We start from the raw sequence: 55,936 nt of genomic DNA, 5'->3' as shown, positions 1-55,936 counted from the left end.
GGTCTGACCGTGCATCGCGGCCTGGGCCAGACTGGCGTCGTTGCCAGCATCCACGGCAAGGGCCGCAGCAAGGACAACCCCGGCCGCAGCATCGGCATCCGCGCCGACATGGACGCGCTGCCCGTCACGGAAATCAACACCTTCGAACACATCAGCCAGAACAAGGGCCGCATGCATGCCTGCGGCCACGACGGTCACACCACCATGCTGCTGGGTGCCGCCACCACGCTGGCGCAGCAGCCCGACTTTGACGGCACGGTGCACCTGATCTTCCAGCCCGGCGAAGAGGGCGGCGCCGGCGCCAAGGCCATGATGGATGACGGCCTGTTCGAGCAATTCCCCTGCGAGGCCGTGTTTGCGCTGCACAACTGGCCCTCCCTGCCTGCCGGCCAGATGGCGGTGCGAGTGGGCCCCATCATGGCCTCCACCCTGCGCTTCCAGATCAAGGTGCACGGCAAGGGTGGCCACGCAGCCATGCCCCACACCACGCTGGACCCGATTCCCGTGGCCTGCGCCATCGTCAGCCAGCTGCAGACCCTGGTCTCACGCAGCACCGACCCCCTGGATTCGGCCGTGCTGACCGTGGGCAAGATCACCAGCGGCACCGTGGAAAACATCATTCCCGATGACGCCATCATCGCCGGGACCGTGCGGACCCTGAAGAAGGAAACCCGCGAGATGTTCATCGAAGGCATCAGGCGCATCAGCGAGCATGTGGCTGCGGCACATCTGTGCACCGCCGAGTTCACGCTGCGCCCCGGCTCCTATCCCAACACCACCAACCATGCCCGCGAAGCCAGGTTCATGGCCGCAGTGATGCGCGAAGCGGTGGGCGAGGACAATGCCTTTGACGACGTGCTGCCCGCCATGACTTCCGAGGATTTCGGCTTCATGCTCGAGGCCGTGCCAGGTGCCTATGGCTGGATCGGCAACGGCCCTGCCAACGGCCAGCCCGGCGTGAGCCTGCACAATCCGGCCTACGACTTCAACGATGACAACATCGGCCGCGGCTCCCGGTTCTGGGACCTGCTGGCGCGCCGTTACTTCGAGCAGCCGGCCGCCTGATCATCTCCGGCCACCGCGCCATTCATCGCCGAAAGCCCTCACCCGCCAGGGGATGAGGGCTTTTTCACATCCCGGCATCCTCGCCGGGTTCACCCAGTACCTCGGCCTGCCACTGCTGCTGCGGCATGGGCATGCCGAGCAGCATGCCCTGCAGCAAGATGTCCGGGTTCCATCGCGTCAGCTGCAGCACCTGCTCGGACAGCTCCACGCCTTCGGCCACCACGCGCAGCTGCAAGCGGTGCGCCACCAGCAGCATGGCCTCCACCAGGGCCGCGTCCTTTTCGGAGCGATGGCTGCCACTGACGAAGCTCCTGTCGATCTTGAGTTCCTGAATCGGCAGATGCTGCAGGCTGTACATGCTGGAATAGCCGGTCCCGAAGTCGTCGAGAGAAATCTCGATGCCCAGGCCGCGCAATGCCAGCATGCGCCGGCGCGCCTGATCCAGGTCCCGCAGCAAAGTGCCTTCGGTGATCTCCAGCGTCAGCTGGCGCGCATTGGCACCGCTCTCTCTCAGGATCTTGTCCAGGGTGGACATGAAGTCCTCATGCCCGAACTGCTGGGCACTGACGTTGACCGACAGACGCAGGCCGCGTTCGACCATGGCCGGCCTGGCCAGCAGCATGCAGGCCTGACGCAGCACCCAGTCGCCCAGTCGCACGATAAGTTCGGACTCCTCGGCCACCGGAACGAACTCCCCCGGGCTGACCAGCCCCCATTCCGGATGCTGCCAGCGCACCAGCGCCTCGGCTCCCACGCAGCGGCCGCGCGCATCGGTCTGGCTCTGCAGATACAGGCGCAACTCCCCCTGTGAGATGCCGTGGTAGAGATCCCTGGCTATGCGAACACGCCGGTAGACATCCTGGGCCATGCGCGGCTCGAACAGCACCACGCTCCCCGCCCCGCCCTGCTTTGCCTCATGCAGGGCCACGCTGGCAAAGCGCAGCACATCATGGCTGTTGCCGCCCTTGAGGGCCGGCTCCAGCACGGCGCCACCGATGCAGCAGCTGACAAACTCGGTCTCGATCCAGCTATTGAGGGAAAAAGGCTTCTGCAAGGCTTTCTTCAAGGTCTGCGCGTACTGCTGCAGCTGCTCCTCCACCCCCTGGGCATGCTTGTGCAGGCTGTCGAAGACAATGGCGAACTCCGCAGCCTGGATACGCGCAATCCAGGCATCGTCGGGCAATACCTCGACCAGCCTGGCCCCCATGGCCTGCACCAGCTCGTCGCTGTGCTGCATGCCGTGCAAGTCGTTGAAGACGGAAAAGCGATCCACATCCAGAAGCAGCAGGCCATGGCAGGCGTCCTGGCGTGCCAGGTTCAGCTCACGCAGATGCAGGGTCAGCGAGTGGCGGTTGGGAAGCCCCGTGAGCGGGTCCAGATAGACCAGGTCGTGGATGCGGCGCTCGGCCAGTACACGCTCGGAGAGATCTCGCTTGAGTTCCACATAATTGGCGACCTCGCCCTGCGGCGTGCGAATCGGCGTCACCAGCACCGATTCGCGCAAGGCCTCGCCCTTGCTCGTGCGATTGGTCATCTCTCCGCGCCAGAGCGCGCCCGTGGACAGCTGCTTGAGCGCGCGCTGACGCTGACTGCGATCCATGCCCATGGTGGAGACCAGCTCGGTCGACTGACCGAGCACCTGCTCGCGCGCATAGCCCGAGCGGGTCAGAAAGGCCTCGTTGACATACACGACCTTCAACTGGGGATCGGTGATGACGATGCTCTCCGGGTTCTGCTCCACTGCCCGGAAGAACTTGCGCAGTTCGTTCTGGCTGGCCTCCAGCGCAGCCAGCGTTTCCAGGCTTTTCTGCACGCGTCGCCCCAGGCTGGCCCTGGCCTGCAGGCAAATAATGAGCACCAGCATCATCATGCCCAGGACCTGGATCAGCGACAGCAGATGCTCGGTTGCCGACAGCGCCGCAGCCGGCAGGCCGCTCCCGGGTGTCATCCACCACAGGGCGGCGACGACGAGAGAGGACAGGCCCAGCATCGCCAGGGCGGCACGCGTGCCCTGTACCCAGACCGCAACGACCAGCCAGGCCGGAAAAGCCATCACGGCCGGTCCATGAAGCCCTCCCGTGTGCCAGGCCCAGAGCAGGCTCAGCAGCCAGTTGCCCCAGACAAAACCGTACACGGCCCCGGCCCATTTCCGGGCCTTGGCCAACCCCATGCAGATCAGCGACAGCAGCATGACGCCGCCGGACAAGGCCAGGTCGATGTCGTCCACCGCCGGAGCCAGCAACCAGACCAGACTCATCACGGCGCCCAGCACCCACATCCAGACACAGCCCAGCCACACCATGCGACGCATGGGCAACCGATATCTGGCCTCGACAAAATGACGCCGCATGCAAGCCCTTCAGCATTCAGACCGAATGATGAATGCTAGGGGCAGTTGCCAATTTGTTCAATCGTCCAGACAAGGCCGATTCAGAAAACCTGCGCGCAGTGCCTGCCCAGTGGGGCGACCGATAGCGCCTGGAGCGTGGAGATCACCCAACGGTCAGCGCTGCTGGCGGCGCGCACTGCGGCGCGCCTTGGTCTGGGCATCCTTCCTGGCCTGGCGCTCCGCATCCTTTTGCTGACCCTCGGCAAGCCAGGCCTCGAACTCGGCCGGCGTCTCCAGCGTGATGCGGCCAATGCTCACATCGCGGAAGTCCGTCAGCACCAGCTCGGCCGCCTTCTGCAGATTCACGCGGCCGCCGCTCATGACGGCTCCGCGCTTCTTGCCGATCAAGGTCAGCAACTCGTCATCGTGCAGGGCAGCGATCTCCTCGGCCGAAATGCCCAGCTTGTAGCGCGCCTCCAGCATGGGGGCGTAGTGCGTCTGCAAATACAGCAGCAGTTCCAGCGCCACCAGGTCTTCGTCGTAGGCATTGCGCCCCACAGCGCCGCTGGCGGCCAGGTTGTAGCCGCTTTTTTCCACGATGATGCGCGGCCACAGCATGCCCGGCGTATCCCAGAGGTAGAAATCGTCGGCCAGCACGATACGCTGCTCCAGCTTGGTCACGCCGGCCTCGTTGCCGGTCTTGGCCTGGGTCTTGCCGCTCATGGAGTTGATCAGCGTGGATTTGCCCACATTGGGCACGCCGCAGATCAGCACACGCATGGGCTTGGCCAGACCGCCGCGCGCGGGAGCCAGCAGCTTGCACTGCTCGATCAGGCGCCTGGTGGGCGCAGGCTCCGAGGCATCCAGCGCAATGGCGCGCGTCTCGCTCTGGGCGTTGTACCAGTCCATCCAGGCCTTGGTCTGGACCGGATCGGCCATGTCCTGCTTGTTGAGTATCTTCAGGCGCGGCTTGTGGCCTGTCATCTCCTGCAGCAGGGGATTGGCGCTGGAGCCGGGAAGGCGGGCATCCAGAACCTCGATGACCACATCGATTTCCTTGACGCGCTCCATGATGGCCTGACGCGTCAGATGCATGTGACCGGGAAACCATTGGATGGCCATAGCGCAGATCCTTCTTGTTGTGCGGGGTGTGGGCACGCAATCGGCTCAAACACCCTTTTATGTCGGTGAATTCAGGCGCGCAAGGATAATCTGCCTCTGCCTTTCTGACCTGCCTGCCCGCTTATGCCCCTGCCTTCCGCTCCCAAAAAGCCCAAATCCCGCAACGAAATCCTGATCAAAGGCCTGACGATTGCGCTGATCGGCATCATCATCTTGCTGGCGCCGGTGCTCAAGCCCGAAAGCGGCATCGCCCAGCTGTTTGCCCAGTCCCATATCGTGGGCTGGTTTGCTCTGGTGCTGGGTCTGGTCTTCATCGGCCAGTTTCTCTGGGTTCGCTTCAGGAAATGAGCGACACGGCCCTGCTGCAGCCCCTGACCGAGGCGCGCCGCCAGATTGCGCTGTGGCAGCAGCGCGCTGCGGCAGCGGCATTGACGCTGCGACAGCCGCCGCCCGAGCCCACGAGCTGCTGTGGACGCGGCTGCAACGGCTGCGTGTGGGAAGGTTATTACGGCGCGCTGTCTTTCTGGCTGGAAGATGCGGCCGAAGCCCTGGCATCAGGCTGAAACCGGGCCACCCGCCCTCACGCCATTTCGGCTTCCAGTGCCGGCAGGCTGCGCGGATGGGCTTTATCACTCACGGCCGCCTCGAAACCGATATCGACAACCTCCGTGCCTGCGGACTGCTCGCTGACACGGAAGCGCCCTGCCCCGGCCTCCAGTCTTTGCGCCTGATGGAATAGCTCGCGCGCAGCCGCACTGGATTCCGCCACCAGACCCGCGTTCTGGCTGGTCATGTGATCCAGCGCCTGCACCGCCTCGCTGATCTGGGCAATCCCCTGGTTCTGCGCCTGTGCCGCTTCGGTGATCGATGCGATCAGACCACTGACCGTGTGCACGTCGCGCACGATATGCTCCATGCGCTGACCGGCCTGCAGCGCAAGCGTCTGGCCCGACTTCATCTGCCGGGTGGAATGCTCCATGAGCTGGCGTATCTGCTTTGCCGCTTCGGCACTGCGCTGGGCGAGTTCGCGCACCTCGGCCGCCACCACGGCAAAGCCGCGGCCCTGGCTGCCCGCCCGCGCGGCCTCCACGGCGGCATTGAGCGCCAGGATATTCGTCTGGAAGGCGATCCCGTCGATCACGCCCACGATGGCAGCCACCTGCTGGCTGCTTTGCGCCATGTGCTCCATGTTGCGCACCACCTCCTGCACCACGCTGCCGCCGCTGGCCGCCGCCTCGGCCACGCTGCGCGCACTCTGGTCGGCATGGCGCGCACTGTCGGCCGAATGGGTGACCAGGGTGACCATGTTCTCTATGCTGCTGACCGTGGCCTTGAGCTGCTCTGCCGCATGGGCCGTGCGCTCGGAGAGGTCGCTGTTGTCCTGCGCCATCTGGCTGGAGGCAGCGGCCACGGCTTCCACACCGCCCTGCACCTCGCCCACCAGGCCGCGCAACTGCCGCGTCATCAGTGCCAGCGACTGCATGAGCCGCCCCAGCTCGTCACTGCGTCCTGTCGCCGGCGGCGCGAAGCTCAGATCCCCCGCCGCAATCGTCTGAGCCAGTTGCACGGCCTCGCACAAGGGCGTGGTGATGGAGCGAATCGTCGCCAGCGACAGCAGCGCCCCCACCAGGCCCATGAAAAGGCCCACGCCGACGGCCATGCGCTTGGCGACGGCGGTTTGCGCGCGCCCCTGCCGTTCTGCATCCAGTCGCTGCTGCTGCTGGGCCTCGATAAAGGCATCCTGAGCCTTGACATAGCGCCTGGAAGCCGGAATGAGCTGCTCGTCCACCAGTTGCTGCGCCTCCCAGGCCTTGCCCAGGTCCCGCGCCTGGTAGGCTTTGTCATAGATATCGAGCACGGCCTTGCGCTCCTGCTCCACCCGGGCCAGGCCGCCCCGATCCAGCTCGGTCTGTGCATCGGCCTGCACCTGCTGCTGCAGGCCCGCTGCCTGCTGCATCAGCCCGCGCGCCTTCCGGGACAACTGCGCGATCAGATGCTCTTCCGACGAAAGCACGCTGGCCAGCGCAGCCTCCACGCTCTGCAAGGTCAGTGCCTGCCAGCGCAGCGCAAGATTGATGCGCTTGTCCGTGGCCTGGACTGCGGCGCTGACCCGCTGCTCCACATTTTGCAGATAGCTGAACAGTCCGCCTGCCACCAGCACATTGCACAGCAACAGACCCAGGAACAAGGCCCACATCTTGCGAGCCACCGAAAGGTTCTGGAAATTCTTCAACAACATGAGCACACCGCCGATCAAGCGCGGAGCGCAGTGCCCCGCCGACCGTTACGATATGAAACACAGATGACGGGTCTGTGACATCACGGTGCGCACCAGCAGAAAAGCGCTTGCAACCCGCAGGCCACAAGCGCTTCCAGGGTCTGAATCCAGGGAATCAGCGCAGGCTGGCGGGATCCATATAGCGCTGACGCCACTCTTCGAACGTCATGGTGTCGGCGGCCTCGATGGCCTGCTGGGCGATCACAGAGTCCTGGCTCATCTGCTCGTAGCGGGCCTGCTGCTCGGCCGTCCAGGGCATGGCCAGCAAAGCGTCGCGCGCCTTGGCGGACTGCGCGGTCATGAAGTCGATGAAATGGTTGCCATAGGCGCCGGTGAGATCCCGCAGCACATGGGCCGAAGGCGTGGACTGGGCATTCTGCACACGGCCCAGGGCCTGCTCCAGCGCGGCGCTGTAATCGCTGCTGCCGTGCGCGGCATCCAGTGCCTGGGCATAGGGGCGGCATTGCTCCAGCACGTCCTGCGCCCAGTCGGTCAGCAGCACCTGCCGGCCGTTGCGCACCAGCATCAGGCCGGGCTCGCGGCCCTGTTCCGCAGCCAGATGCTGGTTGTGCTTGAGATCGACGATTTCCTGGGGCGTGTCGTCGGGGCTGTCGCTGTGCAGGCAATGCAGCAGGAAAACATCGATCATGCGCATGGTGGCCGGCGCAATGCCCACGGTTTCATAGGGATCGATGTCCATGAGCCGCACTTCCACGTATTCCACGCCGCGCTCGCGCAGCGCATGCAGCGGGCGCTCGCCGCTCTTGACGGTGCGCTTGGGGCGGATGGTGCCGTAGAACTCGTTCTCGATCTGCAGCAGACCCGTGCCGAGCTGGTTGTAGTCGCCACCGGGATTTCGCACGCCCAGTTGCTCGTAGGCCGGATAGGGGCGGGTCAGCGCCTCGTGCAGCGAATCCGCATAGCCGTCGAGCCCGTTGTAGCTGACATTGATGCTGGACTGCGCATCGCTCTGATAGCCCAGGCGCCCCATGCGCAACGAAGTGGCATAGGGCAGATACAGCGCATTCCTGCCGTCGCCCAGCGGCTGCAGGCGATGCTCGCGCCCTTCGACAAAACACGGACACAGCGCGGGAGAGGCGCCGTACAGATACAGCAGCACAAACGCATTGCGACGGAAGTTGCGGATCAGCGCAAAGTACTGATCGCTGCTCACGCCGGGCAGCGACCAGTTGTAATGGATTCCCGAGATGGTCTGCATGCGGCGGCCATAGCGGTGACCCAGCCCCATGCGGTATACGCTCTTGGAGCGGCCCGAATGCGAGCTGCCATAGCGGCCCAGCGGAATCGTCTCGTCCGTGGGCAGGCGGCAAGGCATGCTGGAGTTCCACATCAGCTCGCCGCTTTCGCTGAGGTTGCGCAGCACGAACTGATGGACTTCGGTCAGCTCGTCCAGACATTCCTCGACGCCCAGGCGTGCCCCGGTGATGAGTTCCAGCTGGGACTCGCTGTAATCGGTGGTGATGTGCGGGTGCGTGAGCGCCGAGCCCAGCTCCGCCGGGTGTGGCGTCAGGGCGAGCGAGCCCGTGGCCAGTGCCCGCAGCCCCTCTTTCTCGATGCCGCGACGAATGCCCAGCAGCCTTTCAGCAGTGGGCATATTCACGGCGGCCTGCGATGTCTTCATTGTTCTTACCTTCTTAGTGAAGACGCTGACGACAAACTGCGTCTGCCCAATCGCGCCCAGACGGCGAATGATAGAGAAACAAGGCACAACGCGAGGGCGGCTGGCCGCTTAACCACGTTTTTCGGCCTGTTGAGCCACTGCCCGCCACGGCCGTTGCCAGAAATCCGTCAGCTTATCCGACGCCCCGACATGAGCGCATGCTCACTCCACAACAGAAAAAGCCCTTGCGGGAGGGCTTTTTTCAGCTGTGCTAATCGCAAATGGCCGCCGAGCCTGCCGCTTGAAAGGGTCAGAAAATGCGATTGCCTGATGCCGATCAATGCCCGTGGGCTTTCATGGCCTTGCCGACCTCCACCTGTCCCTGGACGGAGCCGCTGGCCGGTATCTGCTGTCCTTCACTGGCGGTGACTTCGGCCAGACGCTCGGCCAGCTCTTCGGGGACGGTCTCGCCCATACCCAGATAAATGCCCTCGGTCATGGTGATGTGCGCGGCTTCGAAGCCGCCGGCACCGGCGCAGACGATGGTCCGCGTGGGTGCGCTCTCGTGGGCCAGCACCAGCATGGCGGGCACCACGGCCTCCGGCTTCAAGGCCTCCAGCACGGGCTCGGGCAGCAGCCCCGCCGTCATGCGCGTGGCGGCCGTGGGGGCCAGCGCGTTGACCCGGATATTGTGCTTGGCGCCTTCGATGGCCAGCGTCTGCATCAGGCCCACCTGGGCCAGCTTGGCTGCGCCGTAGTTGGCCTGGCCGAAATTGCCATAGAGACCCGTGGACGAGGTCGTCATCACGATGCGGCCATAGTTCTGCTCCTGCATATAGGGCCAGACCGCCTTGCAGCAATTGGCAGCACCCATCAGATGCACGTCGACCACCAGGCGGAAGTCCGCCATGTCCATCTTGGCAAAGCTCTTGTCGCGCAGAATGCCGGCGTTGTTGACCAGAATGTCCACGCGACCCCAGGCATTGACGGCCTGCAGGACCATGGCCTGCACGGCCTCGAAATCGGTCACCGAGGCCGCGTTGGCCATCGCCTCGCCGCCCGCCGCACGGATTTCATCCACCACCTGCTGCGCTGCAGTGGCCGAAGCGCCCGAGCCGTCCACCGCGCCTCCCAGATCGTTGACCACCACCTTGGCGCCGCGCCGGGCCAGGGCCAGCGCATGCAGGCGCCCCAGACCGCCACCCGCTCCCGTCACGATGGCCACTCGACCTTGAAAATCCATTGCCATGATGTCTTGCTCCTTGCTTGTGCATTGATGCAATCACTTTAAGCGCCCATGCTGCAGCGCAACGTTGCGTTTGCGACTGCCTGCGGGTAAGTCTGGAGATTGCTACTGAATTGAAAGCACTTCGCGCATCCCCCGCAATGTTTTTACTCAACAAGCAACAAGAATCTCACTTAGTGACAGCGCTAAAAGCTATATTTTTTCAACAGAAATCATTCATCCACAAGCGTCGTGCTTTCCCCCAATTTTGCTCAACAAGCCTGTGGACAAGCCTGAATAGCTTTTGCAGCAGTGCTTCAAGCGATTGATTTTTCAAGGATTTTTCAAACTGCCTGTTTTTTGACCAGACCGCCTCCGACAGAGGACCACTTATCCCGTCCTACGCTGGACATCCTTGTGAACAACTGCACCCGCCCCATGAATAAGTCACGCAAGTCATTGATTTCAAAAGGTTCATTGTCAGGCGCTGAAAAAACAGGCAATCCGCACCGGGCCCACGGCCTTGGCAAACCGGCTACAACAACGGGTTTTGCCAAGCATCACCACAGCGCCTCATGTCGAACGACTCTGCATTTGCCCCCCCCTTCTTCATTGCCAAATGCGATCCCAGCGGCCAGCAGGTCGACGCCTGGGCCGACCAGTCCCTGCTGGACTCCCTGGAGAGCGGCGGCGTGAACTGGCCCAGCTCCTGCCGCAACGGTACCTGCAGGACCTGCATGGGACAGCTGGTGTCGGGCAGCGTGCACTACGACATCGAATGGCCGGGGTTGACCCGCGAGGAAAAAGCCGAAGGCTATGTGCTGCCCTGCTGTGCCTATCCCGACAGCGATGTAGTGCTCAGGGACCATGCGTGTTGAGCCCCCTGAGCGGCCTTGCCGCTTCCCCCAAAGGGAATGCCAACATGGCTGCGGAGCAACCGCCCGTGCGGCTCTTGCTCGATGCCGGGCATTGGAACTGTGCCCCGTTCTTGCACTGCATCATGGTTTCAGGGTCGGCTCGCGCGCCCACAGCCCGCTCTGCAATAGAATGAGCACTTTACGCAAGGCTCTGCCCTGCTGAAAGCGGCTCCGCCCGGGCGGCCCCCGCCTCACACGTTCTTTGGAAGTCCTGCCTGCGCCCACGGCGGTGTCGGCAATGCCTCACTGGTGCGTGTCTTGCGCCAGCCGCCGACTGCAGTGCATCGCCTCCAGTTCACGTCCAAGAAGGCATTCCATGAACAGCTCCCTCCAACCTGTACCCATCTCGCCCGTCGAAGACATCGTGGCGGAAATGCGTGCCGGCCGCATGGTCGTTCTCGTTGACGAAGAAGACCGTGAGAACGAAGGCGATCTGGTTCTGGCATCCGACCATGTCACCGCGGAGGCCATCAACTTCATGGCCCGCTTCGGCCGTGGCCTGATCTGCCTGACGCTGACCCGTGAGCGCTGCGAATTCCTCAAGCTGCCGCCCATGGCCGCGCGCAACGGCACCGTGTACAGCACGGCCTTCACCATCTCCATCGAAGCCGCCGAAGGCGTGACCACCGGCATCTCTGCCGCCGACCGCGCACGCACCATCCAGGTGGCCGTGAACAAGAACAGCCAGCCCAGCGATCTGGTGCAACCCGGCCATGTCTTCCCGCTGCAGGCCGTCGATGGCGGCGTGCTCATGCGCGCCGGCCACACCGAAGCCGGTTGCGATCTCGCCGCGCTGGCCGGCTGCACCCCCTCGGCCGTGATCTGCGAGATCATGAAGGACGACGGCACCATGGCCCGACTGCCCGATCTGCAGCTGTTCTGCGCCGAGCACGGCATCAAGATCGGCACGATTGCCGACCTCATCGAATACCGCAGCCGCAACGAGTCGCTGCTGCAGAAAGTGGGCAGCCGCCCTCTGCAAACAGCCCATGGCGAATTCATCGCCCATGCCTTCCGAGATGTCCCCAGCGGCTCGGTCCACCTCGCGCTGGTCAAGGGCGAGTGGCAGCCCGACACCACCGTGCCCGTGCGCGTGCATGAACCGCTATCGGTGCTCGATGCGCTCGAGATCGGCCGCAGCCAGCATTCCTGGTGCCTGGACGAAAGCCTCAGATACATCAACGGCAACGGCCAGGGCGTGGCCGTCCTGCTCAACTGCAGCGAGTCCGGCGAGCAGTTGCTGAACCAGTTCGAAGGCAAGGCCCGCTCGGCCCAGGCGCCGGAGCGTGGTCGCATGGACCTGCGCACCTATGGCGTCGGGGCGCAGATCCTGCGCGAACTGGGCGTGAGCAGGATGCAGCTCATGGGGCAGCCCCGCCGCATGCCCAGCATGGCGGGCTACGGCCTGGAAATCACGGGTTATATCCCCAAGCAATAAAAGACGGAACACCAGATGCAAAACGCAGAAAAAGGCCAAGGCCAGAACCTGAACGGCGCCGGACTGAAAATCGGCATCGTTCAGGCACGCTTCAACGAGAGCATTACCAACACCCTGTTTGCCTCCTGCCGCGACGAGCTGCTGGCACTGGGTGTGAAGACCGAGAACATCGACCATGTCACCGTCCCCGGCGCACTCGAAGTGCCCGTGGCGCTGCAGACACTGGCCGACACCGATCAGTACGACGCCCTGGTGGCGCTGGGCTGCATCATCCGTGGGGAGACATACCACTTCGAGCTGGTCGCCAACGAATCGGGCGCGGGCGTGACACGCCTGAGCCTGGACTACCGGCTGCCGATCGCCAACGCGATCATCACCACAGAAAACATGGAGCAAGCCATTGCCCGCCAGGTCGAAAAGGGCCGCGACGCAGCCCGCGTCGCCGTGGAAATGGCCAATCTGCTCAATTCCTACGACGATCATGAGTGAAGAACAATCCAGCGAGCCCGGCTCGCGCCGCCCCCCTCAGAAGCGCACCGGCCTGACCAGCACCGGCGCACGCAAGGCGGGCTCCAAGTCCAACCGCAGCCGTGCGCGAGAGTTCGCACTGCAAGGGCTGTATCAGCACATCGTGAGCCGCAATGCGGTGCTCGACATCGACCGTTTCACGCGCGACCTGGCCGGCTTTCACAAGGCCGACGTGGTGCACTACGACGCGCTGCTGCGCGGCTGCGTGGAACATGAAGCCTCCCTGGACGCGCTCATCACGCCCAAGCTCGATCGCGGCCTGACCGAAATCTCGCCCATCGAGCATGCCTGCATGTGGATTGGCGTGTACGAATTCCAGAACTGTCCCGACGTGCCCTGGCGCGTGGTGCTCAACGAGTGCATCGAGCTGGCCAAGGAATTCGGCGGCACCGACGGCCACAAGTACGTCAATGCCGTGCTCAACGGGCTAGCCCCCGAACTGCGTGCCACCGAAGTGGCGCACGACCGAGCCAACAAGTCTGCCAGCTGAAGCGCTTGACCCGCAGCGCCGCGCTCGCGCGGCCCTGCCGCCGCCACATGCATAGTCAATGCAAACACTGCAACCGGGCCGCTGGTGCTATCGTGCACCCGCTGGCTGGTTGCAGTTTTTTTATGGGCGCAAGGCTGCTGCACGGCTCGCATCCCCAGCGGCACGACTGCTCCCGAACGCTGATTGATTGAAAGAGTTCCCTCATCCATGTCCGTCACAGAGCTTTCCCGACGCGCCCAACGCATAGAGCCTTTCTACGTCATGGAAATGGCCAAGCACGCGCAGGAAGTGGCCCGCCAGTCCAGCGCCGGCGGCACGCCCATGATCTATCTGAACATCGGCGAGCCGGACTTCAGCGCCCCGCCGCTGGTGCAGCAGGCGGCCGAACGCGCCATCCGCGACGGCCGCACGCAATACACCCAGGCACCGGGCCTGCCCGAGCTGCGCGAGCGCATCAGCGCCTGGTATGCCAGCCGCTTCGGCGTGGATGTGCCGGCGCGCCGCATCATCATCACGGCCGGCGCCTCGGCCGCGCTGCAGCTGGCCTGCCTGGCACTGATCGACGAGGGTGACGAGGTGCTGATGCCCGACCCCAGCTACCCCTGCAACCGCCACTTCGTCTCGGCGGCCGAGGGCAAGCCGGTACTGATCCCCTCTTCGGCTGCGGAGCGCTTTCAGCTCAGCGCCGCCAAGGTGGAAGCCGCCTGGGGCGAGCGCACACGCGGCGTGATGCTGGCCTCGCCTTCCAACCCCACGGGCACCTCGATTGCTCCCGACGAGCTGCGCCGCATCCACGACGTCGTGCGCGCCAAAGGCGGGCTGACCATCGTCGACGAAATCTATCTGGGCCTGTCCTACGACGAAGCCTTCGGCCAATCGGCCCTGAAGCTGGGCGACGACATCATCTCCATCAACAGCTTCAGCAAATACTTCAACATGACGGGCTGGCGCCTGGGCTGGATGGTGGTGCCCGAATCGCTGGTCGCGCCCGTCGAGATGCTGGCCCAGCATCTGTTCATTTGCGCCAGCACCGTGTCGCAATATGCGGCCCTGGCCTGCTTCGAGCCCGAAAGCATCGCCGAATACGAGCGTCGCCGCGCCGAGTTCAAGGCCCGCCGCGACTACTTCATCCCGGCCCTCGAATCGATTGGCCTGCCGGTTCCCGTCAAGCCCGACGGCGCCTTCTACGCCTGGGCCGACTGCCGCGCTGGCGCCGAAAAGCTCGGCGTGAAGGGCAGCTGGGACTTTGCCTATGCGCTGGTGAACCAGGCTCACCTGGCCATCACCCCGGGCCGCGACTTCGGTCAGGCCGAGACGGCGAACTATGTGCGCTTTTCCACCGCCAACTCCATGGAGCAGCTGCAGGAAGCCATTGCTCGCATGAAAAAGCTCTTCTGCTGAATCCGTGATGATGCAGAGCCAACCAGCGCCTTTGCCTGACAGGGCCGATGCCATGCAAGCCGCCGCCGCCAGGGCGTTCACATTCCCGATGCGCGTTTACTGGGAAGACACGGACGCCGGCGGCATCGTGTTCTATGCCAACTACCTCAAGTTCTTCGAGCGTGCCCGCACCGAGTGGCTTCGCTCGCTGGGCATCGCCCAGCAAAAGCTGCGGGAACAAACCGGCGGCATCTTTGTCGTAACGTCTGCGCAGCTGGAATATCAGCACCCGGCGCGACTCGATGACCAACTCTTTGTTACTGCCAGCTTGAAAAGTGCCGGCCGTGCTTCGCTCACAATCGAGCAACAGGCGCTGCTGGTGCATTCCGACAGTCAGTCCCAAGAGTCCACGCCGCTGTGCACGGGCTCGATCCGAATTGGGTGGGTGGATGGCACAACCATGCGCCCCGCGAGAATTCCGAACCATATCCTGGAGCAACTTTCATGAACTCCCAAGACATGTCCATCCTCAGCCTCGTCATGCAGGCCAGCTGGGTGGTGCAACTGGTCATGCTGATCCTGGTGATCGCATCCATAGCGAGCTGGGCCACCATTTTCCGCAAGGCCCAGACCTTGAAGCGCGTGCGCACGCTCAACGACAACTTCGAGCAGGACTTCTGGTCGGGCACCAGCCTCAACGACCTCTACGCCTCCGCAGCACAGAACGCCAAGACCGGCGGTCCCATGCAGCGCATCTTTGCCAGCGGCATGCGTGAATACCAGAAGCTGCGCGAGCGCCGCATCGGCGATGTCGCCACGCTGATGGACGGCACGCGCCGTGCCATGCGAGCGAGCTTCCAGCGCGAACTCGACGAAATCGAGTCCGGACTCTCGTTCCTGGGGACGGTGGCTTCGGTCTCGCCCTATGTGGGCCTGTTCGGCACCGTCTGGGGCGTGATGCACGCCTTCACGGGCTTTGCCAACATGGAGCAGATCACGCTGGCCACCGTGGCCCCCGGCATTGCCGAAGCGCTGGTTGCCACCGCCATGGGCCTGTTTGCGGCCATCCCCGCCGTGACGGCCTACAACCGCTACGCCCACCACATCGACCGCATCGCCAGCCAGGAAGAGACCTTCATCGAAGAGTTCTCGAATATCTTGCAGCGCAATGTCGGGGCCACGGCCAGCAGCTCTGCCTCCGGCCACTGAAATGAAGCACCCCCTGAGTCGCTTTGTGCCTTGCCCCTTCTTCGGGAGGGGCACGATGCCTTCGCCGGGGCAGTCCCTGCTGTGGGGCGGCGCTTGCTCGGTGTCTTCGGCCTGCGCTGTGCAACCTTTTTGCAAGGAGTAAGTGACCCATGCCAGCCATGAGTTCACGCGGTCGCAATCGCCGCACCGTCAACGAAATCAACATGGTGCCCTTCATCGACGTGATGCTGGTGCTGCTCATCATCTTCATGGTGACGGCACCGATGCTCACGCCCGGCTCCATCAACGTGCCCAGCGCGGGCAAGTCCTCGCGCCCGCCGACCAAGAACATTGCCTATGTACTGCTCGACAAGGACGGCAGCATCCAGTTCAAGAACGGCAGCAACACCCAGACCGTCAAGCTCGACGATCTCAAGGGCCTGGCCCAGTCCTGGCAGCAGGGCCAGAGCGAGGACAGCGCCATCCAGATCGTCGCCGACAAGGGTCTGCCTTTTGACGACGTCATGAAGACGCACACCGCGCTGTCCAAGGCCGGCGTCAAGCGCATTGCCTTTGGCGTTGTCTCCTCTTCCAGCAATTGATCCCCTACAGGAAGCTCTGCCACCGGTCGCAACGTTGATGCCTTGACGCCGCAGCCCGCGCAGACTCCCCATTCACCATGCCGAACCAGCAAGATCGCGATCAGTTTGCCCCGCCCCGCCCCAAGGGGCGGACGCGCGCATGGTCGCTCGCCCTGGCCGCGCACGGGCTGCTGATCGCGGCCCTGCTGTGGACGGTGCGTCCCCCCAAAGAAGCCGACGAAGCCATGGTCGAAGCCGAGGTCTGGAGCAGCTCCGCCCCGGCAGCCGCCGTGGCACCGCCGGCTGCGGCTCCTGAGCCCACCCCGGAGCCGGCTCCGGCCCCCGAGCCACCGCCGCCTCCGCCGGAGCCCGTGGTGGCGCCGCTGCCTCCGCCTGCACCGGCCCCCAAGGCTCAGGCCCAGGACGACGATCATGAGGCCGAGATTGCCCTCGCCAAAAAGAAAAAGCAGGAACAGCTGAAAAAGGAAAAGGCGGAACAGGAAGCCCGCGAGCGACGGGAGAAAGAGCGCAAGGAAAAAGCCGAGAAGGAAAAGGCCGAGAAGGCGCAGCAGGAAAAGCAGAAGGCTGAAAAGGCGGAAAAGGAACGCAAGGAAAAGCTCGAGCACGAGAAAAAGGAAAAAGCCGAGAAGGCCGCCAGGGACAAGGCCGAAAAGGAGAAGGCCGAGAAGGCCGAAAAGGAAAAGGCCGAGAAGGCTGCCAGGGACAAGGCTGCCAAGGAAAAAGCCGAGAAGGACAAGGCCGAGAAGGAAAAAGCGGCCAGGGAAGCCAAGGAGAAGGCGGCAAGGGAGGCCAGGGAGGCCAAGGCCGCCGATGACCGTCGCAAGGCGGAGCTCGCTCGCCTGCAGGGACTGGCTGGCGGCTCCGGCGGCAGCGACCAGGCCGGCAGCGGCGGCAGCCGCACGGGCGGTGCGGGCAGCAGTGCCAGCGGCGGCCCGTCGGCCGGCTATGCGGCCAAGGTGGCAGCGCGCGTCAAGCCCAACATCGTCTACCCCGATGCGGTCAGCGGCAATCCGCGTGCCGAGGTTCGCGTGCGCACGGCACCGGACGGCACCATCACCAGCGCCACGATCTCCAAGTCCAGCGGCAACGCGGCCTGGGACGACGCCGTGGTCCGCGCACTGCACAAGACCGACAAGCTGCCGCGCGATATCGACGGCAAGGTGCCGTCGGATCTGGTCATCGGCTTCCGACCCCAGGACTGACGCGGGACTGCAGCCGCGCCCCCCCCGAAGCCCCGCTGGCATGGCCTGCGGGGCTTTTCCATCTGTGGCCAATCCACAACGCTCGGACCCGCACAGCTTGCGCCGTGGCCCGCCAGTCCATAGCATGCCTTTCCTTGCCGCAATCCACGACGGATTGCGCGCTTTCCCACCCACGCAAAGGAGAGAGCCATGTCCCGGACGACACATCCCTTTGCAGTCGTGCACGCCTGAAGCCTTCCAGCGCTTCCCGCCACGCTGCAGACCCTGACAGACCCATGCAACGACATGGAGTCAGGCTCTGCGTTGCGCGTGAATTCCCGGATACCTCTCGGCCGAGCCTGTCGCGACTGCCCCATCGCTGACTTCATGCATTCGACCAAGGGCCATTCATGGGCAATTCTTTTTCGGACACCTACGTCAAGGTGTTCGCCAACCGCAGCGTCTGGATCGAGGACGCTGCCATCCAGCAACTTCACACCACGGCCACCAATCTGGACGGCATCCGCGCCGCAGTGGGCCTGCCCGACCTGCATCCGGGCCGGGGCTACCCGGTGGGCGCGGCCTTCTTCTCGGTCGGGCGCTTCTACCCGGCCCTGGTCGGTGGCGACATCGGCTGCGGCATGTCCCTTTACGCCACCGATCTGGCCGTGCACAAGACTTCGGCCGCCAGGCTCGAAAAGGCCGTGGGCAATATCGAGGGCCCTCTGCCTGAGGAGCTGCTGGAGACCGTGGACATGGGGCAGCTGCAGCACATTGCGCAGACCAGCGGTGTCGCCGGTCTGCCCCATCTGCAGGAGAGCCTGGGCACCATCGGCGGCGGCAACCACTTTGCCGAACTGCAGCAGGTCGAGACGCTCTACGAGGAAGGCGCGCTCGACAAAAAGCGCGTGCACCTCATGGTGCACAGCGGCTCGCGCGGCCTGGGCGGGGCGATATTGCGCGAGCATGTGCAGCGCTTCAGCCACGACGGTCTGGCCGCCGGCAGCGCAGACGCAATGCAATACCTGTTGCAGCACGATGCAGCCGTTGGCTTTGCACAGCTCAACCGCCGCAGCATCGCCCAGCGCCTGCTGCGCGCGATCCGCACCCAGGGCGAGGCCGTGCTCGACATCACGCACAACCATGTGCTGCCCCACCACTGGCAGGGCCAGAATGGCTTTCTGCACCGCAAGGGCGCCACGCCGGCGGACCAGGGTCTGGTCGTCATTCCAGGTTCGCGCGGCGACTACAGCTATCTGGTCCGGCCTGTCGCAGGGCGACATGAGGCCCTGGATTCGCTGGCCCACGGTGCCGGCCGCAAATGGGCGCGCACAGACTGCGTGGGGCGGCTGCGGCCCCGCTTCACGCTGGACGAGCTGCTGCGCACGCGCTTTGGCAGCGCCGTGGTCTGCGCCGACCGCGAGCTGGTCTACGAGGAGGCCCCGCAGGCCTACAAGGATGTGGACGCCGTGGTCGCCAGCCTGCAGGAGGCCGGCCTGGTGGAGCTGGTCGCGCGCCTCAAGCCCCTGCTGACCTACAAGAAGGGATCCCTGCAATGCTGCTGATGCAACTGAGCTCCGCCCACGGTCCCGCCGAGTGCGAATACGCACTGCAGCTGACCCTGCGCAAGCTGCTGCAGGCCTGCGCCGCCGAGGATCTCGCGGTCGAGGTGCTGGAGGAGTTCCGCACCCCGGCCGGCTACAGGTCGGTGCTGCTGCGCTGCGAGCGCGAGACGCCCGCACTGCGCGAATGGCTGGGCACCATCCAGTGGATCTTCGCCAGCCCCTTCCGGCCCCGGCATCCGCGCAAGAACTGGTTCGTCGCCGTGCAGCGCTGCGAGCCGCCGCGCCAGCTGGCCATGGACGGCGAGATCCAGTTCCAGTCCTGCAAGGCTTCAGGCAAGGGCGGCCAGCATGTCAACACCACGGACTCGGCCGTCCATGCCCTGCATGTGCCCAGCGGGATGGCTGTCAAGGTCATGAGCGAACGCAGCCAGCATGCCAACAAGCGGCTGGCGCGCGAGCTGCTGGCCATCAAGCTGGCGCAGCACAATGCGCGCAGCGAAGGGCAGGCTCAGCGCCTGCGCAGCCAGCAGCACCGGGAAGTCGAGCGCGGCCATGCCGTCAAGGTCTTCCGGCTGTAACCGCCCCTGACGACATTGTCACCCGCTTCGCGAATGCCGGGGCGGCGGCCATGTCGCTGCGGCCCCGGCCACTCAGAAGCACAGGTGGATCCCCAGCGCCAGCAGACTGAGCATCAGCAGCGTTCTGAAAAGCCCGGACGAGAGCTTTTCGCGCAGCAGCTGACCCCAGTGCATCCCGGCCAGAGCCGGAATCAGCATCAGGGCCGAAGCCAGCAGTCCCGGTCCCATATCCTGCGCACCGAAGCCTTGCCCCTGCCAGAGCAAGCCAGCCCCCAGGGCCAGCGTGGAGGTGGTAAAGCACAGGCCCATGGCCTGCGTGAATGCGGGACGGGCCAGGCCCAGCGACTGCAGGAAGGCCACGGCAGGCACCACAAAGACACCGGTCACGGCCGTGATGGCACCCGTCGCCAAGCCGCACACCGCCCCCAGCCATGCCTGGTGCGGCGCCGGCGTCTGCCAGCGCAGACCCGACAGCCCCCAGAGGGCATACGTCACCAGCGCCAGGCCCAGCGCCGGCCTGGCCGCAGGCAGGCTGCCGACTCCGCCCCAGAGGGCCACACCGCCCAGCGTACCGAGCACAATGCCCGCCTGCATCCAGCCCAGTCTCTGCAGCAAGGCTCGCAAGCCGGCCACGGGCCGCATCTGCACCAGATTGGTCACCAGCGAGGGCAACAGCAGCAGAGCCGCCGCCTGCGCAGGCGGCATGAACACCGCCAGCAATGCCATGGAAACCGTGGGCAGCCCCAGTCCCACCACGCCTTTGACACAACCCGCCAGTCCAAACACCGCAATCGCCGCCGCAGCCATCCAGCCCTCGTTCCACATCCTCAATCCTTCGCTTTATCCGAACCTTTAAATGCCGGCAAGATTCATTTACTCTTGCATGACGCCCATAATCTCTCGGTATAGAACGCTTCACCAGCGGGATTATTCAAATTCAGACTTCGTAGAAACCTTAGGCTTGAATTCCATGCGCTTTGACCTGACCGACCTCCAGCTGTTTGTGCACATCCTCGACAGCGGCACGCTGACGGCCGCGGCACAGCGCAGCCACCTCACGCTGGCATCGGCCAGCGAGCGCGTGCGCGGCATGGAGACGCTTCTGGGCACGGCACTGCTCATTCGCAAGGCCCGTGGCGTGCAGCCCACGGCTGCAGGCCATACCCTGGGCCAGCATGCGCGCCAGGTGCTCAGCCAGATGCAGCTCCTGCGCGGAGCCATGGGCGAATTCGGCGCCGGCCTGGCCGGGCAGATCCGGCTGCGCGGCAATACCTCGGCCGTGCGCGAGCATCTGCCGCTGGCCGTCAGCGGCTTTCTGCGCCAGCACCCGCAGATTGCGCTGGAGCTGCAGGAATGCCCGAGCAGCGAAGTGCTGGCCGGACTGCGCCAGGGCCTGTGCGATATCGGCGTGGCCGCCTGGGATGCCGAAGACCGCACCACCCTGGCAGGCCTGCACTGCCAACCCTGGAGGCATGACCCGCTGGCCGCCGCCTTGCCGCTGGGCCATGCGTTGGCCGGGCGCCGGCAACTGCCGCTGGCCGAGCTGCTGCACGAGAACTGGGTCGGCCTGCCACGCGACTCCGCCTTGCAGCAGCTGCTGCAGAAACAGGCTTTGCGGATCAACGACAGGCTGCTGCGCATCCAGGTCCAGCTGCAGCATTTCGAGGGACTGTGCCAGCTTGTGGGCCAGGGCGTGGGGATTGCCGTGCTGCCGCTGGCCGCCGTGCAGCGCCACGCTGCCGCCACTGGCGTGGTGGCCGTGCCGCTGTCCGACGCATGGGCGCAGCGCCGGCTGCTGCTGTGCACGCTCGCCACGACGGACTCCCTGTCATTGCCGGCACGGCAATTGCACGCACAGCTGCGACAGACCGCGTAGCCTTAGCAAGCCACAGTGAAAAGCGCTATGCGGGACAATAGCGACATCATGACCCTCAAAGCCCCCGAACTGCTGCTGCCTGCCGGCTCGCTCGACAAGATGCGCGCCGCCTACGACTTTGGTGCCGACGCCGTCTACGCCGGCCAGCCGCGCTACAGCTTGCGCGCGCGCAACAACGAATTCCGCCTGGAGCAGATCGGCCAGGGCATTGCCGAGGCGCATGCACGCGGCAAGAAGTTCTTCCTGACCAGCAATCTGATTGCGCACAACGACAAGGTCCGCACCTATCTGCGCGACATCGAGCCCATCATCGCCATGAAGCCCGACGCCATGATCATGGCCGACCCCGGGCTCATCATGATGGTCAAGGAAAAGTGGCCCGAGCAGGAAATCCACCTGTCCGTGCAGGCCAACACCACCAACCACGCCACCGTGAAGTTCTGGCAGAAGATGGGCGTCTCGCGCATCATCCTGTCGCGCGAGCTCAGCCTGGACGAGATCGAGAAGATCCGCCAGGAATGCCCCGACATGGAGCTGGAAGTGTTTGTGCACGGCGCCCTGTGCATCGCCTACTCGGGCCGCTGCCTGCTGTCGGGCTACTTCAACCGCCGCGACCCCAACCAGGGCACCTGCACCAACGCCTGCCGCTGGGACTACAAGACGCATGACGCGGCCGTGGACCCCAACACCGGCGAGGCGCTGGGCCAGACCATGGAAAATGGCTTCAACTTCGAAGAAGCCAAGAACGATCTGGACAACCAGTTCACCAGTACCTGCGGCGACCAGCAGCGCCATCCCAAGGCCGATGCCATCTATCTGCTCGAGGAAAAAGGCCGCCCCGGCGAGATGATGCCCATCATGGAAGATGAGCATGGCACCTACATCATGAACTCCAAGGACCTGCGCGCCGTGGAGCATGTGGAGCGCCTGACCAAGATCGGCGTGGACTCGCTCAAGATCGAAGGCCGCACCAAGAGTCTGTACTATGTGGCCCGCACGGCCCAGACCTACCGCCGCGCCATCGACGACGCCGTGGCCGGCCGTCCGTTCAACCCGCACCTGATCACCGAACTCGAGGGGCTGGCCAATCGCGGCTATACCGGCGGCCTGCTGGAGCGCCGTCCCGCCAACGACTACCAGAACTACGAAACAGGCCACAGCGTGCTGCAGCGCAGCCATTTCGTGGGGGCAGTGCGCAGCTACGCCGACGGTATGGCCGAGGTCGAAACCATGAACCGTTTCGCCGTGGGCGACACCATCGAGGTGATCCATCCCCAGGGCAACCGGCGGGTTTTGCTGGAGAAGATGTTCAACCTCGAAGGCCAGCCCGTGGAAGTCGCCCAAGGCAACCCCGTGCGCGTGCGTATTCCTCTCGAAGGCCCGGTGGAAGGTGCTCTGATTTCGCGCCTGCTGTAAGCTTGAGCGGCTTTGCTTTTCCAACGCCCCATACGCTGGGGCGTTGCTCTTTTGTCTATCGCTGCTTTCGCCCGTCCCCTCTCGAATTCACGTTGATTTCATGCTGAAAACGAGTGTCAACTGGCGCAAGCAGCGCCTCCATTTGAAGAACAACCCATGGAACTGAAGATTGACGAAGGCCTGAAGGCCTATATCGACCCCTTGACCCCGGACGAGCACGAATCGCTGGAGCGCAGCATCCTCGCCGAAGGCTGCCGCGACTCGCTGGTGGTCTGGGGCGACCTGCTCATCGACGGCCACAACCGCTACGGCATCTGCCGCAAGCACGGCCTGCCATTCAATACCGTGCAGGCCACGCAGTTCAAGAACATGGACGACGTGCATCTGTGGATGATCGACCAGCATCTGGGCCGCCGCTCTGTCTCCGACTTCCAGCGCGGCGTGCTGGCACTGCGCAAGCGCGAGATCATCGCCGAGCGCCGCGCTGCAGCGGCTGCTGCCGTGAACGCCGCCAAGGCCGCACAGCCGGCCAGCGAGGAAGCCCCCTGGGAAGGTGAGACCGACCCCGTGGTCGCCCAGGCGCTGGCCAGCGTGGCCAAGGTTCCCGACGAGGCGCTGGACACGCGTGAAGCGCTGGCCCGCGCCGCCCGCCTGTCGGCCGGTCAGGTCAAGATGATCGAGACCATCCAGGAAAAGGCCGCACCGGAGGTCGTGGCGGCGGTCAAGGCCGGTGAGCTCTCGCTCAATGCCGCAGCCGTGGTTGCCACCCTGCCCGAGGAAGAGCAGCAAGCCGCAGCCGCCGAAGGCGCCGAGGCGCTCAAGCAGGCCGCCAAGCGCGTGCGCGATGCCAGGAAAAAGCCCAAGACCGCCAAGCCCGAAGCCGAAGAATCGGCAGAAGCCGCGCCAGCCGCCAGCCCCGAAGAGCTGCAGGCCCGCGTCACCGAGCTGGAGGCCGAAAACGAGCGCCTGCGCCTGCAGGTCAAGACCTTGCAGGACCTGCTGGCAGAACAGGGTTAAGCAACCCTCTCGCCCGGCTCCCGCATGCAGCTTCCCCGGACGGCAAGATCGCCGCACGGGGAGGCTGTTTTTTTTGTGTCTCAACATAACCACAAACAGCCAAATGACAGCAATTCTCATTAATATCTGCGCCTGCCAATAAACGCCACCTCGCCTGCCCCGGCCCCGGCCCCGATTGAAGACAAGAGATGCCGCCAGCGCAAGGCTGGGGCAGCGCGCTGTTCATGCCTGCCGGGTGCTGTGCGCCCTCCCCTACAACACCCATGGCTCACCTCCATCTTTCCGACGCCCCTGCTTTTCGCCTGAGCGCCGCCGCTGCCGTTGCCGCAGCCCTTGGCGCGCTCGCCAGCCCCGTTCACGCGCAGACGGCCAGCGCCACCGCCGCCGAAGCCGCCCTGGACTCGGTCACCGTCACCGGCAACTGGCTGGACGGCGATATGTCCAGCGCCGAGAAGGTGCTGGAGCATCCGGGTGCCCGCACCATCGTCGAGCGCGAGCGCATTCAGGAAAGCGGTGCCTCCACCTTACGCGAAGCGCTGCGCCTGGTACCCGGTGTGCAGGTTCAGGACAGCAACGGCACGGGCGGCAGCGATATCTCGCTGAACCTCAGCGTGCGCGGTCTGACCGCACGCCTGTCGCCACGCTCCTATGTGCTGCAGGACGGCGTGCCCGTCTCCTACGCTCCCTACGGTCAGCCCCAGCTGTCGCTGGCGCCCGTGGCGCTGGGCAATCTGGATTCCATCGACGTGGTGCGTGGCGCTGGCTCGGTGCGCTACGGCCCGCAGAACGTGGGCGGCATCATCAACTTCACGACGCGTGCCATTCCCAAGACTTTTGCGGCCGAAGCCTCCATCGGCACCGAGATCTACAGTCACGGCGGCAACGTGAAGACCACGCCCAGCTTCTTTGTGGGCGGCACGAACGAATCGGGCCTGGGCCTGGCCGTGCTGTATTCGGGCACGCATGGCAAGGGCTGGCGCAGCAGCAACGACAAGACCGACATCGACGATCTGCTGCTCAAGGGCAGCTACAAGTTCGACAACCACAGCAGCCTCTCCGCTTCGCTGCACCACTTCGAGGGCAAGGGCCAGATGCCCGGTGGCCTGACCACGGCGCAGTATGCCGCCGACCCGTTCCAGAGCACACGCAACTACGACCAGTTCACGGGCCGTCGCACCGACGGCTCGCTCAAGTACAGCTACAAGGACGGCCGTAACAACTTCGAAGTGCTCAGTTACTACGTGGACTCCTTTCGCGGCAGCTATATCGAGCGCGATGCCACCGGCGCCAATGCCGGCAAACGCAGTCTCACGGCCGCACCGCGCGACTATAGCTACTACGGTGTGGAGCCGCGCTACTCGCGCATTTTCGAGACCGGCTCCGTGGTGCAGGAAGTCAGCGTGGGCTATCGCTACCTGAAGGAAAAGAGCTCCGAAACCGCGCAGACCACCTCGGGCTTCTATGTGCCCGGCCAGGTCGATGCCATGGCTCTGCCGCTGAACACCACCCAGACCAGCCAGGGCGGCACCACGGCCAATGCCTTCTATATCGACAACCGCATCGATGTGGGCAACTGGACCATCACGCCCGGCGTGCGATACGAGCGCATCCGCTCCTTCAACAATGTGGTGGACTACAAGGGCGCGACCGCTGCGGCCATCTACCCGACGGCAGCCGCCAACGAATGGCTGCCCACGCTGTCGGTGCTCTACCGCGTCGACAGCCACTGGTCGGTGTTCGCCAACGCCGGCAAGTCCTTCGGACCCCAGCAGTACGCACAGCTGGCCCAGTCGTCCAACAACCAGCTCTATCCCGAATCGGCCAAGACCTACGAGCTGGGCACGCACTACAAGAGCGAGACCTGGAGCGGCGAGCTGACGCTGTTCAACATCGACTTCAACAAGGAGCTGTTCCTGGACCGCCCGGGCGACGGCACGGGCAACGGCATCTGGACCGATCTGGGCGCCACGCGACACCGTGGTCTGGAATCGGCGCTGCGCTATGACTTCGGCAAGAACTATCCGGCCCTCAAGGGCCTGTCGCTGGGCATGAGCTATACCTTCACCCAGGCCACCAGCCAGGCCGGCCCCTTCGCGGGCCGCGACCTGCCGCTTTATTCGCGCCACACGGCCGGCCTGTCGGCACGTTATGCGAGGGAGCGCTGGACCTTCAATGCCGATCTGAATGCCCAGTCCAAGCAGCGCTCCCCCGGCACGCCCGGCACCAGCGCCAAGCCCAATTCCTACATCACACAGGAAGACGCCAACGGCAATCTGGGCGATATCCCGGGCTATGCCATCCTGGGCCTGCGCACCAGCTACCAGGCAGGCAGGGAGCTGAACAATCTGCGCCTGACCGTGGGCCTGAAGAACGTGTTCGACCGCCGCTACTTCACCCGCTCCACCGACAACAACGGCGGTGGCAAGTACGTGGGCATGCCACGCACCCTTTACCTTCAGGCCACCCTGCCGTTCTAAGCGGCCGCCTCGCGAGTCCACCCTCAGGGCCGCTCTCGCGGGGCATCACACCCTCACGCGCAATGACTTCGCTCCGTTCTCTGTGGCTGCGGCTGCATCGCTGGTTGGCCCTGGGCCTGGGCTGGATCCTGATACTGGCCGGGTTCACCGGAACCCTGCTCATCATCGGCCAGCCGCTGGACCGCGCGGCCCATCCCGAACTGTTCCAGGCCCGCACGATGCAGGGCCAGCAGGCCGCAGCGCTGGCGCCGATACTGGCCAGAGCCCATGAGGAGTTCGGCAGCAAGGCCACTTTGCGCTTCCGGCTGCCGCAGCAGGCCCGAGACAGCCTCTGGCTGCGCGTTCAGGCAGCAGGCTGGCGCGGCACCATCTACCTGGACCCCGTGACAGGGCAGGAGCAGGGCCGGCGCGGCGAGACCGAGGGCTTTGTCAACACGCTGTTCAAGCTGCACAGCACCTTGCTGCTGGACGCCAACGGCAAGGCCCTACTGGCCTGGACCACGCTGGCCTATGTGCTGCTGCTGTTGACAGGCGTCATTCTCTGGTGGCCCAAGCGCTGGCCGGGCAACTGGCGCATAGAACTCAGCAAGAGTCTGGTACGAGCCCTCTTCGACATGCACCGCATCGGCGGCGTGATCATGGGCCTGCTGATCGCGGTGTCGGTCGTCACAGGTGCCTATATGGCATGGCGGCCGATGGGCGACTGGCTCAATGTGCTCGCCAGCAGCACGGCCACCCAGGCGCCCAGGCTGCCCGCACTGGCTGAGGAAGGCTCCGCCCAACCGCTCCCCGCCGATGTGGACGCCATGCTGGCCTCGGCCCGTGCGGCCATGCCCGATGCCCAGGCCAGCTTCGTGCAGCTGCCGCCCAATGCCAGACAGGCCGTACGCATCCGCTTACGCGCCCCCGGCGAACCGCACCCCAACGGCATCAGCTCGGTATGGCTGGACCCGCGCAACGGGGCGGTGCTGGACGTCAGGCGCTGGAATGAACTCGATCCCGGCGCTGCGGCGGTGGCCGTGGCCTATCCGCTGCACACGGGCGAGCTGGGGGGCGTGCCGATGGAAATCCTGGCCGGCCTCAACGGTCTGGTGCTGGGCGGCCTGGGCATCAGCGGGATCTGGCTCTGGTGGCACCGCCGCAAGGCCAAAAGGCTTGCGGCCCAGAGAACGTCCTGAGGGAGCCGGACCCGGATACCCCTGCTCAGGCCCGGGTCTGCTTGCATCACGGCCTCTGCGGCCTCAGCATCTTGACTTCCACCAATGCGCAGACAAGGAGCTGAAGATGGCCATGAATCCCGTTGGCTGGTTCGAGATCTATGTGCAGGACATGCCGCGCGCCAGGCGCTTCTACGAAGCCGTGCTGGGCTGTCAGCTGCAAGCGCTGGCCATGCCGGAAGGCGGCGAGCACCCCGATATGGAAATGTGGACCTTTCCCGGACAACCGGATAACGCCGGTGCCACCGGGGCGCTGGTCCGCATGCCGGAATGCCCCTCGGGCGGCGGCGGCACGCTGGTCTATTTCGTCTGTGAAGACTGCGCCGAGCAGGCCGCCCGCGTTGCACGCAACGGAGGCAGCCTGCACCGGGACAAAGTCTCCATAGGCCCTTATGGCTTCATTGCCCTGGCCATCGACACCGAGGGCAACATGTTTGGCCTGCACTCGATGAAATAGAGCTCGCACCGGTCCACGAAAAAGGCCTGCCTCCAAGGAGAGCAGGCCTTTGGGCCTGGCACGCGGGCGCAATCAGGCCAGCAGCTGCCTCAGAACATAGGGCAGGATGCCGCCATGGCGGTAGTAGTCCACCTCGATGGGGGTGTCGATGCGCAGCTTCACGATGACGGTCTTCTTGCTACCGTCTGCCCTGGTGATCACCAGCTGGGCGTCGCTTTGCGGCGCCAGATCGGCGGCCGGGATCACGTCGATGTATTCCTCGCCCGTCAGGCCCAGGCTTTGCCAGCTGTCACTGCCCTTGAACTGCAGCGGCAGCACGCCCATGCCCACCAGATTGGAGCGGTGAATGCGCTCGAAACTGCGTGCCACCACGGCCTTGATGCCCAGCAGCTGCGTGCCCTTGGCCGCCCAGTCGCGGCTGGAGCCCGTGCCATATTCCTCGCCGGCCAGCACCACGGTGGCGCGGCCCGCAGCCTGGTACTTCATGGCCGCGTCATAGATGGCCATCTTCTCGGTCTTGCCGTGGTCATCGCGAAACAGGGTGACACCGCCCTCCTCGCGCGAGCCGTCGGCCGCAGCGGGAATCATCAGATTCTTGATACGCACATTGGCGAAGGTGCCGCGCATCATCACCTCATGGTTGCCCCGGCGCGAACCGTAGCTGTTGAAGTCGGCCTTTCGCACGCCATGCTCGAGCAGCCATTTGCCAGCCGGCGAAGACTCCTTGATGGAGCCTGCGGGCGAGATATGGTCGGTGGTGATGGAGTCGCCGAACAAGGCCATGATCCGGGCACCGTACACCGCACCTGGATTGGAGACCTTGTCTGCTGCTGCGGACGGGGCTTTCAGTTCCAGCGCAAAATCGGCAAAGAACGGCGGCTCGGCGATATAGGTGCTCTGCGGCCAGGTATAGGTGGAGCCCGTAACGCCCTGGATCTTTTCCCAGAGCTTGCCCGGCTCGCTGGCCACCTGCTCGTAATTGCTGCGGAAGGCCTTGCCATTCATGGCGAACTTGAGCAGGTCCTGAATCTCCTCGCTGCTGGGCCAGATGTCGCCCAGATACACATCCTTGCCGCCCTTGCCCTTGCCCACAGGCTCGGTCATCAGGTCCTTGCGCACCGTACCGGCAATCGCGTAGGCCACCACCAGCGGGGGGCTGGCCAGAAAGTTGGCCTTGATGTTGGGGTGGATGCGGGCCTCGAAATTGCGATTGCCCGAGAGCACGGCCGCGCAGACCAGATTGTTCTGCGTGATGACGGCATTGATCTCGGGGGTGAGATCACCGGCATTGCCGATGCAGGTGGTGCAGCCGTAACCCGCCAGCGCAAAACCCAGCTTTTCCAGATAGGGCAGCAAGCCCGCCTCGGTCAGGTAACGGGTCACCAGGCGGGAGCCCGGTGCCAGCGAGGTCTTGATATGCGGCTGGACCTTGAGGCCTGCCTGCACGGCCTTCTTGGCCAGCAGGCCCGCTGCCAGCATGACGCTGGGGTTGGAGGTATTGGTGCAGCTGGTGATGGCGGCAATCAGCACATCGCCGTTGCCAACCTCGAAGCTCTTGTCCGGCACTGCAACGGCCTGGCTGGCATCGGCAGCAATCGCGCTGGCCTCGGCCTTGCCGGTCTCGGGCGTGTTGCTGACCATCTCCGCCTTGTTGCGCTCCGCGTCTGCGGGCAGCGGTGTGCGTTCGGGCTGCAAGGCCTCGGGACCCTCGGGGCTCACCAGATGTCGTCGCACCAGCTGATCGGCGGGGAGATTGAAGCCATTCTGGGCCACGGGAGCGCTGAACAGCTCGTCGAACTGTCCGGCCACATGGCCGATCTCGATGCGGTCCTGGGGGCGCTTGGGACCGGCCAGGCTCGGTGCCACCTTGCCCAGATCCAGCTTGACCACATGCGAGTAGTCGATCTCGCCGGCCTGGGGCACCCCAAACAGCTGCTGGGCCTTGAAGTAGGCTTCGAAGGCCTGGATCTCGCTCTTGGTGCGCCCGGTTCCCTTGAAGTATTCGATGGTCTTTTCATCGACCGGGAAGAAGCCCATGGTCGCCCCATATTCAGGAGCCATATTGCCGATGGTGGCGCGATCCGGCAGGGACAGGCTGCGCGTGCCTTCACCAAAGAACTCGACGAACTTCCCGACCACTTTTTCCTTGCGCAGCAACTCCGTGACGGTGAGCACCAGATCGGTGGCCGTCACGCCCTCGCGCAGCTGACCGGTCAGCTCGAAACCCACCACATCCGGTGTGAGGAAGTACACCGGCTGACCCAGCATGGCCGCTTCGGCCTCGATGCCGCCCACGCCCCAGGCCACCACGCCGATGCCGTTGATCATGGTGGTGTGGCTGTCGGTGCCGACGAGGGTGTCGGGGTAGTACACCGCATCCCCCTTGCCGTTCCGGGCCTTGTGCACACCGCGCGCCAGGTATTCCAGATTGACCTGGTGCACGATGCCGAAGCCCGGCGGCACGACACCGAAGGTGTCGAAGGCCTGCATGCCCCATTTCATGAACTGGTAGCGCTCCTGGTTGCGCTGGAACTCCAGCTTCATGTTCAGGTCCAGGGCCTTCTTGGTGCCGAAATAGTCCACCATGATGGAGTGGTCCACCACCAGGTCCACGGGTACCAGCGGTTCGATGGACTTGGGCTTCTTGCCCAGCCTGGCGGCCGTGCTGCGCATGGCGGCCAGGTCGGCCAGCAAAGGCACGCCGGTGAAATCCTGCAGCACCACGCGCGCGACGACAAACGGAATCTCGTCGACACGCTCGGCCTTGGGCTGCCAGCGCGCCAGCTGCGCCACATGCTCCTCGGTGATCTTGTTGCCATCGCAGTTGCGCAGCACCGACTCCAGCACGATGCGGATCGAGACCGGCAGTCGCTTGATTTCGGGAAACTGCTTGGCAAGTGCAGGCAGCGAGTAAAACTTGGCTTTCTTGCCTTCGGCCAGCTCAAAGGACTTCAGGGTTTTGGCAAAAGCATGCGACATCGTGAGACTCTCCATGGACAGAACACAGGGAAACGCTTTTACATTCCATTGTGCACACAATGCCCGTGAAAAGGGTGGGACAGAACGCCGGACACGCGAACCTGGCTCCCCATGAGCCTATGCAAGGAAAGCCCGCACAGGGCGGGCCGGAGTCGCGATGGAGCCAGCTCAGGCCCCGGCATCCGGCAGAAAATCCCGCCCCTCGCTCAGGGGAGCAAAGCGGTAGCTGGCCGGCGTGCGACCGAGCTTGACCGGAGCGCCCAGCCCCTGGTATTGGTCCAGGGTCACCACCATCTCGCGGTGCGCCGTATGCGGATGTTCGAGCGCCTGGGCGACGTCCAGCACCGGCGCGGCGGGCACGCCGATGGCCATCAGCTCGTCGGCCAGCTTCAGGCCATCAAGCGCCGCAAACGCCTGCAGCAGCAAGGGCTTGAGCTCGGCACGATGAACGGAACGCTGGCCTGCAGTGGCAAAGCGCTCGTCCTGCGCCAGCTCGGGCCGGCCGACATGGCTGCACAACAGCCGGAACTGCCGGTCGTTGCCCACGGCCAGAAAAATGGGCGCACCGCCGGTGCCGAGCACGTCATAGGGATAGATATTGGGATGGGCATTGCCCGAGCGCTGCGGCACCTTGCGCCCCATGAACCAGTTGGCAGCGTGGGGATGGAGCAGCGACAGACCGGAGTCGTAGAGCGAGGCGTCCACCAGCTGGCCCTGTCCGCTGCGCCCCCGCTCGTGCAGGGCCAGCAGCACGCCAATGGTGGCATTCAGCCCGGTCACCATGTCCACCACCGGCAGGCCCACGCGCAGCGGGTCGCCGTCCGCCTCGCCGTTGATGCTCATGATGCCGGCCATGGCCTGGATGGCGGCGTCATAGCCGGGCAGGCTGCCCAGAGGGCCGTCGGCACCGAAGCCCGTGACGCGGCACCAGATCAGATGCGGCAGCTGCTCGCGCATCTGCTCAAAGCCTATGCCCCATTTCTCCATGGTGCCGACCTTGAAGTTCTCCACCACCACATCGGCCCGGGCCATCAGCTCGCGCACGCGCTGCTGGCCTTCGGGCGAGGACAGGTCGAGAAACTGGATGCGCTTGTTGCGGTTCAGGCCGAAGTAATAGGAGGCCACGCCGTCGCGAAACGGAGGGCCCCAGGTGCGCGTGTCGTCTCCCTGCGGCGGCTCCACCTTGAGCACATCGGCGCCATGGTCACCCAGGATCTGCCCGCAGAGCGGCCCGCCGAGGATGCGTGACAGATCGAGAACCTTGATGCCCTGCAGGGCTCCGGCGCCGAACGTGACTGGATTGTGCATGTTTCAGTTCCCTGAAGAATACGGACCTGGGGCCCGCAAGTTGGTCGAAATTTCTGGCGGCCGATGCAGTCAGGCCAGGGGCATGCGGCCCACGCTGCGCACCAGCGCCCCCAGGCGCTGATGGATGGCAGCAAAGCTCTGGTCTGCCTCGGCCTGCGAGGTCACGGGCTGCAGGATATGCTTGCCCTCCAGCGCCAGCCGGCTGCGGACGTCGCGGTGCACCAGCGCCTGCCCTATGGCACCGCGCAGCGCGGCCACGCGGTCGGCGGGTGTGCCCTTCTTCACGAAGTAGCCGGCGCTGACCGTGTACTCGAAATCCGGGCTGAGGCGGCTTTGCGATATCAGCGGCACATGGGCCAGCTCCTTGGGCAGGGCTTTGGAAAAGCTGGTCAGGATCTTCAGCCGTCCCTGCCTGGCCATGCCTTCGAAGCTGGCCTGATAAGGCAGGATGGCGAAGTCCACCTGTCCTCCTGCCAGGGCCTGCAGGGCCGGCGCGCCGCCCTTGTAAGGCACGTGCAGAAACGGCAGCTGCAGTCGGGCGGCCAGCGCATCGCCCATCAGGTTGTACAGGGAGTCCACGCCCACCGTGCCGTAGGTCAGCGGACCGTTGCTGACGGCGCGCGCATATTCGATGAAGGCGTCATAGCTATCGGCAGGCAGACCGCTCTTGACCATGAGCACGATGGGCGACTCCGTCGTGGGAGCCGCCAGCGTGAAGTCGCCCGGCTTGTATCGCGCTGCCGTATTGAGCATGGGCGCCAGGAAGATCTCGTTGGCCGAGCCGTGAAAGAGCATATGGCCGTCGGCCGGTGCATTGAGCACCTTGGCCGCAGCAATCAGACCCGTGCCGCCGCCCAGGTTCTCCACCACCACCTGCTGCCTGAGGCTGCGGCCTATGGATTCGGCAAAGATGCGTGCCGCCACATCGCTGGCCCCGCCAGCTGGAAAAGGCACCATGAGAATCAGAGGCCTGGCCGGATAGCTTTCTGCAGCCCGGCCCCCGGTGGAAGCTGCCGCCAAGGCAACCGTCTGCCACAGAGTGTGCCGCATGAAGCTGCGGCGATTGCACATCCCCATTTCCTGCCTCCCGTCCCAGCAAGCGGCCGTTCAGGCCAGATAGCTTTGCACCAGTTGCACCCAGAAGGCCGCACCGATGTGCAGGGCCTTGTCATTGAAGTCATACAGCGGGTTGTGCACCATGCAGCCGCCGTCGTCGCCCACGCCATTGCCCAGCCGGATATAGGCGCCGGGGCGCTTTTGCAGCATGTAGGCAAAGTCCTCGCTGCCCATGGTCGGCATGCGCTCGTCCACCTTGTCCTCGCCCAGCAGGCGGATTGCCACCTGGCGCGCGTAATCGGTCTGGGCTGCGCAGTTCACCAGCACCGGATACTTGTGCACATAGTCGATGTCGCAACCGAGCTGGTAGCTCTCGGCCTGGGCCTGCACAAAGGCCTTGATGCGCGTCTCCACCCAGTGGCGCACCTCGGGATGCAGCGCACGCACGCCGATCTTGAGCACTGCGCTCTCGGGCACGATGTTGAAGACCTCGCCGGCCTGGATGGAGCCCACCGTGATCACGGCTGCCTGCTGGGCATCGAGCTCGCGCGTGATGATGGACTGCAGGCCCAGCACGATGCTGGCAGCGCACTGCATGCTGTCTATGCCGTGGTGCGGCATGGCACCATGGGCGCTGCGCCCGCGCAGCGTGACGGTCACGCGATCGAACGAGGCCATGGCCGGCCCCGGGCTGATGGCCATCCGGCCCACGGCCAGGCCCGGCGCATTGTGAAGCGCATAGATTTCATCGCAGGGGAACAGCTCGAACAGGCCCTCGTCCACCATGCGCAGGGCACCGCCCTCGTTCTCCTCGGCCGGCTGGAAGATCAGGTTCAGCGTACCGTCGAATTCAAGCTTCTCGGCGATGTACTTTGCCGCGCACAGCAGGATGGCGGTATGCCCGTCATGACCGCAGGCGTGCATTTTCCCGGGCAGGCGGCTGGCGTGGTCCAGGCCTGTTCTTTCCTGGATGGGCAAGGCATCCATGTCCGCGCGTATGCCCAGCGACTTGCGGCCCGATCCCTTTCTGAGCACGCCGACCACGCCGGTCACGCCCAGGCCTCGATGCACCGCATAACCCCAGCGTGCCAGGGATGCCGCCACCATGTCGCTGGTGCGCGTCTCTTCGAAGGCCAGCTCGGGATGGGCATGGATGCTGCGGCGGACCTCGACGAATTCGGCAGCGACTGTCTGCAATTGCTCCAGCAAAGAGGATGGGCTTGTGGATCTCATGGCGATTGGATAGGTGAACACCAACGGCCCATGTCTTGCAGGGGCCCGAAGGCGTGGTGGAGGGTGTTGAACAGTGTCCCCCGCACGACCCGTGCAAGGGGTTTCGAAAAGTTCGTCCGGCTCGCCCTGGCGACCGCAGCGTCAGTCCAGCGTGACACCGGCCTTCCTGACCACCTCGCTCCACCTGTCGAGCTCGCTCTTCACCAAGCCGGCCAGATAGGCGGGCTTGACATCGGTCCCCCGCTCCAGCCCCTGCGCCGCAAAGGCGTTCTTCACGCTCTCGGAATCCAGCGACTTGGCATAGGCCTGATTGAGCATCTCCACGCGCTCTGCCGGCATGCCCTTGGGGCCGACCACGCCGAAGAACACGCTCACGTCATAGCCCGCCAGCCCCTGTTCGGCGATCGTGGGTATCCGGGGCATGGCACTGGAGCGCTTGGCCGTGGCGACGCCCAGGGCCTTGACCTTGCCTGCCTTGATATAGGGCATCGCAGTGAGGATGTCGGTAAAGGTCATGTCCACCTGACCGGCCAGCAGATCGTTGAGTGCCGGTCCGGTGCCCCTGTAGGGCACATGCTGCAGCTGTGTGCCTGCCAGACCGTTGAACAGCACCCCCGCCAGATGGGACGAGGCACCGTTGCCCGAAGAGGCAAAATTGAGCTTGCCGGGCTTGCTCTTTTCGAGCGCGATCAGCTCCCTGACGTTACCGACGCCCAGATCCGGCCGCACCACCAGCACATTGGGCAGATAGCCCACGTAGATGATGGGCGTGAAGCTGGTGCGCGGGTCATAGCTGATGGATCGGTACAGCGGCTTGTTGATCGCCAGCGGACCCGAGGTGCCGAACATCAGCGTATAGCCGTCAGGCCTGGCCCGGGCCACGTAATCCGCACCGATGTTGCCGCCGGCCCCGGCCTTGTTCTCCACGATCACGCTCTGACCCAGCTCCTTGGTCAGCTCGGTCGCCAGAATGCGCGCCATGGCGTCGGTAGGGCCGCCAGGTGGAAAAGGCACGATGAACGTGATGGGGCGTGTCGGGTATTTCTCCTGGGCAAGTGCGGGCAGTGCTGCCGACAGGGCGGCGGATGCCATCAGGCCCAGCGCTGCGCGTCTGGCTTTATGCATGTCTGTCTCCTTGGAAGGGGGTTGCCGATGAACCATCCAGATCACTGCGGGGTGCCGCCGGCAACGGCCTTGAACTGCTCCATGCGCGTCTTCTCGCGTGCGTAGGCGCTCTTTGCGTACTGCTCGAACTCTTGCGGGCTGCGGTAGTTCAGCGGCTGATTGAGTTGTTCGAGGATCTTTCGCCCCGGTGCCGACTCCAGAGCTGCCTTGAAGGCGTCATGAATGATGCGCAACCGCGCCGGCGCCAGGCCGGCAGGGGCGGCAATCCCATAAGGCGACTCGATCACCGCATCCACGCCCAGCTCTCTCAAAGTGGGCACCTGGGGAAACTGCGGAACACGGCTGGACGTGAACATGGCCAGGTAGCGCAATCGGCCCGACTGGACATGCTGTGAGGCTACGCCGGAGAGCACGCCCGCATCGATGTGACCGCCCAGCAGGTCGCTGGCCTGCTCCGAGTCACCCTTGTAGGGCACGCGATTGAACTGCAGACCCGTGGACTGCACCAGCTCGCTGAGCACGATGCTGGGCGTTTGCACCGGGCCGGCCGCACCGACGGAGATCTGGCCGGGTCGCCTGCCCGCATCTTCGGCAAACTCCTTCCAGCTCTTCCACGGTGCCTCCCGACGCACAGCCAGCCCGAAGGTGTAGTCGGTCATGCCGATCACATAGCTCAGCCTCAAGGGATCGAAGCTCACCCGGTTCAGATACGGTTCGCGATAGACACTGGCAGGCAGCACGGCCAGGGTGTAGCCATCGGGCTGAGCCCGCGCCAGCTCCACCGCGCCAAACGTGCCGTTGGCGCCTGGCTTGTTCTCTATGACCACCGGTTGCCCCAGCAGTTGCGAGGCTTGCTGTGCCACCACCCGCAAATGCGCATCCGTCGGTCCGCCGGCGCCATAAGGCACCACCAGGCGTATCGGCCGAGCCGGATAGGAGTCGCCCTGAGCCTGCGCGGCAAAATGGGCTGCCGCCAGCAGCACTGCACCCGAAGCTGCGACCAGCAGCCTTCGGCGCTCTCTTGTGTGATTGCGCATCTTTGTCTCCTTGCAGGAATAATCCGAGAGCCGATAGCGCCTTTTTCACGAAGCGCTTCAGCCGTTTCTTCTACTTATTTCAAGGCCGCCAGCAATCACTCCCGCCACTGCGCCGGCACGGCAGCCGCGTCGTCCAGCGGATCACGCGGCAGCACACGGTGCAGCAGCACCAGTTGCGACAGGCGCAGACGCTCGTTTGATCCGGTCTGTGCGGCTTCCCAGGCCATGGCGATGGCCGTGGTGCAGTGGTAGAGCGCTGTGGCGGCCTGGCGGGCAAGCACATCGCCTCCGTCCTGAGCGGCCCTACCGGCCAGGGTGCTGGCGCGGGCCAATGCATCTTCCAGCGCCAGGCGGTAGCCGGGCACCAGGCTGGCATGGTCGAGCAAGCCATGCAGATACTGCTGCAGCACAGGCAGCGAACCCTCGCGCTTGATGGCGCGGATCACGTCCAGCGCCACGATGTTGCTGGTACCTTCCCAGATGGAGCCCAGGTGGGCATCGCGCACCAGGCGTGGGTCGCTCCACTCCTCGATATAGCCGCAGCCGCCACGCACCTCCATCGCGTCGCCGGTAACCTTGCGCGCATCGCGGCAGGCACGGAACTTGATCAACGGCGTGAGAATGCGCAACAGCGGGTAGGCGCCCTCTTCGCCCGCATCCGAGCGCATCAGCGCCTGCGCCGTCTGGAACATCATGGTGCGCGCCTGCTCTGCAGGCACGCGCAGCTTGTCGAGCTGGCGCTGCATCAGCGGCATGTCCTCGAGGCGCTTGCCGAAGGCGATTCGCTCGCGGGCAATGAACTCGGCTTCGGCCACGGCGCGGCGCATCATGCCGGCCGAGCGCACGCCATTGGAAAGGCGGGAGTTGTTCACCATATCGGCAATCTGCACGAAGCCCCTGCCCTGCTCGCCCACCAGGTAGGCGGTGGCGCCCTCCATGCGGATCTCGCCGCTGGCCATGGACCTGGTGCCCATCTTGTCCTTGAGACGGATGATGCGGTAGCGGTTGTCGCTGCCATCGTCCAGCGTGCGCGGCAGCAGGAACAGCGAGATGCCCTTCATTCCTGCCGGAGCCCCGTCCACGCGTGCCAGCGCCATGGCGAACTCTGCATCGGGGTTGGAGCAGAACCACTTGTCGCCCGTCAAACGCCAGGAGCCGTCGCTCTGCGGGAAGGCCACGGTCTGTGTATTGGAAATGTCGGAGCCGGCAGCCTGCTCGGTCATGAACATGGCACCCTGGGCCTGGCTTTCCCAATCCAGCGACAACAACTGCGGCAGGTACTTGCCGACCAGCTCGGGCGTGCCGAACTTCTTGAGTGTGCGTGTCAGCGAGTCAGTCATGGACAGCGGACAGCACAGTCCGAACTCGGACTGCACGAACAGATAGGTCAGTGCGTACTTGACGGCCGGCGGCATCCTGCCCTGCCAGCCCAGCATGTCGTCGCGATGCGAGATGGCCTGCAGGCCGAAATCGCCGTAGGCGATGCGTTCCAGCTCCTCATAGGCGGGGTGCTTGATGATGCGCTGGCTGTCCCGTCCGGAGCGGCTGCGATGCTCGAGCGTGGGCGGGTTCCTGTCGGCAATGCCGGCCAGCTCGTCGATGCGCCCGCCGGCCAGCTCGCCCATGCGCTGAAGATAGGGCTGCAGGTGGGTCAGCAGATCGGCCGGCAGATAGAGCCCCAGCAGCGACTGCAGCTCGGGGTCGGTGGCATAGAAATTGGCTCCGTGCCGATCAGGAACGGGATGGGCTGCGGCGCTGGCGGCCAGGGCCAAGGCATGCATCTGGCTATTGTCGTTGGCGGACATGAAGGTCTCCTGCTGAACTCGAATGCATCCTGAGGCGCTGTGCGCCCGTCCCCAGGATGAGGACGACAACCGCGCTGCGGGGCGACGGCCGCCCGGTCCCTTGCCCCGATCTCCGGCCAAGGCGGCAACGGATTCCTTCGGCAAGCGACTCGCCAGGAGTCGCTCGGGAGCAAGGACTGCTGCGAATTTCAGCACCCTGGTATATTCACGTCAAATATTATTAAAATCTCTCCCAATACTTTTTATATATAGAACAACATGGAACTGCGGCTGCTGCATTACTTCGTCACCCTGGCCGAGGAGCTTCACTTCAGCCGTGCGGCCCAGCGGCTGTCCATCTCCCAGCCCCCTCTGTCGGTGGCCATCAAGCAGCTGGAGCAGGCGCTGCAGGCCCAGCTGTTCGAGCGCAGCAGCAAAGGCGTCAGACTCACGGCTGCCGGAGAGCATCTGCTGGGCAAGGCGCGCCAGCTGCTGGCCCTGAGTCAGCAGGCCGCACAGGAAACACGCGACGTGGCCCTTGGCACACGCGGTCATCTGCGCCTGGGATTCGTGGGATCCAGCCTGTACCGCGGGCTGCCGCAGGCGCTGGAGCGGTTCCAGCGCAGCCACCCGCAGGTGCGCGTGGACATGCTCGAAGCCAACAGCGCGGAACAGATCCTCGGCCTGCAGCAGATGCGGCTGGACATGGCCCTGGTCCACTCCATACAGCCTCCCGAGGGCATCGACAGCCAGTTGCTGGTGGAAGAGCCTTTCGTCGTCTGCCTGCCCGAGCACCACCCGCTGCACGCCAGCGCCTGCATCGATCTGGCCGAACTCAGGAACGACCGCCTGATCCTGTTCTCCAGCCTCGTCTCGCCGACGTATCACCAGCGCATCTACGAGATGTGCCTGGCCCATGGCTTTGCCCCCGAGGTACGCCACGAGGTGCGCCACTGGCTATCGGTGATCTCTCTGGTTTCGCTGGGCCAGGGCGTCGCCCTCGTACCCGAGGCGCTGACACGCGTGGGCATGCCGCGTCTGGTGTTCCGGGCGCTCAAGGGCACCCACCCATCCTCGGAGATGCTGGCCATGTGGCGTCGCACGCCGGCCAACCCGCTGGTGGCCCGCCTGCTTGCATGCCTGCGCACGGCCGCCGAGACCCTGAATACGCGCGCCCCTGCCGATGCGGCCTGAGGGCTTCAGCCATACAGGTCGCTGCGCACTGCCTGCACATAGTGTGCATCGAGCTCGTCGATGCTGGCAGACTCTCCGTGCGTGGCCGCAGGACCCGTCTGCAGCGCGGCGAAGCCGGCCAGCATCTGGCCGACGCTGGGCAGGCCGCAGCGCTGCGGCTGAGCCGCCGGCTCCCACAGCCGCGCACGATTGACAGCCTTTCCGCAATGAAACAGCACCTCGTCGATGCGCACCACCGTGGCGGCTTTCGGCGTTTTCTCGCCTTCACGCAACTCTTGCAGCAACTCGGCTGCGACACTGACGCGCGCGTGACCGTTGATGCGCAAGAACACCTCCAGACCGGGAAACAGAAACAGCATCGCCACCCGCTCATCGTGCTGAAGATTGCGCATCGATTCGATGCGGTTGTTGCCGGGCCAGTCGGCAAAGGCGAGGGTTCTGTCGTCGAGCACACGCACAAAGCCGGGAGGACCGCCACGCGGCGAAGCATCGAGTCCGGCAGGACCGGCCGTGGCCAGGCAGAAAAAACGCGCCTGGCGCAGATACTGCCGGTGAAAATCGACCAGGTGCTCGAGTACCGCCCTCTGGATGCGTTCGCTCGGCGGCGCATACAGGCCGTCGAGTTCTGCCTGCGGATTCGGTGTCTGGGTCTGTAGCATCTGAAGCACTCCTTCTTCTAAAGAGCCGCTAGCCTAGGGCTGAGCACTTTGGCGGCTATAGAATTTCCAAGCCATTGAATATCGGAAATCCGCCAACCTGATCGGCGGCTTGCCATGCACAGCACGATGTCCGACCTGCTGCAATCACTACAACCTCACCTGGATGACGATGCCGGCCCGGTCATCCTCGCGGCCACTCGCTGGCAGGACCAGGAGCTGTCCTCCGAAACCCACCAGCACGCGCGCGGCCAGTTGTTTGGCTCGCTGCGCGGCCTGATCTCGGTGACCGTGGAAGACGGCGTCTGGATCGTGCCCGCCATCCATGCCGTCTGGCTGCCACCTCACCACCGCCATTCGGGCCGCTCCTTCGGTCCCTACCACGGCTGGAGCGCCTATGTTGCAAGGAGCGCCTGCGTCGATCTCCCCGCCAGACCCTGCACCTTGCGCATCTCCGGCCTGCTGCGCGAAGCGGTGCTGCGTCTGGCTGCCAGCTGGACTCCCCCGGCGCAGCCACCGCGGTCGCCCGAGCTCGACAACGTGTCTCGCGTGGTGCTCGACGAAATCCGCCACCTGCCCAGACAAGCCCTGGGCCTGCCCTTGCCCACCGATTGGCGCGTGCAGCGCATTGCGCAGGCCCTGATCCAGAACCCGGCCGATGCACGCGATCTGACGGCATGGGCCGATTGGGGAGCGCTGAGCAGCCGCACGCTGAGCCGTCGCTTTGCGGCGGAGACCGGATACAGCTTCAGCGCCTGGCGTCAACGCCTGCGCCTGCTGCGCTCCCTGGAATTGCTGGCCGAAGGGGTCCCGGTAAGCCATATCGCGCTCGATCTGGGCTGGGCCAGCCCGAGTGCCTTCATTCAGTTGTTCAAGCGCGAGTTCGGCGACACACCGGGCATCTACCGCGCAAGGCTGGGGTCCTGACCGCAAGAAATCTGCACCGGCATCCCCGGCCACTCTGTCGGCAGAAGGCTGCGGAATTACCGAAAGCTGGACGGCTGCGTCATCGTCCTCCCCTGCGATTGCAGACAAGGACGAGCGCAGCGCCTGCAGTGTCCGCCTCATGCCATCGCCGACCCGACCGTCCGCCCGGCAGGATTCAAGATCCGGCCCCCTGGCCTTCAGGAAACCCGCCTTCTCCCTATCGATCAGATAGTTGTATGATGCAACCGTATGAGACAGCCCTATGAGGCAAGCGATGGAAAACGAACCGTCTTTGGTGGAGCAGATCCGAGCCTATTCCCGCTCCATGGTGCGCGATTGGGGCTTCATGGGGGAAGGCATCGCAGGTGCAGACCTGTCCCCATCCGCCGTGCATGCGCTTCTTGAAATCGAGGAAGGCAATGTCAGCGCCAAGGAACTGGGAAGCAGGCTTCGACTGGAAAAATCCAGCGTCAGCCGGATGCTGCGCAAGCTGGTGCAAGCCGGCGACATCCGCGAATCACCGGACGTCCACGACAGCCGGCTCAAACAGCTGTCGCTCACCCCTGCGGGCAGGTTGCGTGTCGAGTCCATTCATGCGCACGCTCGCGCCCAGGTCACGCAGGCACTGGAGCGGCTGAATCCGGGACAAAAGCACACCGTCTCAAAAGGATTGCAGCTTTACAGCGCTGCACTGGCATCCCGGGCTCAAGGTGCGAGGGGCAAGCCGGTCGTGGATCTGGCAACCGGCTATCAGCCGGGGCTCATCGCCCGCATCACACAGATGCATGCGCAGTACTACTCTCGCGAAGCGGGGCTGGGACAAGGTTTCGAATCCGTTGTCGCCGCTGGCCTGGCCGAGTTTTCAAATCGCTTGAAAGCCCCCCGGAACCGGATCTGGGCTGCCATGAATGAAGGCGAAATCGCTGGCTCGGTCGCCATTGACGGCGAAGATCTCGAACCCGGCATTGCACACCTGAGGTGGTTCATCGTCGATGACAGCGTGAGGGGAAGCGGTGCGGGAAGACAGCTGCTGGGGGCTGCACTCGAATTTGCCGACCGGCAAGGATTTCGCGAGACCCAGCTGTGGACCTTCAGCGGGCTCGCTGCGGCTCGCCATCTGTACGAGTCCCACGGCTTCAAGTGTGTTGAAGAACGATTTGGCGATCAGTGGGGAAAACCGCTGCTGGAGCAACGATTCTCACGACCCTCCTTCGGAGGCCGGGACGCTCTTGCGGATCCGCGCACCGTCGGCAGCTGCGGCCTTTGAACCGCTGTGGCGAACGCGCCGAAGGCAGGGGTGAAACGCGGAATGTGAAGAGCCTGCCCATGGCGACGATCGCAGGCCGGATGCCGGCGAGGCACACGCGGTTGCGACCTTGTCGCCTGGCTTCATCCGGGCCATGGCCACAGGCGCTGCGAACAGTGCTTCATGACGTCCACCAGCACCAGGCCGCGACTCCCGTGGCCCCCCAGAGCACGATGATCAGGATGGCGCCGGTACGGCTTGTGGGCCTGCGCCCTTTTTCCGCCATCCATGTGTCGGCCAGGGCACGGCATTCGGCGAGAACCGGCGCAGGCACCAGCTTGACCGTGAGCCAGATGAGCCCCGGAAGCAGCAGAACATCGTCCACGAATCCGAGAACGGGAATGAAGTCCGGTATCAGATCAATCGGGCTGAGCGCATAAGCGACCACAAACAGGCCCAGGGCCTTTGCGAACCAGGGCGTCGCGGAGTGCTTCCCTGCGAACCAGAGCGTCACCCCGTCGCGCCGGATACGCTTTGCCCATGTCTTCAGGCGGTCTCTGAAATTCATTGGAAATCCTGACCAAGAACCTGAATTTTCTCATGGTTCGACCGAACGGCGCCCAGCCGCAATGGCGGCTCCCGCGCGGCCGCCTCGCAGGCACGCTTTTCCAGGCAGGCCACACCGCGATGCGGTGCCCTGCCCGTCCTTCGAAAAAGGGATCGGCTCCTCGTGCGGCAACGCCTGCGCCGCCTGCCTGCGGAAAGCACGATGCCATCGACATCGATGCCCGCACCGAGGCCATCACTGCGGCGGAGGCTCCGCCCCGGCTTGCAGGGCCCGCGGGATGGCGAATGCGTGGCCCGGCCTGCCGGCCCCGAAAGGCGACGTCGCATCGACGCGCATCTTGTTTTGGCCCGGGTGTGAAGGGCCTGGCCCGGGATTCGGCAGGGGACCTCCGGCAATGGACCTCCCTGAACCTCACTCCGGGACTGAGGACGCCTCGGTTTTCCGCTTGCCGGTTGCCGCCGGGCAGCTGTCGATGCTTTCCCCACCGGTGCCTACGGGGCCTTGAAGGTGATCCATGCACTCCAGAACAGGCTGGAGAAAAAGCGCAGCGGGTTGACGAAACCCGCCCTGGCCAGCATCGTTTCCACCGCCGTTTCCGACGCCGGCGGTACGGCCCCCTGGCGTATCTTGCCCAGCTTGGCGACGACCTCCGCCTCACCGGCACCAGCCATGCGCCAGCGTGCAGCCCAGGCGTCAAGAAACAGCGGCAGGGATTCATAGGGGCACCGGTTGCAGGCCACGATGAGCGGACTGCCCGCTCTCAGGCGGCGGCTGATCTCGCGCAAGAGGGCACCCTTGCGCTCCTGCTCGGGAATGTGATGAAGGACACCGATCAGGGTTGCGGCATCGAAGCAATCGCCCTCGGGAAGCTCTTCGACCCTGCCGTGGAAGGCCGTTGTGCGGTCGGACAGGCCCGCAGCCTCGACTCCTGACATCGCCTGCTCGAGCATGGCGGGCGCCGGATCGGCGGCCACAAAGGTCCAGGCCGGCTCCAGTGCTCCGGCGCACAGGATTTCCTGTCCCGTTCCTCCGGCACCGGCCACGAGCACCGACCTGGCATCATGGCCCAGGTGCGCCGATAGCAGGCAGGCGGCAAGCTCGTGGCATGCATCGTAGCCGGCCAGGACGATACGGCTTTGCGTGGCGTATTCGAGGGATCTGGAGCGATCAAACTTGGCGATGGAGCTGGTGGGGGTCATGCGGGACATTCTGAGGAGTGCGCCCTGGCGGCAGAAGCCTTTCTTTGCGCAGGCCATCGTCTGTCTTGGCGGCATATTGAAAAGGCAGCACCGAGCTTCTCATCGGTGACGCGGACCGGTGATCGCGCACACCGCCCTGTGGGCGGGTCCATCCTGCCTGCGCACGCAGCAGGCTGCACGTCCGCCTCAGCCGGCCCGGCCCGCAATGCGAATGCATCTGCTTACAGCCCGCATCCAGAGCGCGAGCGCTCGGGAATTGATCGCTGCTTTGCATACCTGAAGCCGGTACGCGGGATACTTCGGACTTTGCAAACTCACCGAGACCCGAACCTATGCAAGGCCATCCAGAAGTCGTTGACTACCTCAAGGACCTGCTACGCGGCGAGCTCGCAGCACGCGACCAGTACTTCGCCCACTCGCGCATCTATGAAGACCAGGGCTTTGGCAAGCTGTTCACGCGCCTGGACCACGAGATGCAGGAAGAAACCCAGCACGCCGATGCGCTGCTGCGCCGCATATTGATGCTGGGCGGCCGCCCCGACATGCGCCCCAAGGAGTTCACGCCGGGCGAAACCGTGCCGGAAATGCTGCGCAAGGATCTGGACACCGAATACGAGGTGCGCGCGGCTCTGCAGCATGGCGTGGCGCTGTGCGAGCAGCACCGCGACTATGTGAGCCGCGACATCCTGCTCGCCCAGTTGCACGATACCGAAGAGGACCACGCCTACTGGCTGGAAAAGCAGCTGGGGCTGATCGACAGGATCGGACTGCAGAACTACCTGCAAAGCCAGACCTGAGCCCTCGCAGCGCATCATTCGACCCAGGCCGTCCTCGAAAGACGGCCTTTTGCATGGATTCGCGGCGCACTCGCAGGCCATTGCCCCCATGCCGGCGGCGGGCCAGGCCGACACGTCGGCCTGCCCGAGCGGCTGGGCCGCCAGGTGGCTGGGCTGGACCTCTGCAGGACGCGCCTGCGGTGTGCGCATGCGCCAGGGGACAGGCCGCCCGGTCCTGCAAACAGGGTCGGGGCCGCTTCAGCGCACGCAGCGCCGAAAACCTGACGCCCAGACCCCTCCCGCCTCAAGGCCCTTGCCCGCTGCACGCCAGCCTGCCGGGCTATCGCGCTTGCAGCCCCGCTCAGCGCATTGCGGCAGCGGGCGTGATCTGTACCTTCATGCTGCGCACGATGGCCGCCAGCACCACGCCATAGGCGGGAACAAACAGCAGCAGGCTCACGCCCAGCTTGATGACATAGTCGACCATGGCGATTTCCACCCAGTTGGCCGCCATGAAGGCATCGGAGCTATTCCAGAAGGCGATGGAGAAAAAGGCCGCGGTGTCCAACACCTGGCCGAACACCGACGCGGCCGCCGGAGCCAGCCACCAGGAATGGCTTTTCTGGCGGATGCGGTCGAAGACCTGAATATCCAGCAACTGACCCAGCACATAGGCAGCAAAGCTGGCCAGTGCGATGCGGAACACAAAGCCGTTGAAGCTTTGCAGCGCCTCCCAGCCATTGAAGCGGCCCTCGTGGAACAGCACGCCCACCACATAGGACACCACCAGCGCGGGCAGCATGGCACGCATGATGACGCGCCGTGCCGCGGTCTTGCCGATCAGGCGTACCGTCAGGTCGGTGGCCAGAAAGATGAAGGGGAAGCTGAAGGCGCCCCAGGTGCTGTGAAAGCCCAGCAGCGTGATGGGCAGTTGTACCAGGTAGTTGCTGGCGATGACCAGCGCGATATGGAACGCGACGAGAACGGAGAGGTAAAACGGCACGCGCGACGCTTGCGTCTGCACGGCATGAGCGGATGTCATGACAGTCCTTTTTGGTCGATGGGGGCGAGGGAACCCATGGTTGCGAAGAGTACGCCAGCGCGGCGCAACCGTGAATTTTACGCGGTACGGAATTATCTCTGCCTCCCTCGGCCCGCTTATCCGCCCGGACACATGGCGGATATAACGAAAAGCATAGCTTGTAGCGCCTGCCAATCCATGTTTTCAGCCACGAATCAGCCTACATTCAATAGATGACAGGCGCTAGGCGCTATCTTTTTCTGAAGCACTCAAAGCACAAGCTGCGCCTCCTGCCGGGCCTCATGGCGCGTGGCACGCAGCCCTGCCCACTGCAGATCGGCCAGCACCAGCACCACGATCGCCTGCGCCGCCACCCAGGCCAGCCCCCAGGCACTGAGCGCCAGGCCGGAGCCAAACACCAGGACCGCGCAGCCCAGCGCCCAGCCCAGATTGCCGAGAGCCACCAGACCGATCAGCGTGCGCGGCAAGGGCTGGCGACGCGCCATCCAGGCAGCGGCCGATGCATAGGCCAGCAGGAAAAGACCCGTTGCCGTCAGCAACAGGGGCGGCAGACCCGTGAAATCGGCCAGCCGCTGCTGCAGGGCCAGTTGCAGCACGCCCGTGGCGGCGCACGAGGCCGCATCGGCCCACATCACCAGACGCAGAAACCGGGGAGAAGCAAAGAGGGACATGGAAGACTCCTGTTCCGAGAGCAAGTTCTTGCGGCCGGCCCTGTGCCGGCTGCTGGGGTCCATGATTGCCATCGGTCCGCAAGGCGTCGATAACCTCGCAGGTCATGGCCTCCTGTCCGGCCCGCCACTACGATGCAGCCATGACCTCCGGCACTTCCTCCTCTTTTCAGGCTGTCCAGACCCCGCCCGGCGCACGCGCGCCGTTCGGCGAACACCTGCGCCACTGGCGCCAGCACCGCCGGCTGAGCCAGCAAGGGCTGGCGCTGGAGGCCGAGATCTCGACACGCCACCTGAGCTATGTGGAAACAGGACGCGCCCAGCCCAGCCGCGAGATGGTGCTGCGCCTGGCCGAACGCCTGTCGGTGCCGCTGCGCGAGCGCAATGCATTGCTGGTGGCGGCGGGCTTTGCGCCCATGTACCAGGCCCGCCCGCTGGACCATCCCGATCTGGCCGCCGCGCGCCAGGCCGTGGAGCTGGTGCTCAAGGGCCACGAGCCCAGCCCGGCGCTGGCCGTGGACAGACACTGGAACCTGGTGGCCGCCAATGCCGTCGTGCCGCTGCTGCTGGATGGCGTGGCGCCCTGGCTGCTGGAGCCTCCCGTGAATGTGCTGCGCCTGAGCCTGCACCCCGAGGGACTGGGGCCTCGTCTGGCCCAGTCCGGTCAATGGCGCGCCCATCTGCTGCATCGCCTGCAGCAGCAGATATCGGCCTCTGCGGACGGCGAGCTGCAGGCGCTTCATGACGAGATTGCGGCCTACCCGTTCGCGGCCGATGGCGCTGCTGCCAGCCCGGTCGCCAGCCCTATCGCCGTACCTTTCGAGCTGCACACCGACCTGGGCCTGCTGAGCTTCATCAGCACCATCACCATTTTCGGCACGCCCGTGGACGTGACGCTGCAGGAACTGGCTGTCGAATCGTTCTTCCCGGCAAATGCCCAAACCCAGCAAGCGCTGCAACATCTGCAGGCCCGGCGCTCGACCTGAAAAGCAAAAGCCCGCCGGACTTGCATCCTGCGGGCTTTGCGGCAAGGCCGACAAGGGCCTTGATGGGCGCCTAGACGCTTAGATCTTGGCGGCCACTTCAGCGTACTCGGAGATTTCGTTGAAGTTCATGTAGCGGTAGACGGAGGCCTTGTCGGCATCGATCACGCCCATTTCCTTCAGGTACTCTTCCTTGGAAGGCAGGTAGCCCAGACGCGAAGCAATGGCTGCCAGCTCGGCCGAGCCCAGATACACGTTGGTGTTCTTGCCCAGACGGTTGGGGAAGTTACGAGTGGAAGTCGAGATGACAGTCGCACCTTCACGCACTTGAGCCTGGTTACCCATGCACAGCGAGCAGCCGGGCATTTCGGTACGTGCACCAGCAGTACCGAAGGCAGAGTAGTGACCTTCCTTGATCAGCTCGTCCTGGTCCATCTTGGTGGGAGGAGCCACCCACAGCTTGACGGGGATGTCACGCTGGCCGCCCAGCAGCTTGGCTGCAGCGCGGAAGTGACCGATGTTGGTCATGCAGGAACCGATGAAGGCTTCGTCGATCTTGGCGCCGGCCACGTCAGACAGGGTCTTGGCATCATCAGGATCGTTCGGGCAGCAAACGATGGGTTCCTTGATGTCGGACATGTCGATTTCGATGACGTGAGCGTACTCTGCGTTCTTGTCGGCTTCCAGCAGATCGGGCTTGGCCAGCCAGGCTTCGACCTTTTCGATACGGCGCTGCAGGGTCTTGGCATCGGCATAACCGTCGGCGATCATGTTCTTCATCAGAACGATGTTCGAGGTCAGGTATTCCTTGATGGGCTCGGGGTTCAGCTTGATCGTGCAACCGGCGGCAGAGCGCTCGGCAGACGCGTCGGACAGCTCGAACGCCTGCTCGACCTTCAGATTGGGCAGACCTTCGATTTCCAGGATGCGACCCGAGAACTCGTTGATCTTGCCGGCCTTGGCCACGGTCAGCAGACCTTGCTTGATGGCGTACAGCGGAATGGCATGCACCAGATCGCGCAGGGTCACGCCTGGCTGCATTTCGCCCTTGAAGCGCACCAGCACCGATTCGGGCATGTCCAGGGGCATCACGCCGGTGGCGGCACCGAAGGCCACCAGACCGGAGCCTGCAGGGAAGGAGATGCCGATGGGGAAACGGGTGTGCGAGTCACCGCCGGTGCCGACGGTGTCGGGCAGCAGCAGGCGGTTGAGCCAGCTGTGGATCACGCCATCACCAGGACGCAGGGCCACGCCGCCACGGTTGCTGATGAAGTCGGGCAGTTCGCGATGGGTCTTCACGTCCACGGGCTTGGGATAAGCCGCCGTGTGGCAGAAGGACTGCATCACCATATCGGCGGAGAAGCCCAGGCAGGCCAGATCCTTGAGCTCGTCGCGGGTCATGGGGCCGGTGGTGTCCTGCGAACCGACGGTGGTCATGCGAGGCTCGCAATAGGTACCGGGGCGCACGCCCTGGCCTTCGGGCAGACCGCAGGCACGGCCGACCATCTTCTGGGCCAGCGTGAAGCCAGCGTTAGAAGCAGCGGGAGCCTGGGGCAGACGGAACTCGGTGGATGCGGGCAGACCCAGGGCTTCGCGAGCCTTGGCGGTCAGCGAGCGGCCGATGATCAGGTTGATACGGCCACCGGCTTGCACTTCGTCCAGCAGCACGTCGGACTTGAGCTGGAAGTCAGCCACGGTTTCGCCGTTCTTGACGATCTTGCCGGCGTAGGGCAGCACATCGATCACGTCGCCCATCTCCAGCTTGGAGACATCGACCTCGATGGGCAGCGCGCCGGAATCTTCCTGCGTGTTGAAGAAGATGGGAGCGATCTTGCCGCCCAGCGTCACGCCACCGAAGCGCTTGTTGGGAACAAAGGGAATGTCCACGCCCGTGGCCCAGATGATGGAGTTGGTGGCGGACTTGCGCGAAGAGCCGGTACCGACCACGTCGCCGACGTAGGCTACCAGGTGACCCTTCTTCTTCAGGTCTTCGATGAACTGCATGGGGCCGCGCTTGCCGTCTTCTTCAGGCTTGAACGCCGCGTCGGGACGCGTGTTCTTGAGCATGGCCAGGTAGTGCAGGGGAATGTCGGGACGGCTCCAGGCATCGGGAGCGGGCGACAGATCGTCGGTATTGGTCTCGCCGGGCACCTTGAAGACGGTGACGGTGATCTTTTCCGCGACCTTGGGACGCGAAGTGAACCACTCGGCGTCGGCCCAGCTTTGCATCACTTCCTTGGCCTTGGCATTGCCGGCCTTGGCCTTGTCGGCCACGTCGTTGAAGAAGTCGAACATCAGCAGTGTCTTCTTCAGCGCATCCGCAGCCACGCCTGCCACTTCGGCATCGTCGAGCAGCTCGATCAGGGGATGCACGTTGTAGCCACCGACCATGGTGCCCAGCAGCTCGGTGGCCTTGGCCTTGGAGATGAGACCCACCTTCAGGTCGCCGTGCGCCACGGCAGCCAGGAAGGAAGCCTTGACCTTGGCTGCATCATCCACGCCGGGCGGCACGCGATGGGTCAGCAGATCCATCAGGAACGCGTCTTCGCCAGCGGGTGGGTTCTTGATCAGCTCGATCAGCTCGGCGACCTGCTTGGCATCCAGAGGCAGCGGGGGGATGCCCAGTGCGGCGCGTTCTGCCACATGGTCACGGTAGGCTTTCAACATGGGTTCTCTCCAATGGTTTTTTGAAAAAGGCTGCGCGTGGAGCGCGATCTACAGGGCTGGCGCATGTGCGATACGCCAGCCCTCAGCCTCGCCAGACTTATTTGCTGTCCAGCAGGCTGGGAGGTGGGTTCTTGCGGATGGCTTCGGCCACTTGCTGCTGCTCGGGGCTCATGCACTCATCCGCCAGACGCTGGCCCGCCTTCTGGTTCATCAGCATCGACTTGTTGGCGATCTGCAGCCACACGGCACCGGCAGCCTTGTCTTCCAGACGCACCGTGCCGGTGGACGTCTTGACGGGAGCCATGTGGTATTTGAAGCCGCGGCCATCCACGATGAAATAGCCAGGGTTGGCGGCGTCGGCGTTCACGTTCACAAAGGCCCCCAGCTCGCAGGCAATGCGGCCCTTGTGCACACGCTCGGCCACGGCCAGCTCTTCCGTGCCCAGTGCGGCGGAAGCCGGGCCGGCGGCCACGGCGGCAGCACCCGCCCCGCCGGCAGCCACGGCTGCTGCGGCCTTGCCCTTCTTGGCACTGGCCGGGGCTTTCTTGGCAGCAGGAGCCTTCTTGGCTGCGGCGGCCTTGGGGGTGGTTTGTGCCACAGCGGAGTGGCTGATTGCGACCAGGGGGGCGGCAATCATCAAAGTGGCGATCAGGGTCTTCATAGGAATTAGCTCCTGCAGACTTGTTATGAGTTCAATGGGTTGGAGCCAGGGCAAACCAGGGTTGAACTTCAACCGGCAGGACCTGCCCCGTCTGGTGAGCGCGCTCCAGCAACTGCCAGAAATAGCGGTAGCTCGCGCGGTCGTGTAGTACACCACCAAAACTGATGGGCGCCCAATTCTGCACCGCTGCAGAGGTAAGAATTTGTGCCGCCTGCCTGACTTCGTCCTCGGCAGGAGAAAAAGCACGCAGGATCGGCCGGATCTGGTCGGGATGAATGCTCCACATGCGTGTGTAGCCAAGCTCCCGGGAGGCTTTTTGCGCGCAAGCCTCCAAAGCGGCAGGATTCTTGAATTCGGTGACCACGCAGTGCGAGGGCACCTTGCCGTGGGCATGGCAGGCCGCCGCGATCTCCAGCTTGGCACGCACGACCAGCGGATGCTCGAACTGGCCCTGCGCCGTCATGGCGGAGGCGGGGATGGCGCCACCATGGGCCGAGACGAAATCCATCAGCCCGAAGGAGATGCTCTGCACGGCCGGGTGGGCGGCAATCTCGAAGGCCTGCTGCACGGCAGCGGGCGACTCTATCAGGACATGCAGGGGCACAGACGTGTCCGTCGCGCGCTGCAGCGCTGCCTGGGCCTGGATGACGTCATCCACCGACTCCACCTTGGGTATCATGATGTGGCAGAGCCGGCCTGCGGCTCCGCCGGCGATGATGTCCATGTCGGCCTGGAAGTGCGCATGGCCCACCGCATGCACGCGGGCCGCCACGCGAGCTTCCGGCGCCGCACCGTTGGCCAGCTCGACCACCAGCGCCGCATGCGCCGCCTCCTGCCCGACGGGAGCGCCGTCCTCGCAGTCCAGCGTCACATCGAACACGCAGGTGCCGAACTCCTGCATCATCTCGGCCTGCAGCTGCAGGCTTTTGCGCATGCGCGCCTCGACGCCGCTGTAATGGTCGCAGACGGGCAGACGCCGAGCGCCACCCTGGGCATCGAGCAGCACGGAGGCAGGATGAACCAGTTCTTTCGTCATGACTTGCGCTGAGCCACCATGAAAAGTCGGGGGAAAGCCAGCAGACGCTTGCCGTCGGCTCGCTCCGGATACGCCACATCGATGCGGCGCTGGTATTCGTTGAGGAAATCGGCCTGCAGCTCGGCGGGCAGACCTTCGACAAAGGGCTTGAGCCCGGTACCGCGCAACCACTGCACGATGGAGGCGGCCGAATCCATGGGATGCTGGTAGATGGTGTGCCACACATCCACGCTCGCCGCCTCGTGGTCAGGAGCCGCCGGCTGGGGCGCGGCCAGCAGGTCGTAATAGACCCCTATGGGCAAAATCTCGGTACGCACCTTGCTCGCATCCCCGATATGCGCCACAAACCGGGGCAGCTGCGCAACTTCGCGCATGTTCCGGTGCGAGGGTTCATGCCGGTTGTCGGGCATCTGCACGGCCAGCACACCGCCAGGCGCGAGCAAGGAAAAAAGACGCGGAATCAGGGTCTCATGCTCGCCCACCCACTGGATGGAGGCATTGGCATAAATCAGATCAGGCGCAGGCTCACCTTCTGCAGGTGCCCAGGAGGCAATGTCGCCGGCCTCGAACCTGGCCTGCGGCAACTGCCGACGCGCCGTCTCCAGCATGGCTTCGGAGTTGTCGACGCCAAGAACGTCGGCACCGGGAAAACGCTCCACCAGAAGCTCGGTGGAGTTGCCCGGCCCGCAGCCCAGATCGACGATACGCAGGCTGCGAGCGGGAGAATGCAAGCTGGAAGGTACTCTTGCCAGCAGTTCTGCCGCAGGGCGCGTGCGCTCATTGGCAAAGCGCAGATAAAGCGCAGGGTTCCAGTCTTGCATGGGTCTTGCGCTGATTACAGCAGGTGCTTGACGCCGTCTTGCTCGCCTTGCAGCTCAGCCAGAGTCTTGTTGATGCATTCTTGCGAGAAGGCATCGATTTCCAGACCTTCGACGATCTTGTATTCGCCGTCGGCCGTGGTGGTCACGGGGAAGCCGAACACGATGCCGGCAGGGATGCCGTACTCGCCGTTGGAGGGCACGCCCATGGTGACCCATTCGCCGTTGGAGCCCAGGGCCCAGTCACGCATGTGGTCGATGGCAGCGTTGGCAGCCGAGGCAGCCGAGGACAGACCGCGGGCAGCGATGATGGCGGCACCGCGCTTGCCCACGGTGGGCAGGAACACGTTGGCATTCCATTCCTGGTCGTTGATGGCGTCCTTCACGGACTTGCCGTCCACGGTGGCGAAGCGATAGTCGGCGTACATGGTGGGCGAGTGGTTACCCCACACGGTCAGCTTCTTGATGTCGCCAACCTTGAAGCCGCCCTTGGCCGCCAGCTGGGAAGCAGCGCGGTTGTGGTCCAGGCGCAGCATGGCGGTGAAGTTCTTGGCAGGCAGATCGGGAGCCGACTTCATGGCGATGTAGGCGTTGGTGTTGGCGGGGTTGCCCACCACCAGGACCTTGACGTTGCGCGAAGCCACGGCATTCAGAGCCTTGCCCTGGGCCGTGAAGATCTGGGCATTGGCAGCCAGCAGGTCGGCACGTTCCATGCCGGGGCCGCGAGGACGGGCGCCCACCAGCAGAGCATAGTCGGTGTCCTTGAAGGCGGTCATGGGGTCTGCGTGGGCTTCGATGCCGGCCAGCAGGGGGAAGGCGCAGTCTTCCAGCTCCATGATCACGCCCTTCAGAGCGTTTTGAGCCTTTTCGTCGGGGATTTCCAGCAGTTGCAGAATGACGGGCTGATCTTTACCCAGCATTTCGCCGGAGGCGATGCGGAACAACAGGGCGTAACCGATTTGGCCAGCTGCGCCGGTAACGGCGACACGGACGGGCTTCTTGCTCATGGTGAAACTCCAAGATTGGAAAAAAGTGGGATGTTATGGGCGCCCGGCGGCACCAGCGTAACCACCAGTAGCGCAAGCTCCGCAAACATGCGGCAAGTGTACTGCCGAAATCAAAGCCCGGTCAATTTGTCTTATGTCTTATATAAGATATGATCTCCACCCAGAGACCCGAGTCGAATCGACTGTTTTTTGTGCATCGCATCGCGGAGGCGATACCTTCAAAACCAACTATGCCGAGCCCTCACAACACAGCCCCGGACAACAACGCCAGCCATAGCGGTGGCGCCGGCGTCTCCACCCCGGCCTTCAGCCCGCTGTACCAGCAGATCAAGGGTCTGATCCTGCAAAGCCTGGAAGCTGGCGAATGGCGCCCCGGGGAACTGATTCCCAGTGAAATGGAGCTGGCAGCCCGCTTCAAGGTCAGCCAGGGCACGGTGCGCAAGGCCATCGACGAGCTGGCCGCCGAAAATCTGGTCATGCGCCGCCAGGGCAAGGGCACGTTTGTGGCCACCCACGCGGCGCAACAGGTGCAGTACCGCTTCCTGAATCTGCGCCCCGATGCCGGCGACCTGCAGGGCGAAGGCCGCGCAGAGCGCCACATCCTGGAGTGCCGCCGCCTGCGCGCGCCCGCCGAAGTGGCCCGCGCCCTGGCCCTGCGCACCGGAGACGCCGTGATGCATGTGCGCCGCACCCTGTCATTTTCGGCAATCCCGACCATTTTGGAGGACATCTGGCTGCCTGGCAACGCCTTCAAGGGGCTGACGGCCGAGCAGATGTCCAACTACCAGGGCCCCACCTATGCCATGTTCGAGCTGGACTATGGCGTGCGCATGGTGCGGGCCGACGAGAAGATCCGCGCCGTTCTGCCGGATGCCGAGCAGGCCCAGTTGCTGAGCATTCCCAGCACCACGCCGCTGCTCAGCGTGGAGCGGACTGCTTACACATACAACGATGTTCCCATGGAGTTACGACGCGGCCTGTACCGCACCGACACCCATCATTACCGCAATGCACTGAACTGAATCCCCCCGTAGAAGCGTTGATTGCATCGCAGCCCAATCCTCTGCTATGCAAATTCGGCTAACGGATTCTGCTGCATTGCAATAGAATTTTGTGTCGCTTCGCACTAGCGATTACAACGCAGTTACATCCACGAAAGTACCCTGCCATGACAGAGCAAAAAGCAAAACAGCGGCCAGAGTTCCGCAATATCAACTTCTTCTCGGACCTACCGACCTATCGCCTGCCCCTGGCAGGCATTGTGTCCATCCTGCACCGCATCAGCGGCCTGCTGATGGCGATCCTGCTGCCGTTCATCATCTGGATGTTCGACCACTCGATCTCGTCGGAAATTTCGTTTGATGCCTTCACTTCGGTATTCGCAGGTCCCTTTGGCTGGTTGGCCAAGCTCGTCTGCCTGGCACTGATCTGGGCCTATCTGCACCACTTCTGCGCAGGTGTCCGCCACCTGGTGATGGACGTGAACCACCACGCCGTGAACAAGCAGACCGGCAAGTCCACCGCCGCAGTCGTGCTGTGCATCAGCGTTGCCCTGACCGTGGTGCTGGGCGCCAAGCTGTTCGGTCTGTACTGATCAGCGCCCAGTCAACAACACCTCACGATAAGGAAACAACCATGTCCGTGAATTACGGCTCCAAGCGTACCGTGGTCGGTGCGCACTATGGCACCCGCGACTTTCTGGCTCAACGCTCCACCGCCGTCCTGATGGCGCTGTACACCGTTGTGCTGCTGGTGCGCTTTCTGACGGTCGGCGGCCCCGTGGGCTACGAGCAATGGGCTGGCATTTTCGCCCCCCAGTGGATGAAGTTCCTGACCCTGGCCCTCTTCGTGGCTCTGGGCTGGCACGCCTGGATCGGCGTGCGTGACATCTGGATGGACTATGTCAAGCCCGTGGGCCTGCGCCTTGCACTGCAAGTGGTCACCATTGTCTGGCTGGTCGGCTGCATCGGCTGGGGCATCCAGGTTCTGTGGCGTCTCT

At 64.4% G+C, this 55,936-nt stretch carries 51 protein-coding genes (1 of these 51 cut by a window edge); 28 read left to right on the top strand and 23 right to left on the bottom strand.

Annotated features, from left to right (window positions below):
* On the top strand, positions 1 to 1,065 hold the 3' portion of the coding sequence (locus tag E2583_RS13470; protein ID WP_291596519.1) for a M20 aminoacylase family protein. The gene continues 135 nt to the left of window position 1, outside the view; the window shows 1,065 of its 1,200 coding nt (coding positions 136–1,200); its start codon lies beyond the left edge, outside the window; it ends in the stop codon at positions 1,063 to 1,065.
* Between the two features lie 64 nt (positions 1,066 to 1,129).
* Here E2583_RS13470 and E2583_RS13465 read toward each other — a convergent pair whose 3' ends face one another.
* Positions 1,130 to 3,415 carry a bifunctional diguanylate cyclase/phosphodiesterase gene (locus tag E2583_RS13465; RefSeq protein ID WP_291596518.1) on the bottom strand — a complete coding sequence of 762 codons (2,286 nt, stop codon included), beginning with the start codon at positions 3,413 to 3,415 and terminating at the stop codon, positions 1,130 to 1,132.
* 153 nt (positions 3,416 to 3,568) lie between these two features.
* Complete coding sequence (gene ylqF, locus E2583_RS13460) at positions 3,569 to 4,516, bottom strand: ribosome biogenesis GTPase YlqF (RefSeq protein WP_291596515.1); 948 nt, start codon at positions 4,514 to 4,516, stop codon at positions 3,569 to 3,571.
* A 123-nt stretch (positions 4,517 to 4,639) separates the two neighbouring features.
* Between ylqF and E2583_RS13455 the strand changes: the two genes are divergently transcribed.
* The gene (locus E2583_RS13455; protein WP_291596513.1) at positions 4,640 to 4,864 is read left to right on the top strand and encodes a hypothetical protein; all 225 of its coding nucleotides are present in this window, start codon (positions 4,640 to 4,642) and stop codon (positions 4,862 to 4,864) included.
* Positions 4,861 to 5,079 (top strand): oxidoreductase-like domain-containing protein, encoded by a 219-nt coding sequence (locus E2583_RS13450; RefSeq protein ID WP_291596511.1) that lies wholly within the window; start codon positions 4,861 to 4,863, stop codon positions 5,077 to 5,079. The genes E2583_RS13455 and E2583_RS13450 overlap by 4 nt, the downstream gene beginning before the upstream one ends.
* A 17-nt stretch (positions 5,080 to 5,096) precedes the next feature.
* Here E2583_RS13450 and E2583_RS13445 read toward each other — a convergent pair whose 3' ends face one another.
* The 3 genes from E2583_RS13445 to E2583_RS13435 form a co-directional block, all read right to left on the bottom strand.
* Positions 5,097 to 6,755 carry a methyl-accepting chemotaxis protein gene (locus tag E2583_RS13445; protein ID WP_291596509.1) on the bottom strand — a complete coding sequence of 553 codons (1,659 nt, stop codon included), beginning with the start codon at positions 6,753 to 6,755 and terminating at the stop codon, positions 5,097 to 5,099.
* A gap of 154 nt (positions 6,756 to 6,909) precedes the next feature.
* Positions 6,910 to 8,436: a glutamate--cysteine ligase gene (gene gshA, locus E2583_RS13440; RefSeq protein WP_291596507.1), complete on the bottom strand. Its 1,527-nt coding sequence runs from the start codon at positions 8,434 to 8,436 to the stop codon at positions 6,910 to 6,912.
* Between the two features lie 316 nt (positions 8,437 to 8,752).
* Positions 8,753 to 9,664, bottom strand: coding sequence for an SDR family NAD(P)-dependent oxidoreductase (locus tag E2583_RS13435; RefSeq protein ID WP_291596506.1), 912 nt, complete (start codon positions 9,662 to 9,664; stop codon positions 8,753 to 8,755).
* Positions 9,665 to 10,215: 551 nt separating this feature from the next.
* Between E2583_RS13435 and E2583_RS13430 the strand changes: the two genes are divergently transcribed.
* From E2583_RS13430 to prfH, 11 genes are all read left to right on the top strand, one after another.
* Entirely contained in the window at positions 10,216 to 10,518 is a 303-nt protein-coding gene (locus E2583_RS13430; protein WP_291596505.1) for a 2Fe-2S iron-sulfur cluster-binding protein, read from the top strand.
* A 355-nt stretch (positions 10,519 to 10,873) separates the two neighbouring features.
* Complete coding sequence (ribBA, locus tag E2583_RS13425; protein WP_291596504.1) at positions 10,874 to 11,995, top strand: bifunctional 3,4-dihydroxy-2-butanone-4-phosphate synthase/GTP cyclohydrolase II; 1,122 nt, start codon at positions 10,874 to 10,876, stop codon at positions 11,993 to 11,995.
* A 15-nt stretch (positions 11,996 to 12,010) separates the two neighbouring features.
* Positions 12,011 to 12,484 (top strand): 6,7-dimethyl-8-ribityllumazine synthase, encoded by a 474-nt coding sequence (gene ribH / locus E2583_RS13420; protein ID WP_003053262.1) that lies wholly within the window; start codon positions 12,011 to 12,013, stop codon positions 12,482 to 12,484.
* A complete protein-coding gene (gene nusB, locus E2583_RS13415) occupies positions 12,477 to 13,013 on the top strand; it encodes a transcription antitermination factor NusB (protein WP_291596503.1) in 537 nt (178 codons plus the stop codon). Before ribH ends, nusB begins: the two co-directional genes overlap by 8 nt.
* A gap of 207 nt (positions 13,014 to 13,220) precedes the next feature.
* The gene (locus tag E2583_RS13410; RefSeq protein ID WP_291596502.1) at positions 13,221 to 14,414 is read left to right on the top strand and encodes a pyridoxal phosphate-dependent aminotransferase; all 1,194 of its coding nucleotides are present in this window, start codon (positions 13,221 to 13,223) and stop codon (positions 14,412 to 14,414) included.
* A 52-nt stretch (positions 14,415 to 14,466) separates the two neighbouring features.
* Entirely contained in the window at positions 14,467 to 14,901 is a 435-nt protein-coding gene (gene ybgC / locus E2583_RS13405) for a tol-pal system-associated acyl-CoA thioesterase (RefSeq protein ID WP_291596527.1), read from the top strand.
* The gene (tolQ, locus tag E2583_RS13400; RefSeq protein WP_291596501.1) at positions 14,898 to 15,602 is read left to right on the top strand and encodes a protein TolQ; all 705 of its coding nucleotides are present in this window, start codon (positions 14,898 to 14,900) and stop codon (positions 15,600 to 15,602) included. Before ybgC ends, tolQ begins: the two co-directional genes overlap by 4 nt.
* A gap of 149 nt (positions 15,603 to 15,751) precedes the next feature.
* Complete coding sequence (locus tag E2583_RS13395; protein ID WP_291596500.1) at positions 15,752 to 16,183, top strand: biopolymer transporter ExbD; 432 nt, start codon at positions 15,752 to 15,754, stop codon at positions 16,181 to 16,183.
* Positions 16,184 to 16,260: 77 nt separating this feature from the next.
* Positions 16,261 to 17,385 (top strand): cell envelope integrity protein TolA, encoded by a 1,125-nt coding sequence (gene tolA / locus E2583_RS13390; RefSeq protein WP_291596499.1) that lies wholly within the window; start codon positions 16,261 to 16,263, stop codon positions 17,383 to 17,385.
* A gap of 389 nt (positions 17,386 to 17,774) precedes the next feature.
* The gene (locus E2583_RS13385; RefSeq protein WP_291596498.1) at positions 17,775 to 18,929 is read left to right on the top strand and encodes an RNA ligase RtcB family protein; all 1,155 of its coding nucleotides are present in this window, start codon (positions 17,775 to 17,777) and stop codon (positions 18,927 to 18,929) included.
* Positions 18,920 to 19,507, top strand: coding sequence for a peptide chain release factor H (prfH, locus tag E2583_RS13380; protein WP_367158597.1), 588 nt, complete (start codon positions 18,920 to 18,922; stop codon positions 19,505 to 19,507). Before E2583_RS13385 ends, prfH begins: the two co-directional genes overlap by 10 nt.
* A 72-nt stretch (positions 19,508 to 19,579) precedes the next feature.
* Here the strand turns inward: prfH and E2583_RS13375 are convergent, their stop codons facing one another.
* Positions 19,580 to 20,332: a sulfite exporter TauE/SafE family protein gene (locus tag E2583_RS13375; RefSeq protein WP_291596496.1), complete on the bottom strand. Its 753-nt coding sequence runs from the start codon at positions 20,330 to 20,332 to the stop codon at positions 19,580 to 19,582.
* Between the two features lie 145 nt (positions 20,333 to 20,477).
* On the opposite strand from E2583_RS13375, the gene E2583_RS13370 reads away from it, so the two are divergent.
* The 6 genes from E2583_RS13370 (at position 20,478) to E2583_RS13345 (ending at position 27,967) form a co-directional block, all read left to right on the top strand.
* Positions 20,478 to 21,383: a LysR substrate-binding domain-containing protein gene (locus E2583_RS13370; RefSeq protein WP_291596526.1), complete on the top strand. Its 906-nt coding sequence runs from the start codon at positions 20,478 to 20,480 to the stop codon at positions 21,381 to 21,383.
* 27 nt (positions 21,384 to 21,410) lie between these two features.
* Complete coding sequence (gene yegQ / locus E2583_RS13365) at positions 21,411 to 22,799, top strand: tRNA 5-hydroxyuridine modification protein YegQ (protein ID WP_291596495.1); 1,389 nt, start codon at positions 21,411 to 21,413, stop codon at positions 22,797 to 22,799.
* A 156-nt stretch (positions 22,800 to 22,955) separates the two neighbouring features.
* Positions 22,956 to 23,816, top strand: coding sequence for a plasmid replication/partition related protein (locus E2583_RS13360; protein ID WP_291596494.1), 861 nt, complete (start codon positions 22,956 to 22,958; stop codon positions 23,814 to 23,816).
* 263 nt (positions 23,817 to 24,079) lie between these two features.
* On the top strand, positions 24,080 to 26,293 hold the full coding sequence (locus E2583_RS13355; protein WP_291596493.1) for a TonB-dependent siderophore receptor: 2,214 nt from the start codon (positions 24,080 to 24,082) through the stop codon (positions 26,291 to 26,293).
* Positions 26,294 to 26,355: 62 nt separating this feature from the next.
* Positions 26,356 to 27,471, top strand: coding sequence for a PepSY domain-containing protein (locus tag E2583_RS13350; RefSeq protein WP_291596492.1), 1,116 nt, complete (start codon positions 26,356 to 26,358; stop codon positions 27,469 to 27,471).
* 106 nt (positions 27,472 to 27,577) lie between these two features.
* Positions 27,578 to 27,967 (top strand): VOC family protein, encoded by a 390-nt coding sequence (locus E2583_RS13345; RefSeq protein WP_291596491.1) that lies wholly within the window; start codon positions 27,578 to 27,580, stop codon positions 27,965 to 27,967.
* A 72-nt stretch (positions 27,968 to 28,039) separates the two neighbouring features.
* Here E2583_RS13345 and E2583_RS13340 read toward each other — a convergent pair whose 3' ends face one another.
* The 7 genes from E2583_RS13340 to E2583_RS13310 form a co-directional block, all read right to left on the bottom strand.
* Entirely contained in the window at positions 28,040 to 30,946 is a 2,907-nt protein-coding gene (locus E2583_RS13340) for an aconitate hydratase (protein ID WP_291596490.1), read from the bottom strand.
* Positions 30,947 to 31,114: 168 nt separating this feature from the next.
* Positions 31,115 to 32,254 (bottom strand): CoA transferase, encoded by a 1,140-nt coding sequence (locus tag E2583_RS13335; protein ID WP_291596489.1) that lies wholly within the window; start codon positions 32,252 to 32,254, stop codon positions 31,115 to 31,117.
* Positions 32,255 to 32,323: 69 nt separating this feature from the next.
* Complete coding sequence (locus E2583_RS13330) at positions 32,324 to 33,331, bottom strand: tripartite tricarboxylate transporter substrate binding protein (protein ID WP_291596487.1); 1,008 nt, start codon at positions 33,329 to 33,331, stop codon at positions 32,324 to 32,326.
* A 30-nt stretch (positions 33,332 to 33,361) separates the two neighbouring features.
* Entirely contained in the window at positions 33,362 to 34,543 is a 1,182-nt protein-coding gene (locus tag E2583_RS13325) for a M20 aminoacylase family protein (RefSeq protein WP_291596484.1), read from the bottom strand.
* Between the two features lie 141 nt (positions 34,544 to 34,684).
* Entirely contained in the window at positions 34,685 to 35,668 is a 984-nt protein-coding gene (locus E2583_RS13320) for a tripartite tricarboxylate transporter substrate binding protein (protein WP_291596482.1), read from the bottom strand.
* Positions 35,669 to 35,709: 41 nt separating this feature from the next.
* Positions 35,710 to 36,705 carry a tripartite tricarboxylate transporter substrate binding protein gene (locus tag E2583_RS13315; RefSeq protein ID WP_291596480.1) on the bottom strand — a complete coding sequence of 332 codons (996 nt, stop codon included), beginning with the start codon at positions 36,703 to 36,705 and terminating at the stop codon, positions 35,710 to 35,712.
* Positions 36,706 to 36,800: 95 nt separating this feature from the next.
* A complete protein-coding gene (locus E2583_RS13310) occupies positions 36,801 to 38,510 on the bottom strand; it encodes an acyl-CoA dehydrogenase family protein (protein ID WP_291596478.1) in 1,710 nt (569 codons plus the stop codon).
* A 258-nt stretch (positions 38,511 to 38,768) separates the two neighbouring features.
* Between E2583_RS13310 and E2583_RS13305 the strand changes: the two genes are divergently transcribed.
* A complete protein-coding gene (locus tag E2583_RS13305; protein WP_291596476.1) occupies positions 38,769 to 39,683 on the top strand; it encodes a LysR family transcriptional regulator in 915 nt (304 codons plus the stop codon).
* A 5-nt stretch (positions 39,684 to 39,688) separates the two neighbouring features.
* Here the strand turns inward: E2583_RS13305 and E2583_RS13300 are convergent, their stop codons facing one another.
* Positions 39,689 to 40,342: an MSMEG_1061 family FMN-dependent PPOX-type flavoprotein gene (locus E2583_RS13300; RefSeq protein WP_291596473.1), complete on the bottom strand. Its 654-nt coding sequence runs from the start codon at positions 40,340 to 40,342 to the stop codon at positions 39,689 to 39,691.
* 126 nt (positions 40,343 to 40,468) lie between these two features.
* On the opposite strand from E2583_RS13300, the gene E2583_RS13295 reads away from it, so the two are divergent.
* Both E2583_RS13295 and E2583_RS13290 read left to right on the top strand, forming a co-directional pair.
* Positions 40,469 to 41,266, top strand: a complete 798-nt coding sequence (locus E2583_RS13295) for a helix-turn-helix transcriptional regulator (RefSeq protein WP_291596525.1) — start codon at positions 40,469 to 40,471, stop codon at positions 41,264 to 41,266.
* A 274-nt stretch (positions 41,267 to 41,540) separates the two neighbouring features.
* Complete coding sequence (locus tag E2583_RS13290) at positions 41,541 to 42,533, top strand: bifunctional helix-turn-helix transcriptional regulator/GNAT family N-acetyltransferase (protein WP_291596472.1); 993 nt, start codon at positions 41,541 to 41,543, stop codon at positions 42,531 to 42,533.
* Between the two features lie 160 nt (positions 42,534 to 42,693).
* Here the strand turns inward: E2583_RS13290 and E2583_RS13285 are convergent, their stop codons facing one another.
* Positions 42,694 to 43,080, bottom strand: coding sequence for a YkvA family protein (locus E2583_RS13285; RefSeq protein ID WP_291596469.1), 387 nt, complete (start codon positions 43,078 to 43,080; stop codon positions 42,694 to 42,696).
* 491 nt (positions 43,081 to 43,571) lie between these two features.
* Positions 43,572 to 44,279, bottom strand: a complete 708-nt coding sequence (locus E2583_RS13280) for a class I SAM-dependent methyltransferase (RefSeq protein WP_291596467.1) — start codon at positions 44,277 to 44,279, stop codon at positions 43,572 to 43,574.
* A gap of 332 nt (positions 44,280 to 44,611) precedes the next feature.
* Here E2583_RS13280 and bfr point away from each other — a divergent pair, with 332 nt between their 5' ends.
* Positions 44,612 to 45,076, top strand: a complete 465-nt coding sequence (bfr, locus tag E2583_RS13275) for a bacterioferritin (protein ID WP_291596465.1) — start codon at positions 44,612 to 44,614, stop codon at positions 45,074 to 45,076.
* 340 nt (positions 45,077 to 45,416) lie between these two features.
* Here bfr and E2583_RS13270 read toward each other — a convergent pair whose 3' ends face one another.
* Together E2583_RS13270 and E2583_RS13265 are read right to left on the bottom strand one after the other, a co-directional pair.
* A complete protein-coding gene (locus tag E2583_RS13270) occupies positions 45,417 to 46,097 on the bottom strand; it encodes a 7-cyano-7-deazaguanine/7-aminomethyl-7-deazaguanine transporter (protein ID WP_291596463.1) in 681 nt (226 codons plus the stop codon).
* A gap of 248 nt (positions 46,098 to 46,345) precedes the next feature.
* A complete protein-coding gene (locus E2583_RS13265; protein WP_291596461.1) occupies positions 46,346 to 46,768 on the bottom strand; it encodes a hypothetical protein in 423 nt (140 codons plus the stop codon).
* Positions 46,769 to 46,908: 140 nt separating this feature from the next.
* Between E2583_RS13265 and E2583_RS13260 the strand changes: the two genes are divergently transcribed.
* Positions 46,909 to 47,751 carry a helix-turn-helix transcriptional regulator gene (locus tag E2583_RS13260; protein ID WP_291596524.1) on the top strand — a complete coding sequence of 281 codons (843 nt, stop codon included), beginning with the start codon at positions 46,909 to 46,911 and terminating at the stop codon, positions 47,749 to 47,751.
* A 78-nt stretch (positions 47,752 to 47,829) separates the two neighbouring features.
* Here the strand turns inward: E2583_RS13260 and acnB are convergent, their stop codons facing one another.
* From acnB to E2583_RS13235, 5 genes are all read right to left on the bottom strand, one after another.
* A complete protein-coding gene (acnB, locus tag E2583_RS13255; protein ID WP_291596459.1) occupies positions 47,830 to 50,415 on the bottom strand; it encodes a bifunctional aconitate hydratase 2/2-methylisocitrate dehydratase in 2,586 nt (861 codons plus the stop codon).
* A gap of 97 nt (positions 50,416 to 50,512) precedes the next feature.
* On the bottom strand, positions 50,513 to 51,076 hold the full coding sequence (locus E2583_RS13250) for a hypothetical protein (protein WP_291596458.1): 564 nt from the start codon (positions 51,074 to 51,076) through the stop codon (positions 50,513 to 50,515).
* Positions 51,077 to 51,107: 31 nt separating this feature from the next.
* Positions 51,108 to 52,112: an aldolase/citrate lyase family protein gene (locus E2583_RS13245; RefSeq protein WP_291596456.1), complete on the bottom strand. Its 1,005-nt coding sequence runs from the start codon at positions 52,110 to 52,112 to the stop codon at positions 51,108 to 51,110.
* Positions 52,109 to 52,933, bottom strand: coding sequence for a trans-aconitate 2-methyltransferase (tam, locus tag E2583_RS13240; RefSeq protein WP_291596454.1), 825 nt, complete (start codon positions 52,931 to 52,933; stop codon positions 52,109 to 52,111). The genes E2583_RS13245 and tam overlap by 4 nt, the downstream gene beginning before the upstream one ends.
* Before the next feature lie 14 nt (positions 52,934 to 52,947).
* Entirely contained in the window at positions 52,948 to 53,937 is a 990-nt protein-coding gene (locus tag E2583_RS13235) for a malate dehydrogenase (RefSeq protein ID WP_291596452.1), read from the bottom strand.
* A 230-nt stretch (positions 53,938 to 54,167) separates the two neighbouring features.
* Here E2583_RS13235 and E2583_RS13230 point away from each other — a divergent pair, with 230 nt between their 5' ends.
* The 3 genes from E2583_RS13230 to sdhD all read left to right on the top strand — a co-directional run.
* Positions 54,168 to 54,959, top strand: a complete 792-nt coding sequence (locus E2583_RS13230; RefSeq protein ID WP_291596450.1) for a GntR family transcriptional regulator — start codon at positions 54,168 to 54,170, stop codon at positions 54,957 to 54,959.
* Positions 54,960 to 55,105: 146 nt separating this feature from the next.
* Positions 55,106 to 55,531: a succinate dehydrogenase, cytochrome b556 subunit gene (sdhC, locus tag E2583_RS13225; protein WP_291596448.1), complete on the top strand. Its 426-nt coding sequence runs from the start codon at positions 55,106 to 55,108 to the stop codon at positions 55,529 to 55,531.
* A gap of 41 nt (positions 55,532 to 55,572) precedes the next feature.
* Positions 55,573 to 55,936, top strand: a 364-nt coding sequence (gene sdhD, locus E2583_RS13220) for a succinate dehydrogenase, hydrophobic membrane anchor protein (protein WP_003063575.1), incomplete at its 3' end; no start/stop codon positions are given.

The sequence above is a fragment of the Comamonas sp. genome (assembly GCF_009360615.1).
Lineage (GTDB): Bacteria > Pseudomonadota > Gammaproteobacteria > Burkholderiales > Burkholderiaceae_C > Comamonas.
Note: the sequence above shows the minus strand (reverse complement) of the source record. Positions and strands in the feature narration are given on the sequence as shown.

What these genes read in the sequence shown, in the direction of transcription:
- E2583_RS13465 (WP_291596518.1), bottom strand. Translation starts at nt 3,415, where the DNA reads ATGCGGCGTCATTTTGTCGAGGCCAGATATCGGTTGCCCATGCGTCGC.
- ylqF (WP_291596515.1), bottom strand. Translation starts at nt 4,516, where the DNA reads ATGGCCATCCAATGGTTTCCCGGTCACATGCATCTGACGCGTCAGGCC.
- E2583_RS13455 (WP_291596513.1), top strand. Translation starts at nt 4,640, where the DNA reads ATGCCCCTGCCTTCCGCTCCCAAAAAGCCCAAATCCCGCAACGAAATC.
- E2583_RS13450 (WP_291596511.1), top strand. Translation starts at nt 4,861, where the DNA reads ATGAGCGACACGGCCCTGCTGCAGCCCCTGACCGAGGCGCGCCGCCAG.
- E2583_RS13445 (WP_291596509.1), bottom strand. Translation starts at nt 6,755, where the DNA reads ATGTTGTTGAAGAATTTCCAGAACCTTTCGGTGGCTCGCAAGATGTGG.
- gshA (WP_291596507.1), bottom strand. Translation starts at nt 8,436, where the DNA reads ATGAAGACATCGCAGGCCGCCGTGAATATGCCCACTGCTGAAAGGCTG.
- E2583_RS13435 (WP_291596506.1), bottom strand. Translation starts at nt 9,664, where the DNA reads ATGGCAATGGATTTTCAAGGTCGAGTGGCCATCGTGACGGGAGCGGGT.
- E2583_RS13430 (WP_291596505.1), top strand. Translation starts at nt 10,216, where the DNA reads ATGTCGAACGACTCTGCATTTGCCCCCCCCTTCTTCATTGCCAAATGC.
- ribBA (WP_291596504.1), top strand. Translation starts at nt 10,874, where the DNA reads ATGAACAGCTCCCTCCAACCTGTACCCATCTCGCCCGTCGAAGACATC.
- ribH (WP_003053262.1), top strand. Translation starts at nt 12,011, where the DNA reads ATGCAAAACGCAGAAAAAGGCCAAGGCCAGAACCTGAACGGCGCCGGA.
- nusB (WP_291596503.1), top strand. Translation starts at nt 12,477, where the DNA reads ATGAGTGAAGAACAATCCAGCGAGCCCGGCTCGCGCCGCCCCCCTCAG.
- E2583_RS13410 (WP_291596502.1), top strand. Translation starts at nt 13,221, where the DNA reads ATGTCCGTCACAGAGCTTTCCCGACGCGCCCAACGCATAGAGCCTTTC.
- ybgC (WP_291596527.1), top strand. Translation starts at nt 14,467, where the DNA reads ATGCAAGCCGCCGCCGCCAGGGCGTTCACATTCCCGATGCGCGTTTAC.
- tolQ (WP_291596501.1), top strand. Translation starts at nt 14,898, where the DNA reads ATGAACTCCCAAGACATGTCCATCCTCAGCCTCGTCATGCAGGCCAGC.
- E2583_RS13395 (WP_291596500.1), top strand. Translation starts at nt 15,752, where the DNA reads ATGCCAGCCATGAGTTCACGCGGTCGCAATCGCCGCACCGTCAACGAA.
- tolA (WP_291596499.1), top strand. Translation starts at nt 16,261, where the DNA reads ATGCCGAACCAGCAAGATCGCGATCAGTTTGCCCCGCCCCGCCCCAAG.
- E2583_RS13385 (WP_291596498.1), top strand. Translation starts at nt 17,775, where the DNA reads ATGGGCAATTCTTTTTCGGACACCTACGTCAAGGTGTTCGCCAACCGC.
- prfH (WP_367158597.1), top strand. Translation starts at nt 18,920, where the DNA reads ATGCTGCTGATGCAACTGAGCTCCGCCCACGGTCCCGCCGAGTGCGAA.
- E2583_RS13375 (WP_291596496.1), bottom strand. Translation starts at nt 20,332, where the DNA reads ATGTGGAACGAGGGCTGGATGGCTGCGGCGGCGATTGCGGTGTTTGGA.
- E2583_RS13370 (WP_291596526.1), top strand. Translation starts at nt 20,478, where the DNA reads ATGCGCTTTGACCTGACCGACCTCCAGCTGTTTGTGCACATCCTCGAC.
- yegQ (WP_291596495.1), top strand. Translation starts at nt 21,411, where the DNA reads ATGCGGGACAATAGCGACATCATGACCCTCAAAGCCCCCGAACTGCTG.
- E2583_RS13360 (WP_291596494.1), top strand. Translation starts at nt 22,956, where the DNA reads ATGGAACTGAAGATTGACGAAGGCCTGAAGGCCTATATCGACCCCTTG.
- E2583_RS13355 (WP_291596493.1), top strand. Translation starts at nt 24,080, where the DNA reads ATGGCTCACCTCCATCTTTCCGACGCCCCTGCTTTTCGCCTGAGCGCC.
- E2583_RS13350 (WP_291596492.1), top strand. Translation starts at nt 26,356, where the DNA reads ATGACTTCGCTCCGTTCTCTGTGGCTGCGGCTGCATCGCTGGTTGGCC.
- E2583_RS13345 (WP_291596491.1), top strand. Translation starts at nt 27,578, where the DNA reads ATGGCCATGAATCCCGTTGGCTGGTTCGAGATCTATGTGCAGGACATG.
- E2583_RS13340 (WP_291596490.1), bottom strand. Translation starts at nt 30,946, where the DNA reads ATGTCGCATGCTTTTGCCAAAACCCTGAAGTCCTTTGAGCTGGCCGAA.
- E2583_RS13335 (WP_291596489.1), bottom strand. Translation starts at nt 32,254, where the DNA reads ATGCACAATCCAGTCACGTTCGGCGCCGGAGCCCTGCAGGGCATCAAG.
- E2583_RS13330 (WP_291596487.1), bottom strand. Translation starts at nt 33,331, where the DNA reads ATGGGGATGTGCAATCGCCGCAGCTTCATGCGGCACACTCTGTGGCAG.
- E2583_RS13325 (WP_291596484.1), bottom strand. Translation starts at nt 34,543, where the DNA reads ATGAGATCCACAAGCCCATCCTCTTTGCTGGAGCAATTGCAGACAGTC.
- E2583_RS13320 (WP_291596482.1), bottom strand. Translation starts at nt 35,668, where the DNA reads ATGCATAAAGCCAGACGCGCAGCGCTGGGCCTGATGGCATCCGCCGCC.
- E2583_RS13315 (WP_291596480.1), bottom strand. Translation starts at nt 36,705, where the DNA reads ATGCGCAATCACACAAGAGAGCGCCGAAGGCTGCTGGTCGCAGCTTCG.
- E2583_RS13310 (WP_291596478.1), bottom strand. Translation starts at nt 38,510, where the DNA reads ATGTCCGCCAACGACAATAGCCAGATGCATGCCTTGGCCCTGGCCGCC.
- E2583_RS13305 (WP_291596476.1), top strand. Translation starts at nt 38,769, where the DNA reads ATGGAACTGCGGCTGCTGCATTACTTCGTCACCCTGGCCGAGGAGCTT.
- E2583_RS13300 (WP_291596473.1), bottom strand. Translation starts at nt 40,342, where the DNA reads ATGCTACAGACCCAGACACCGAATCCGCAGGCAGAACTCGACGGCCTG.
- E2583_RS13295 (WP_291596525.1), top strand. Translation starts at nt 40,469, where the DNA reads ATGTCCGACCTGCTGCAATCACTACAACCTCACCTGGATGACGATGCC.
- E2583_RS13290 (WP_291596472.1), top strand. Translation starts at nt 41,541, where the DNA reads ATGGAAAACGAACCGTCTTTGGTGGAGCAGATCCGAGCCTATTCCCGC.
- E2583_RS13285 (WP_291596469.1), bottom strand. Translation starts at nt 43,080, where the DNA reads ATGAATTTCAGAGACCGCCTGAAGACATGGGCAAAGCGTATCCGGCGC.
- E2583_RS13280 (WP_291596467.1), bottom strand. Translation starts at nt 44,279, where the DNA reads ATGACCCCCACCAGCTCCATCGCCAAGTTTGATCGCTCCAGATCCCTC.
- bfr (WP_291596465.1), top strand. Translation starts at nt 44,612, where the DNA reads ATGCAAGGCCATCCAGAAGTCGTTGACTACCTCAAGGACCTGCTACGC.
- E2583_RS13270 (WP_291596463.1), bottom strand. Translation starts at nt 46,097, where the DNA reads ATGACATCCGCTCATGCCGTGCAGACGCAAGCGTCGCGCGTGCCGTTT.
- E2583_RS13265 (WP_291596461.1), bottom strand. Translation starts at nt 46,768, where the DNA reads ATGTCCCTCTTTGCTTCTCCCCGGTTTCTGCGTCTGGTGATGTGGGCC.
- E2583_RS13260 (WP_291596524.1), top strand. Translation starts at nt 46,909, where the DNA reads ATGACCTCCGGCACTTCCTCCTCTTTTCAGGCTGTCCAGACCCCGCCC.
- acnB (WP_291596459.1), bottom strand. Translation starts at nt 50,415, where the DNA reads ATGTTGAAAGCCTACCGTGACCATGTGGCAGAACGCGCCGCACTGGGC.
- E2583_RS13250 (WP_291596458.1), bottom strand. Translation starts at nt 51,076, where the DNA reads ATGAAGACCCTGATCGCCACTTTGATGATTGCCGCCCCCCTGGTCGCA.
- E2583_RS13245 (WP_291596456.1), bottom strand. Translation starts at nt 52,112, where the DNA reads ATGACGAAAGAACTGGTTCATCCTGCCTCCGTGCTGCTCGATGCCCAG.
- tam (WP_291596454.1), bottom strand. Translation starts at nt 52,933, where the DNA reads ATGCAAGACTGGAACCCTGCGCTTTATCTGCGCTTTGCCAATGAGCGC.
- E2583_RS13235 (WP_291596452.1), bottom strand. Translation starts at nt 53,937, where the DNA reads ATGAGCAAGAAGCCCGTCCGTGTCGCCGTTACCGGCGCAGCTGGCCAA.
- E2583_RS13230 (WP_291596450.1), top strand. Translation starts at nt 54,168, where the DNA reads ATGCCGAGCCCTCACAACACAGCCCCGGACAACAACGCCAGCCATAGC.
- sdhC (WP_291596448.1), top strand. Translation starts at nt 55,106, where the DNA reads ATGACAGAGCAAAAAGCAAAACAGCGGCCAGAGTTCCGCAATATCAAC.